This is a genomic window from Mesorhizobium sp. M1D.F.Ca.ET.231.01.1.1 (genome assembly GCF_003999155.2).
Classification (GTDB): Bacteria; Pseudomonadota; Alphaproteobacteria; order Rhizobiales; family Rhizobiaceae; genus Mesorhizobium.
Map to the genome: position 1 here is coordinate 1 of NZ_RZOZ02000017.1, position 57,671 is coordinate 57,671.

General features: G+C 60.7%; 40 protein-coding genes and 11 pseudogenes (1 of these 51 running past the window's edge). 36 read left to right on the forward strand and 15 right to left on the reverse strand.

Annotated features, from left to right (window positions below; translation table 11 throughout):
- The first annotated feature begins 305 nt into the window (after positions 1–305).
- The 3 genes and pseudogenes from EN874_RS29750 to EN874_RS34610 form a co-directional block, all read left to right on the forward strand.
- Complete coding sequence (locus EN874_RS29750; protein WP_245460084.1) at positions 306–1,415, forward strand: succinylglutamate desuccinylase/aspartoacylase family protein; 1,110 nt, start codon at positions 306–308, stop codon at positions 1,413–1,415.
- A gap of 574 nt (positions 1,416–1,989) precedes the next feature.
- A pseudogene (locus tag EN874_RS29760) lies at positions 1,990–2,274 on the forward strand (transposase); the annotation flags it as partial.
- A gap of 219 nt (positions 2,275–2,493) precedes the next feature.
- A pseudogene (locus tag EN874_RS34610) lies at positions 2,494–2,982 on the forward strand (IS21 family transposase); the annotation flags it as partial.
- 272 nt (positions 2,983–3,254) lie between these two features.
- Here EN874_RS34610 and EN874_RS29770 read toward each other — a convergent pair.
- From EN874_RS29770 to EN874_RS29780, 3 genes are all read right to left on the reverse strand, one after another.
- Positions 3,255–5,003, reverse strand: a complete 1,749-nt coding sequence (locus EN874_RS29770; protein WP_126101850.1) for a hydantoinase B/oxoprolinase family protein — start codon at positions 5,001–5,003, stop codon at positions 3,255–3,257.
- Positions 5,003–7,084: a hydantoinase/oxoprolinase family protein gene (locus EN874_RS29775; protein WP_126101849.1), complete on the reverse strand. Its 2,082-nt coding sequence runs from the start codon at positions 7,082–7,084 to the stop codon at positions 5,003–5,005. Before EN874_RS29775 ends, EN874_RS29770 begins: the two co-directional genes overlap by 1 nt.
- Before the next feature lie 80 nt (positions 7,085–7,164).
- A complete protein-coding gene (locus EN874_RS29780; RefSeq protein ID WP_126101848.1) occupies positions 7,165–8,070 on the reverse strand; it encodes a LysR family transcriptional regulator in 906 nt (301 codons plus the stop codon).
- Between the two features lie 81 nt (positions 8,071–8,151).
- On the opposite strand from EN874_RS29780, the gene EN874_RS33890 reads away from it, so the two are divergent.
- Positions 8,152–8,418 (forward strand): hypothetical protein, encoded by a 267-nt coding sequence (locus tag EN874_RS33890; protein WP_167498733.1) that lies wholly within the window; start codon positions 8,152–8,154, stop codon positions 8,416–8,418.
- 384 nt (positions 8,419–8,802) lie between these two features.
- Here the strand turns inward: EN874_RS33890 and EN874_RS29795 are convergent, their stop codons facing one another.
- The 4 genes from EN874_RS29795 to EN874_RS29810 form a co-directional block, all read right to left on the reverse strand.
- Positions 8,803–9,036 carry a hypothetical protein gene (locus EN874_RS29795; protein ID WP_126101846.1) on the reverse strand — a complete coding sequence of 78 codons (234 nt, stop codon included), beginning with the start codon at positions 9,034–9,036 and terminating at the stop codon, positions 8,803–8,805.
- Positions 9,037–9,038: 2 nt separating this feature from the next.
- Positions 9,039–10,716 (reverse strand): IS66 family transposase gene (locus EN874_RS29800; protein WP_126101845.1). Its coding sequence is split into 2 segments (ribosomal slippage): positions 9,039–9,401 and positions 9,403–10,716, totalling 1,677 coding nucleotides; the frame shifts between segments, so codons are not numbered across the junction.
- A 66-nt stretch (positions 10,717–10,782) separates the two neighbouring features.
- Complete coding sequence (gene tnpB / locus EN874_RS29805; RefSeq protein ID WP_126101844.1) at positions 10,783–11,130, reverse strand: IS66 family insertion sequence element accessory protein TnpB; 348 nt, start codon at positions 11,128–11,130, stop codon at positions 10,783–10,785.
- Complete coding sequence (locus EN874_RS29810; RefSeq protein ID WP_126101843.1) at positions 11,127–11,480, reverse strand: transposase; 354 nt, start codon at positions 11,478–11,480, stop codon at positions 11,127–11,129. Before EN874_RS29810 ends, tnpB begins: the two co-directional genes overlap by 4 nt.
- Before the next feature lie 600 nt (positions 11,481–12,080).
- On the opposite strand from EN874_RS29810, the gene EN874_RS29815 reads away from it, so the two are divergent.
- From EN874_RS29815 to EN874_RS29845, 6 genes are all read left to right on the forward strand, one after another.
- Positions 12,081–13,751 carry an ABC transporter substrate-binding protein gene (locus EN874_RS29815; protein WP_126101842.1) on the forward strand — a complete coding sequence of 557 codons (1,671 nt, stop codon included), beginning with the start codon at positions 12,081–12,083 and terminating at the stop codon, positions 13,749–13,751.
- 1 nt (position 13,752) lies between these two features.
- Positions 13,753–14,748, forward strand: a complete 996-nt coding sequence (locus EN874_RS29820) for an ABC transporter permease (protein ID WP_126101841.1) — start codon at positions 13,753–13,755, stop codon at positions 14,746–14,748.
- Positions 14,745–15,677 (forward strand): ABC transporter permease, encoded by a 933-nt coding sequence (locus EN874_RS29825; protein ID WP_126101840.1) that lies wholly within the window; start codon positions 14,745–14,747, stop codon positions 15,675–15,677. The genes EN874_RS29820 and EN874_RS29825 overlap by 4 nt, the downstream gene beginning before the upstream one ends.
- Positions 15,674–16,684, forward strand: a complete 1,011-nt coding sequence (locus tag EN874_RS29830; RefSeq protein WP_126101839.1) for an ABC transporter ATP-binding protein — start codon at positions 15,674–15,676, stop codon at positions 16,682–16,684. Before EN874_RS29825 ends, EN874_RS29830 begins: the two co-directional genes overlap by 4 nt.
- Complete coding sequence (locus EN874_RS29835; protein ID WP_126101838.1) at positions 16,677–17,678, forward strand: ABC transporter ATP-binding protein; 1,002 nt, start codon at positions 16,677–16,679, stop codon at positions 17,676–17,678. The genes EN874_RS29830 and EN874_RS29835 overlap by 8 nt, the downstream gene beginning before the upstream one ends.
- A gap of 1,190 nt (positions 17,679–18,868) precedes the next feature.
- Positions 18,869–20,983, forward strand: coding sequence for a S9 family peptidase (locus EN874_RS29845; protein WP_126101837.1), 2,115 nt, complete (start codon positions 18,869–18,871; stop codon positions 20,981–20,983).
- Positions 20,984–21,383: 400 nt separating this feature from the next.
- Here the strand turns inward: EN874_RS29845 and EN874_RS29850 are convergent, their stop codons facing one another.
- On the reverse strand, positions 21,384–22,193 hold the full coding sequence (locus EN874_RS29850) for an IclR family transcriptional regulator (protein ID WP_127428542.1): 810 nt from the start codon (positions 22,191–22,193) through the stop codon (positions 21,384–21,386).
- A gap of 698 nt (positions 22,194–22,891) precedes the next feature.
- Here EN874_RS29850 and EN874_RS34615 point away from each other — a divergent pair.
- A complete protein-coding gene (locus tag EN874_RS34615) occupies positions 22,892–23,212 on the forward strand; it encodes an amidase family protein (protein ID WP_245490127.1) in 321 nt (106 codons plus the stop codon).
- Positions 23,213–23,626: 414 nt separating this feature from the next.
- Here EN874_RS34615 and EN874_RS29860 read toward each other — a convergent pair.
- Positions 23,627–23,968: pseudogene (locus tag EN874_RS29860) on the reverse strand (transposase); the annotation flags it as partial.
- 31 nt (positions 23,969–23,999) lie between these two features.
- Positions 24,000–25,218, reverse strand: a pseudogene (locus EN874_RS29865) (IS256 family transposase).
- On the opposite strand from EN874_RS29865, the gene EN874_RS29870 reads away from it, so the two are divergent.
- Complete coding sequence (locus EN874_RS29870; protein ID WP_245490130.1) at positions 25,217–25,609, forward strand: ABC transporter permease subunit; 393 nt, start codon at positions 25,217–25,219, stop codon at positions 25,607–25,609. The pseudogene EN874_RS29865 and the gene EN874_RS29870 sit on opposite strands and share 2 nt — an antisense overlap.
- A gap of 1,143 nt (positions 25,610–26,752) precedes the next feature.
- Entirely contained in the window at positions 26,753–27,919 is a 1,167-nt protein-coding gene (locus EN874_RS29875) for a Xaa-Pro peptidase family protein (RefSeq protein ID WP_126101834.1), read from the forward strand.
- 76 nt (positions 27,920–27,995) lie between these two features.
- Here EN874_RS29875 and EN874_RS29880 read toward each other — a convergent pair whose 3' ends face one another.
- A complete protein-coding gene (locus EN874_RS29880; protein ID WP_126101833.1) occupies positions 27,996–28,661 on the reverse strand; it encodes a TetR/AcrR family transcriptional regulator in 666 nt (221 codons plus the stop codon).
- A gap of 131 nt (positions 28,662–28,792) precedes the next feature.
- Between EN874_RS29880 and EN874_RS34890 the strand changes: the two are divergent.
- From EN874_RS34890 to EN874_RS29965, 22 genes and pseudogenes are all read left to right on the forward strand, one after another.
- Positions 28,793–29,071 (forward strand): annotated as a pseudogene (locus EN874_RS34890) (hydantoinase/oxoprolinase N-terminal domain-containing protein); the annotation flags it as partial.
- 110 nt (positions 29,072–29,181) lie between these two features.
- Positions 29,182–29,286: pseudogene (locus EN874_RS34895) on the forward strand (hypothetical protein); the annotation flags it as partial.
- Between the two features lie 193 nt (positions 29,287–29,479).
- Positions 29,480–30,064 (forward strand): hydantoinase/oxoprolinase family protein, encoded by a 585-nt coding sequence (locus EN874_RS34625; protein ID WP_245460083.1) that lies wholly within the window; start codon positions 29,480–29,482, stop codon positions 30,062–30,064.
- A gap of 28 nt (positions 30,065–30,092) precedes the next feature.
- Complete coding sequence (locus EN874_RS34630) at positions 30,093–30,584, forward strand: hypothetical protein (protein WP_245460082.1); 492 nt, start codon at positions 30,093–30,095, stop codon at positions 30,582–30,584.
- Between the two features lie 62 nt (positions 30,585–30,646).
- Positions 30,647–32,174, forward strand: a pseudogene (locus tag EN874_RS29890) (hydantoinase B/oxoprolinase family protein).
- The gene (locus EN874_RS34090) at positions 32,171–32,497 is read left to right on the forward strand and encodes a hypothetical protein (RefSeq protein ID WP_210211891.1); all 327 of its coding nucleotides are present in this window, start codon (positions 32,171–32,173) and stop codon (positions 32,495–32,497) included. Before EN874_RS29890 ends, EN874_RS34090 begins: the two are co-directional and overlap by 4 nt.
- Before the next feature lie 108 nt (positions 32,498–32,605).
- Positions 32,606–33,259: pseudogene (locus EN874_RS34100) on the forward strand (hydantoinase B/oxoprolinase family protein).
- A gap of 242 nt (positions 33,260–33,501) precedes the next feature.
- Positions 33,502–33,840, forward strand: a complete 339-nt coding sequence (locus EN874_RS34110) for a hypothetical protein (protein WP_135897370.1) — start codon at positions 33,502–33,504, stop codon at positions 33,838–33,840.
- 139 nt (positions 33,841–33,979) lie between these two features.
- Positions 33,980–35,143, forward strand: coding sequence for a M20 aminoacylase family protein (locus EN874_RS29900; RefSeq protein WP_126101832.1), 1,164 nt, complete (start codon positions 33,980–33,982; stop codon positions 35,141–35,143).
- Positions 35,144–35,479: 336 nt separating this feature from the next.
- The gene (locus tag EN874_RS29905) at positions 35,480–36,733 is read left to right on the forward strand and encodes a methylaspartate ammonia-lyase (RefSeq protein ID WP_126101831.1); all 1,254 of its coding nucleotides are present in this window, start codon (positions 35,480–35,482) and stop codon (positions 36,731–36,733) included.
- A gap of 15 nt (positions 36,734–36,748) precedes the next feature.
- A pseudogene (locus EN874_RS29910) lies at positions 36,749–37,882 on the forward strand (CaiB/BaiF CoA-transferase family protein); the annotation flags it as partial.
- 1,093 nt (positions 37,883–38,975) lie between these two features.
- Positions 38,976–39,632 carry a hypothetical protein gene (locus tag EN874_RS29915; RefSeq protein ID WP_127229476.1) on the forward strand — a complete coding sequence of 219 codons (657 nt, stop codon included), beginning with the start codon at positions 38,976–38,978 and terminating at the stop codon, positions 39,630–39,632.
- Positions 39,633–39,948: 316 nt separating this feature from the next.
- The gene (locus EN874_RS29920) at positions 39,949–41,100 is read left to right on the forward strand and encodes a porin (protein WP_126101829.1); all 1,152 of its coding nucleotides are present in this window, start codon (positions 39,949–39,951) and stop codon (positions 41,098–41,100) included.
- A 787-nt stretch (positions 41,101–41,887) separates the two neighbouring features.
- On the forward strand, positions 41,888–42,850 hold the full coding sequence (locus EN874_RS29925; protein ID WP_126101828.1) for a zincin-like metallopeptidase domain-containing protein: 963 nt from the start codon (positions 41,888–41,890) through the stop codon (positions 42,848–42,850).
- Between the two features lie 213 nt (positions 42,851–43,063).
- Entirely contained in the window at positions 43,064–43,483 is a 420-nt protein-coding gene (locus tag EN874_RS29930; protein WP_126101827.1) for a DUF2958 domain-containing protein, read from the forward strand.
- Between the two features lie 79 nt (positions 43,484–43,562).
- On the forward strand, positions 43,563–45,293 hold the full coding sequence (locus EN874_RS29935) for a ParB/RepB/Spo0J family partition protein (RefSeq protein WP_127229475.1): 1,731 nt from the start codon (positions 43,563–43,565) through the stop codon (positions 45,291–45,293).
- Between the two features lie 535 nt (positions 45,294–45,828).
- Entirely contained in the window at positions 45,829–46,152 is a 324-nt protein-coding gene (locus tag EN874_RS29940; protein ID WP_126101826.1) for a DUF736 domain-containing protein, read from the forward strand.
- 151 nt (positions 46,153–46,303) lie between these two features.
- A complete protein-coding gene (locus EN874_RS29945) occupies positions 46,304–46,564 on the forward strand; it encodes a helix-turn-helix domain-containing protein (RefSeq protein ID WP_126101825.1) in 261 nt (86 codons plus the stop codon).
- Complete coding sequence (locus tag EN874_RS29950) at positions 46,561–46,998, forward strand: S26 family signal peptidase (protein WP_245464504.1); 438 nt, start codon at positions 46,561–46,563, stop codon at positions 46,996–46,998. Before EN874_RS29945 ends, EN874_RS29950 begins: the two co-directional genes overlap by 4 nt.
- Before the next feature lie 99 nt (positions 46,999–47,097).
- The gene (locus tag EN874_RS29955; RefSeq protein WP_126101823.1) at positions 47,098–47,781 is read left to right on the forward strand and encodes a lytic transglycosylase domain-containing protein; all 684 of its coding nucleotides are present in this window, start codon (positions 47,098–47,100) and stop codon (positions 47,779–47,781) included.
- A gap of 180 nt (positions 47,782–47,961) precedes the next feature.
- Positions 47,962–49,932 (forward strand): relaxase/mobilization nuclease RlxS, encoded by a 1,971-nt coding sequence (rlxS, locus tag EN874_RS29960; protein ID WP_126101822.1) that lies wholly within the window; start codon positions 47,962–47,964, stop codon positions 49,930–49,932.
- A 73-nt stretch (positions 49,933–50,005) separates the two neighbouring features.
- Positions 50,006–50,737: an AbiV family abortive infection protein gene (locus EN874_RS29965; protein WP_126101821.1), complete on the forward strand. Its 732-nt coding sequence runs from the start codon at positions 50,006–50,008 to the stop codon at positions 50,735–50,737.
- A gap of 120 nt (positions 50,738–50,857) precedes the next feature.
- Here EN874_RS29965 and EN874_RS29970 read toward each other — a convergent pair.
- The 3 genes and pseudogenes from EN874_RS29970 to EN874_RS29980 all read right to left on the reverse strand — a co-directional run.
- A pseudogene (locus EN874_RS29970) lies at positions 50,858–54,000 on the reverse strand (error-prone DNA polymerase); the annotation flags it as partial.
- A pseudogene (locus tag EN874_RS29975) lies at positions 53,997–55,315 on the reverse strand (DUF6504 family protein). The pseudogenes EN874_RS29975 and EN874_RS29970, both read right to left, overlap by 4 nt.
- The gene (locus EN874_RS29980) at positions 55,230–55,991 is read right to left on the reverse strand and encodes an ImuA family protein (protein ID WP_126101820.1); all 762 of its coding nucleotides are present in this window, start codon (positions 55,989–55,991) and stop codon (positions 55,230–55,232) included. The pseudogene EN874_RS29975 and the gene EN874_RS29980 overlap by 86 nt, the downstream one beginning before the upstream one ends.
- 237 nt (positions 55,992–56,228) lie before the next feature.
- Here EN874_RS29980 and dinB point away from each other — a divergent pair, with 237 nt between their 5' ends.
- On the forward strand, positions 56,229–57,302 hold the full coding sequence (gene dinB, locus EN874_RS29985) for a DNA polymerase IV (protein ID WP_245460077.1): 1,074 nt from the start codon (positions 56,229–56,231) through the stop codon (positions 57,300–57,302).
- 12 nt (positions 57,303–57,314) lie between these two features.
- Here dinB and ligD read toward each other — a convergent pair whose 3' ends face one another.
- Positions 57,315–57,671, reverse strand: partial view of a DNA ligase D gene (ligD, locus tag EN874_RS29990; protein ID WP_126101818.1) — the end only. It continues 1,584 nt past the right edge of the window; 357 of the gene's 1,941 nt are visible here — the last part of the coding sequence; the start codon falls outside the window, past its right edge; it ends in the stop codon at positions 57,315–57,317.

Sequence of the window (57,671 nt, forward strand, 5' to 3'; positions counted from 1 at the left end):
GGCCCAACATGGCGCTGCACATGCCGCTGTTCCTGACCGACGAGGAGGGCCGTTTCGCGATCGGTTGCAGCGAGACGATCCTGGTGACCGATGGAGGGGCGGAGGTCCTGAGCAACGGCGATCGCGACCTTCGATTCCTCTGATCTAGCTATTTCAACACAATTCCAGATAAGACGATGTCATGGTGGTCGGCTTGTAAGGAAATCGTACGAGACGGATTTTGAAACCTGTTTTTGACCTAACTGAAAGTAAAAATTTTCGAGGAATAATCTGCATACATTTCAATACTGGGAGCACTGGCTGCAGTGCCTGATGGGGTCATTGGCGGAGAAATAATTGTCGCCTTCGTCAATCCGCCGGCCAAGCTGCACACTGTGGCAACGATTAATCCACCACGTTTTATAGATAATGGAACCTTGTCAATGAGCCAAAAACCGCACCTTACGTTTGACCTCGACGAGCCTGGCGTGAACAAGGGTTATCTTGTAGTCCCAACGGGCACGGACAGGGAAGCTCTTCCGCTTCCAGTTCTAAGCCTTAATAAAGGGGAGGGGCCGCGCCTCCTTATTACCGCCGGTATCCATGGCGATGAATTCGAAGGACCAATTGTCGCGCTTCGGCTCATTGACTGGCTAATTGAAGCGCAAACGTGCGGGAGAGTTCTCATTGCGCCGATGCTCAATCCGACAGCTTTGGAAGCGTGGAGTCGCAGGTCGCCAGTAGATAGGTTGGACCTGAATCGTGTGTTTCCCGGCCGGCCGAACGGGTCAATATCCGAACGCACTGCGAGTGCAGTGTCGGAGTTGCTGTTACCAACGGTTGACATGGTTTTTGATCTGCACAGCTTCGGACCCAAGTTTGATTGTCCCCCCGCAGCCACAACGCACCCTATTGGCGACGCCGATCTCATGCGAAAGACGCTTAACATGGCAGCGGCCTTCAAGTTTCCAGTGACACTGGCCTGGGATGGACCAACGCAAGGAATGTTCGATACCTTGGTTCAAAGCCAAGGCAAGGTATTCGTTTGTGCTGAGCTCGGCAGTGGAACCGTGAGCGCCGACGCTCTTGCGGTCGCCGAAGCTGGGGTACGCAACGCAATTATCGAGCTTGGGCTCGTAGAAGGAAAGACAGAGTATCCGACGCCCCGTCAAATGAAGACTAACCTGACACTCGAGTCGCTCACGTCGGACCAACTGACATCGCCGGCACGAGGCATCTTCGAACCTCGTTGTTCGGTGTTGGACGAGCTGAGTGAAGGAGATCTTGTAGGACTCCTGCATCCGTTGGATCCGTGGTCATCAAAGGCCATTGAAATTCGAGCGCCTACCACATCGATCGTCTGTTCATTAAGGACCGGAATGCAGGTCGACGTCAACGATGGCTTAGTGTACCTCGCGCGGCCGCTCAATCTCTGAATCTAAGGGGCATCGATATTTCGCCTCAACAACGACATACCGAGTGTGCGTACTTGTCAAGTAGCGCCCACGCGGCCGCCGGACACCCGACCACATTATGCTGCCCATGATGATCCTGCCTCTGGTCAGCGTCATCTCTGATGGCGGCCGCCCGCAGCATGGGCGACGCCTTTTTGCCGCCTTCTCGCGTTTTCTTCCCGCTCAGCCTGCCGGGCGTGCGCGGCGGTTCCCTGTGGTGTTTGTGATCTGCCTCGGCTTTTACATCACGCCGGCCCCTCGGCGGGTTGGGAGACGCCATGCTGTCGACCTTCATGGCGTCGCAGTCCAGACCTCCTGTAAGTTTGCGCGCGTCGCCCTCGGCCGTCACCGCTTCTGGCGGTCGCCGTTGTCGTGCTTTCCATTCTCGGGGCTAGACCTTTCCGGTAGGCAGGGCCGCACGGCGCAACCAGCGCGGAAGTTGGCTGACCCGGCTGCCTTGGTAGTGTGCTGAGAGTTCTGCAAATTCGCTGAGAGAGGGCGGTCATGGCAGGCTGATGATTGTTCACGTCACCGATTCCCGCGAAGGAACGCCGCCATGACCAAGACTGAAGATAAATCCGCCGGCCGTCAAAGACATTCTGCTTTCGAACCCGGATACGGATGGATTGCACGAGGTGATCCGCGCTGTGATGCAGGAGGTGCTCGAGGCCGAGATGGACGAGGCGCTGGGTGCTGCGAAGAACCAGCGCACGCCGGAGCGTCTCGGCTATCGCTCTGGCTATTAGTCTAGGGCCGCACCCTTGTCACGCGGGTCGGCAAGCTTGAGCTGCGGGTTCCGCAGGATCGGGCGGGCCGCTTCTCCACCGAATTGTTTGAGCGCTAGTATCGAAAAACTAGGTTCGGGTCTGCGGATATCCGTCGACGTTCCCGCTGGGGCGCGGCAATCAAGTGAGAGCGCAGCGTCAATCAAGATGAGAATGCCGCCGGCGGCGTTCCCTTTCGGAGCGTTGTCTGGCGATCGCGGCCGACCGGGTACGCCAGTGGTTTGTCGGATTGGAGGAATCACTTAGTGCCCGGCCGCCACGTAACCGATCACCAGATGAGGCTTCATGAAGTTCCGGCAGACCCATACGACGGCCGTCGCGGCGGCGAAGGCGTCGATCGGCACGGCACGGCCTATCGCATCGAGAAGGATTCGAGGCTGCCCTCGCAGAGGAAGGTTCCGCGACAACGCCGCCGCCCGATCCGCTCGCCCGACAATTTTGACGCCGAGATCGTGCCGCTGCTGTGGGCTGCGCCGGGAATCCGGCCGGTCGCAATCTTCGAGGAGACGCTGCGGCGTCATCCCGAGCTGGGCAACGCCATTCGCCAGCGTCGCGTCCGATCCCGGCGCGCTGTCCGATGGCGAGGAACAGGAAGTCATCTTCCGGCAAACGCACGAGCCGGCCGCCTCGGCCTGTCGGATTTCACCGATCATGAGCAGCACCGGCCTCACCATCGCCGGACAGCCGCTCGATCACCGTCTCTATCATTCGCGGCTCGCCTATTCCGGCTTGCAGCCGTGATGGCAGGCGTTGACGCACTGGTTTTTCCGAAGACGGATTCGGCAGAGTGGGTTTTAGAGATCGCGAATGCGGTTTCGGAACTCGAACGCGAAAGAAATCTTCCGCCGGGAGGCCCCGGTCCTTGCCCAGATCGGATCTGAACAGTTCACCAGTCCGACTATCGCACGATTCATCCTCCGAATCCATTCAAGGAAAATGAATCACGGCCGCAGCCCAAGGGCGAGCGCCTGTTTCAACATCCTGCTAGGTCGAGCCGGGTTCAAATCCTTATTTCTCGTCCTCCGCTTGAAATGACTTATTCCGCCGCACGAGATCTTGCCTGCCGCAGTTGTTGCGTGGCGTCGAGATCGATGACGATGCCCGCTTCACTCTTCGTGAGGACTACGGCGTAGTCGCGCCGCGCACCTTCTATGCTGATCTTGCCGAGACGACAGTCTTCCAGCACGCGCTCCGGCTCCCGTTCGGATGCTGGGCCGTACCCACCCCCCGATGGCATCACGTGGCAGAACAGGTCGTTTTTCTTCATTGGTACCGGCTCCTTAAGGAGCACCGGCAGCACGATGGCATTGTCGCCCGAGATCAGACGGTTCATCGACGGCTTGCCTTCGCAGCCCCCAAAGAGGCCATGCGGCGGATAGGCACGCTTATCGGAACGGATATTCAAGGTCGCTGAGCTCGCAAGGAGCCGATAATCGCGCCGGATGGCGAGCCCACCCCTACGGCGTCCCGGACCCCCTGTGTCGGGGACGAAGCCGTATTGCTCGATGCGGATAGGATAGGTCTGCTCGATCATCTCAACCGGCACGTTCGACTGGTTGGCGCCGATATGTGGGCCACCGTCCAGCCCGTCATTCGCTAGGCTGGCTCCCCAGGTTCCCATAACCGTTTCACAGAAGACGAACTGGTTGCCCCCATGCAGGCCCGCAATGGTAGGCAAAGTCGAGCCGCCGGATCCGTCGGCCGTTACCCGGTCGGGAGCAGCCTGCGAAAGCGCGCCGAAGAGGCAGTCGATCATTCTGTAGCCGGTAATGCCGCGCGCGCCGCAGGGGGCTGGCGATACGGGACGGACCACGGTGCCTTCCGGAGCCCTGACCTCGATGATCTCGGTGAACCCGTGGCAGTTGGGAACGTCCGCCTTCATCACGGATCGTAGGGCTGCGTAGGCACAGGCCTTGGTGAAGGGGAAAGTGGCGTTTACGCCGCCGGCGACCTGAGGCGAGGACCCGTCCCAGTCTATCACAACCCGGCTGCCCTTAATCTCGACCTGAACCTTGAGAAGGATCGGCTCAGGATTCTCGCCGATCCCGTCAATATGGTCGGTGAAGTGATAGACGCCGTCGGGAAGATCGCCGATCTCAGCTTCTGCCAGCTCACGTGCGTAGTCGTTCAGATCCTCTATCGCCTGCAGAACCGTATCGGCGCCATAGCGATCGAAGAGACGCACCATTGCCCGCGCACCCGTCGCTCCGGCGGCCATCTGTGCCTGAAGATCGCCCAGGACGAGATCGGGCGTACGCACGTTGATCGCTATCATATCCCACAGAGTGGCGTTGCGGCGCCCTCGATCCACAAGCTTGAGGACAGGGATGCGCAGGCCCTCCTGAAATATTTCGTGAGCGCCGAGAGCGTTAGAGCCCGCCACGATGCCGCCGACGTCCGAATGGTGCGCCAGTGTCGTCGCCCAGCCACGCAGGACATTCTCGTAAAAAATAGGGCGGACGATATAGATGTCGGGAAGGTGCTGGCCCGCTGCCGCGTACGGGTCGTTCATGATCAGCACGTCGTCCGGATGGATGTCGTCGCCGATTTTCCACAGCATCGTCTGTAGCGCATCATAGAAGCTGCCTAGATGCATGGGCGTGCACACGCCTTGAGCGATTGTACGCCCGGTCGCATCGCAGAGGGCCGTCGAGAAATCCAATGAGTCGCGAACGATCTGGGAGTAAGCGGTACGAACGATCGTAAGCGTCATCTCATCGGCGATCGTGTCGAACGCGTTCTTGAATATCTCGAGCAAAAACGGGTCTGTCTTGCGGTTTCGCATCACGCGACTCCTCGTTGCAGATCGACGACCAGGTTGTCAAATTCGTCTCGGAAGACGGAAGCGTCTGGCGGCACAACCGTCGTCCCTTCATATTCTTCCACGATAACCGGCCCGGCCTGCCTCTCCCGCGTGACTTCCGCGCGTCCCACGACAGCCGTCTCAATGAAGCCGTACCTCTTTCCGAACCACACCGGCCTTGAAGTGGTCTCGCTTGGCTTGAGTGCGTGCCGTAGGCGAGCAGGCACGACATGGTCCGGGTCGGATGCCCTGAGACGCAACGCGACGATCTCGACTGCGTTGTGCTCATCGAAACGGTGACCAAACCGTCGCTCATGCTCGGCGTCGAAGCGGGCGCGCAGCTCGCTGCGCGCCTCGGTGGATAGGTGCCCATCATCGAGATCAATAATCAGCTCGAATGCCTGCCCAAGGTAGCGCATCTCTACCTGGCGCATGCACCTGGCCTTCCCGGAAACACCCAGAAGGCGCTCCGCCTCACGCTGGAGCTGAACGTAAGCCTGTTCAGCTGCCGTATAATCGAGCTCGTCCAGTCGTGCGACGAAGGCTGATGCGACAGCTACTGACTTTTCGGCCAGAAGCAGACCCACGGCACTGAAAACGCCCGCTGCTGCAGGAACATATATGCGGCCGATCTCCAAGCTTCGCGCAATGGACGCCCCATGCACGCCGCCATTGCCTCCAAAAGCGAACATGGCGAAATCGCGCGGATTGCGCCCGCGATAGGTCGTCACCGCCTTGATGGCCCGCACCATCGTCGCATTCGCAACCTCATGCACGCCGTATGCGGCTTCATGCACGGACATTCCGAGCGGGGAGGCGATCGTCCTCTCAAGAGATGCGCGCGACAAGCCGGCATCGATCCTTACTGTTCCGCCGGCCAGAGACTGCTGATTCAAGAAGCCGAGCACGATATTCGCATCCGTAACGGTCGGCTCCTCACCGCCCAGCCCGTATGCGGCCGGACCCGGCGCCGCGCCGGCGCTGTCAGGGCCGACTTTGATAGCCCCTGCCCGGTCCAGCCGCACGATGGAGCCGCCACCAGCGCCAACCTCAGCGATGTCGATGACCGGAAGCTTGAGCGCGTATCCGCCGCCGCCGGCGATCGCACCCGCGGTGCTCATCGAAGCGCCGATCTCGTAGTTTTCGGCGAAGATGACATCGCCATCCTCGATCAGGGAACCTTTCGCGGTGGTGCCGCCCATGTCGAACGTTATGGCGTTCCGGATACGCAGAAGGCGGGCCAGATGGGCGGCGCCGACGACACCCGCCGCCGGCCCGCATTCCACGATCTGGGCCGGCTTGTCCTTCACCGCATCGGAGGAGATCGAGCCTCCGGAGGACTGCATGACTGATATGCGGGCGTTGCAACCGGCCGCAGCGAGATCGGCTTCCATCCCTTCCAGGTAGCGCTTAACCGGAGGGCCGACATAGGCGTTTACCACCGTCGTGCTGGTACGTTCGTATTCACGAATCTGCGGGAGCACGTCGACCGAAAGGGTTACGAAGCAGCCGGGGAGCAATTTCCGGAGGAGCGCGCCGGCGCGGCGTTCGTGGTCGGGAAAGCGATAGGAGTGCAGGAAGCAGACGGCGACAGCCTCCGCCCCCGACCTGGCGATGACCTCGGCGGCCTTGCACACATCATCCTCAACCAGCGGCACAACGACGCTGCCATCGGCTCCGACGCGCTCACGAACTTCAAGCCTCAGGTCGCGCGCCGCCAAAGGAAGAGGTTTGACGTAGAGCGGCTCGTAGAGCTTAGGCACACGGATGCGCCGCAATTCAAGCACATCACGAAATCCCGCCGTTGTGAGCAGCGCGACGCGGGCACCCTTGCCCTCCAGAATCGCGTTTGTAGCGACGGTGCATCCGTGCGCCATTTCGGCCATCGTCTCGATCCGAAGATCTCGGGCCGATGCGAGGGCTTTCGCACCTTCGATCACTCCGCTGGCATAATTCTGGGGTGTCGATGGCACCTTAATCGTACTTAGCAGCCCGTCCTCGGCTATAAAGGCAATATCGGTGAATGTACCACCAATGTCGGACGCCAAACGCCAGCCTTTCATCGAACCCTCCCTGCTCCACCAATTTGACGAAACATAGAAAGGAGCGCCCCATAGATGCAAATCGCAATTTACGCTGGAGATCAATAAAGTAATTTTATCGAGTCCGATGAGCCGCGTGCCTTCAAGAACTCTATGGCACGTTCGGTGAGCGTCTCGGGGACATGCGTGTCCGGCCCCTGCGGGTAGCAGACCGTGAAGCGGACATCGGTGAGCTTGAATTCGGTATCGACGACGACAAGGCTGCCGGTAGCGACTTCCTCCTCGATAGAGCCGAGAGGCACCGCGCCTATCCCCAAGCCCTTGCGAACCATCAAAATGGTTGTCTGAAGCGAGTTGATCGGGTTCAGCCTGGGCGCAATATCGGCTTTGCGAAGATCGCGCAGCAGATCCTGGTGTGGCCTAGTCATCCGCTCGAAGGTGAAGATGTCCATGCGGTCGATTTCGGCCGGTGTTAGCTTCCTGCCGTGCAGGCCGAGCGACGGTGCGGCTGCGAATACCATGGGACAGTCACAGAGCAGATGGTTGATCATCTGCGGATTGGAGATGGGACCCACAATGAACCCGATATCGATTTGTCGGGCAAGCAATTCGTCGCGCAGTCGATAGGATGGACCGATGTGAAGCTCGAACTCGGCATCCGGATTTGCCGCGCGCAAGGCCGCAAGGAAGGGCGGGATCCAGATGACTGCCATCGTGTCTGAAGCCCCGATACGCACGATTCCACGCAGCTCGCCTTTGCCGTAGCGTTTGAGGGCCTTGGCTTGGATTTCCAGTAGCTTCTCGGCGCTGCGAAGAAAGCTGCGGCCCTGCGGAGTGAGCGCAACCCGATGGCCCGAGCGATCGAAAAGACTGACGCCCAGCCGATCTTCGAGCGCCGCGATACGCGCTGAAATGGTTGGCTGTGTTGTGTTCAGTTGCTCCGCAGCCTTGGCAAAGGTCCCGAGCACCGCTACAAGATAGAAGCTTTTGATCTGGTCAAAGGTCATGCAGCTTTATCGGTCGGCGTCGGCGGTTCTGCAAGCGCCTTGGCGAGCCGGCCAGCCCCGTGATGGCACGCGGACCCTCGCGTGGGACTGATGATGCCGGTGGCAAACGACTACTACTCGGACCTAAACGACGAAAGGCGCCACTTCGATCTCGCCGACGCCTGCGCCGGCTACAGTGATCAGCTGGAGCTGCAAGCTGTTTCCCTCCTTGTCTTCCCGAATTCCGTCGCCGTTAGTACGCCGATATCCAACGGCATCGAAGCTGCCCGCGCACGCATTGAGCAAAAAATCAGAATGTTGGAGGAGCACATTCTCGGGTTCGCCACACAGGGATCCGTGCCGCCGTGATGACCGTACCCGGCATTGGCGTCTTGACGGCCAATCCGCTTCGTCACCGCGGTGGATGATTTAGCGCGCTTTGTTCGCTCATCGGGTGTTGGCGCCCATTTCGGCCTGACGCCGAGACGGTATCAATCGGGAAGTCGATCGTGACGGGTCGGTGTCAAAATGCGACGACACGCTCACAGGCACCTATCTATCTCTTCGAGCTGCGGGCACTCTGTTGGCACGGGTCGCCAGATGGTCTGCACTGAAAGCGTGGGCGCGCGTCTGGCGCGCCGGATTGGCAGCAAGAAAGCCCGAGTGGCCGTCGCCTGCAGAGTACCCATCCGGTGAAGTCCGCAGACGTGCGTATCTGGTGACCGTGAGGACCTGAGCACCGGAGTGCTGGGGTCAAGCTTTCGATGAGGAGACCCGATGATATTCTTCGAGGAGGAGTTTGACCTCCTCGATGCCTTCATCGGTGAAGGCCAAGATCCCGTCGTCATCGTTGGTGCCGTACACCCAGATGACGCCGTCCTCCGGCTCGAGACCGAGGGTCAGTTCGTGGATGAGCGCTTCGCTGACGCCGAGGTCGCTGGCGACACGGCCGACGGTGTAGACGTGATGCACCTTATTGCGCTGCATGATCAGGCGGCAGCTGGTTGGGTCCGCAGTTTTGCGGACCTCCAATTCCACGGCAGCAGATCATCGATCCGATGGGCCGGATAGGCGGGCAGTCGGGCGAGGACGTCGGCGAGCCAGGCCTGCGGGTCGATATCGTTCATCTTGGCGCTGACGATCAGGCTGTAGAGAACGGCAGCGCGCTGTCCGCCGCGATCGGAACCGCAGAACAGCCAGGACTTTCTGCCGAGAGCGATGCCGCGCAGGGCTCGCTCGGCTGCACTGTTCGATAGGCAGATCCGCCCATCGTCGAGGAACCGGGTGAAGGATGACCAGCGGCGCAGCATGTAGTTGAAGGCCTTGCTCAGGTCGTGTCCGCGCGAGAGCTTTGTCGCGCGTCTCGATCATCCAGCGCTCGAGCTCGGTGAGCAGCGGCGCGCTCCGCTCCTGGCGCACGGCGTGGCGTTGGGCTGGCGACAGGCCGTTGATCGCGCGTTCGATATCGAACAGGGCATCGATGCGCTTCACGGCTTCGACCGCCAGTGGATAGACCAGGTTGGGCTTCTCGCTGCGCGCCTTCTTGCGCGCCGCCGCTTCGATATCGGCCAGCTCGAACATTTTGCGCCGGCTGTGGGCCCAGCAGCTGGCTTCCATAACAGGCGCCGGCTGACGACCCGTCGCATAGAGATCGCCATAACCGCCAAAGGCATCGGCCTGCAGAATGCCGCTCCAGCCGGCGAGATGCGCCGCGGGATGTTCGCCTCGACGATCGCGGGAATAATAGAATACCGCCGCCGGCGGATCGGCGCCGCCGAACGGTCGGTCATCGCGCACATAGGTCCATAAACGGCCGGTATCGGTCTTGCCCTTGGCCAGGACCGGCACCGTTGTGTCGTCGCCGTGCAGACGTGAAGCGGCCAGCACATGGGCTTCGAGCTGCTTGAACAGCGGCATCAGCGCCGCGGCGCCGGCCCCGACCTGGTCGGCGAGCGTCGACAGGCTGAGCGGCACGCCTTCGCGCGCATAGCGTTCAGCCTGGCGGTTGAGCGGCTGATGCTGGCCGAACTTCTCGAACAGGATCATCGCCAGCAGGCCGGGACCGGCCCAGCCACGCGGGGTGGCGTGGAACGGCGCCGGAGCCCGGCTGATCGCCTCGGAGTCGCGGCAGGTGAACTTCTCCCGCACGTGCTGGATCACCTTCCATTGCCGCGGCACCACCTCCAGCGTCTCGGTGATATCCTCACCCAACTTGCGTAGCCGATGACCGCCGCAGCAGTGACAAGCAGTCGGCGCGGGCTCGACCATGCGTTCGCGCGGCAGATGCTCGGGAAATGGCTGGCGCGCGGGTCGCTTGCGCACATAAGGCGCCACCTCGGTGGTCCGGGCCGCAGCCTGTTCGGCGGCGATCTCGTCTTCCGTCGCGGTGCTCTGGAGTTCCTCGAAGATGAGTTCCATCTGGTCGTGCAGGCGGGCTGAGCGTTCAGAACTCTGACCATGCAGCGCCCGCTGCAGCTTCCGGATCGTCAGATCCTGATGTGCGATCAGCGCTGCATCATCCGATGCCTTGGCTCTGGCGACCGCCAGTTCGGCCTCGACCAGCGCAGCGCGCGCGGCCTTGTCTTCGGCTCTGGCCAGCGCCGCGATCAGCGCCGCTCTCAGCGCGCCAATATCGTCCGGCACAGCACCCTGGGCGGTGGCAACCATGCCTTGGAGTGAATCATAAAACGAGTCCGCTGACTCGCGGAAAATGGCGCAAACTCAAAGAAAAACTCAGCCCGCGCGCTGCGGTCGGAACGTGTGACGCGGGTTGCGCCAATCGATCCCGTCGAGCATGTAGGCAAGCTGCGCCCGTGATATCGAAACCGTGCCGTCCGCCGGCGACGCCCATAGAAACCGGCCCTTCTCGAGCCGTTTAGCATACAGCGACATGCCGAGCCCATCATGCCAGATAATCTTGATCAGGTTGCCGCTGCGGCCGCGGAAGACATAAAGATCGCCGGCATGCGGATCCCGGCCCAACGTCTCCTGAACTTGTAGAGCGAGACCCTGCATTCCGCGACGCATATCGGTCTGGCCGACTGCCAACCAGATACGCACCTGGCTCGGAACCGGGATCATGAAACCCCTAGCGCCTTCACCATCGCCGCCGCCAGTGTTGGCGGCGTGGTCAGCGGAATCCGCAGCCGCACCTTGCCGGCGACCTCCAGCTCGATCACCGCTGGGGATGCCGCCGGCCGCGAAACGGCGACAGGCTCATCGGGAGCCACGACAACTTCGGCAAAGCCCGTCTCGCGGGCTCTCACCGTGCGGCGCCACTTGTAGATCAGGCTGGTCGCGACATCGTACTGACGCGCCACCGCCGCCACTGTGGCCCCAGGCGCGAATGCCGCGGCCAGTATCCGGCACTGATCCGCTTCACTCCAACGGCGCCGCCGCTCCGGCCCGGTCAATAACGTCACATGGCTCATGTTGTGCTGCTAACCACGCTCGTAAGGACGACCTTAAGAGCGCAGCCTCGCTACCGTGCCATCTTCTCGCAAGGCGGCCTCCGCCGGAGGCGTACCCTGCAGACTGGCTGTGATCATGCATCGGATCTGGATCGACGTCAGCGAATTCCGCTGGTCGAAGGAGGAGGCGACCGCGATCACCAGCTAAGCATTAAGCAAGATCCGCCCTTTCGGCGGTGAATGTCCCTGCCGGGATGATGGCGTCGTGATCTCGTGGATGGGGAGGCAGCCCTAACTTAAGGTACTACTGCGTCGATTACATTGAGGCACCCACGTCTTGAACGCTAAATGCGGCGACCCAGTGTTAACCGCGAAGAGAACCACAGAGCCGGCAGGAACATGGATACGCCGACAGGAGCTTGCAATCAGCTCCACGATCAGAGAACCCCATCTAAATCCTAGATACCTGCGATATTGATTCTGTTCTTGCATTCCGTCTTTGCCCGCGACCATCATCTTCAACGCAAACGAAGGGAACCGCTGCATCACGCCAAGACATGGCCTAGGCTATGCGCGTTCGGTTTGAAATTGCGGTGCACTAGAATTTAAAGGGAGGACAGAATGAACGAGTGGCAGCTCAACCGCCGTGCCATGATGAAGGCTATGCTTGCGGGATCAACCGCGCCTTGGATCATGCACTCAAACGCGTTTGCCTCGTCGTGTGGTGATCATATCGTGCGCTTCGGCACAATGGGCACCCCGGACACGATGAACCCTTTTGCGAGTTATGGTTCCTTCTGGCCCCTGGTTTTCTCCTATGACTGCTTGGTGGGTATGGACGCGCAGCGCCACGAGGATCGGAAGGGGTTTGCGAAGGAGTGGTCCGTCGCTGACGACAAGCTCACCTGGACCTTTAAGATCTGGCCTGGCATGAAGTGGTCGGATGGTCAGCCTGCGACGGCCAGGGACGCTGCGTTCACCTATAATTATCTACGCGACTCCATTGGCAAGCCCGACGAACTAAATCGGGGTCTCAACAACACCGACGGCATGGACCAAATCGATCTCATAGAGGCTGTTGATGATGAGACTTTGCAAATAGTAACGAAGGCTCCTACGCGCTGGCCAATTGACAACTACCTTCTAATTGTCCCCGAGCACATTTGGAAGGATATCAGCTACGCCGATGCTCGCGGCACTTTCCGCAATAATCCCCCGCTGGTGGGAACTGGACCTATGATCGTTGCGGAGTTTAAACAAGGTCAGTTTGATCGCCTCACGCCAAATCCTTATTTCCGTACAGGACAGCCAAAAACTGCCGGCATGATATTGCAATACGTCACGACAATCGATTCAGTCGCGCAGGGTTTGAAGAGCGGCGACCTCGATTACGGCAGCGGTCTCACGGCCGCCCAATGGGCCGACCTCTCAAAGGATCCCAACATAAAGGTCGGTGAATCGCGCGTTGAGCAGCGTAATTATTTGGCCTTTAACACTCTCTCGGAGAAGGGGGCAGGCAGCACCAAGGCCCTGCAGGACCCGGCTTTTCGCGACGCGATCGGCTATGCGATCGACCAGAAGGCCATCGTCGACCGAGCTTACCGCGGGCACGCGGACCCTGGCGTGGGACTGGTAATGCCGGTGGCGGCCGATTACTATTCGGACCTAAACGACATCAGGCGCCACTTCGATTTCGCCGAGGCAGGCCGCCGACTCGATGCCGCCGGCTATCGCGACAAGAATGGAGACGGCGTCCGGGAGGACAAGGAGGGCAACAGCTTCCAGCTCGATCTGATTACCGGAAAGTTCTCGGGTGTCCTCGAGATGCCGATTGCGGTCGTGCAGCTTATCGCTGGCTGGCTGCAACAAGTCGGCATACCTTTATCGGTTACCCAACTCGACTCCGGCGCGCTCACTGCCCGCACGGCGGCGCCGGCGGATGGCGGCGGAGGCTGGGATTTGCTCGTAGCCAGCAACTGGCCATCTCCCACACCTCACGACCTGCTTAGGATGGGGAGCAGCAAGGCCATCGGCAACCCAAACATGTCATACTGGACCGATGACAACTTCGAAAAGCTCTTGTCCGAGGTCGACAGTACCGTCGACCCTAAGAAGAGCCAGGAACTGGTCGATGAGGCGGCGCGCCTCATTTATCGCGAAGCACCCTATATCATGCTATGCTATCCCCTCGTGCTCGACGCCCATCGCACAGATTGTTTCGAGGGCTGGGGGACACAGGACATGGTGTCGATGTGGACCTATTTTCCGTTCGATCGCTTGAGGTCAATCTGACATGGCTGCCAATGGTGGCCGGACCACGCGGCACATTGGGCATGCCCTTCTCAGAGCAGCCGTAACGCTTTCGATGGTAGTAATTCTGAACTTCATTTTATTCAGAGTCATTCCGGGCGACCCCGCTAAATTGCTATTGGGCGGGGCACGAGTTTCTGTGACCGCTGAGCAGTTGGAAGCGCAGCGGAAGAGTTGGGGCCTTGAGCGGCCGCTGGTGCCGGACCAGCTTGTCGACTACGTGTCAGCAACGCTTCATGGCGACCTCGGTTATAGTTTCAAGTTCAGGGGCAGGCGGGTCGCAGGCCTGCTCTTGGAGCGGCTGCCGGCCACTATTGCACTGGTCGGCATCGCTCAGCTCATCGCAATCGTTGTGGGGGTCACGCTCGGCATGTATGCGGGCTGGCGCAGGGGAGGAGTCGTCGATCATATCACGACGGGTGCCTCTCTCGCCCTCTATTCAACGCCATCGTTCTGGGTCGGCATGCTTCTGGTGGTCATCTTTAGCACGGCATTGGGCTGGCTACCTGGCTACGGTGGATATTCTCCGGGCGCGCTTAAGGGTTCTCTTGACTTATTGTTAGATTATCTGCGGCATCTCGTACTTCCCGTGTCCGCAGTGGCTCTTGGTCTGATCGGGCAATACGTTGTGGTTTCTCGTGCTGCTATGAGCGATGTTGTCGCCGAGGACTACATGGTAACTGCCCGGGCTAAGGGGCTGACTGACCTCCAAATGTTGATGCGTCACGCCTTTCGCAATGCAATGCTACCAGTCATGACCTTGGTGACGCTAAATCTTGGTTATGTAGTGGCGGGTGCTATTACCGTCGAATCTGTATTCGCATGGCCAGGCATAGGCAACTTAACTGTTGAGGCACTCAACGCGAGAGACTATCCAGTTCTGCAAGGGATATTCCTATTGCTTGGTGTGTCGATCGTTGTCGCGAACCTCGTCGCTGATCTTACTTACGGTCTTCTCGATCCAAGAGTTAGGCAATGAGTGAAAATACTGTTCAATATTCTAAGCGCAGCCGAGAGCGGGCTATCAAAGACTTTCTGCGTCAATTTCTTGGTCATGGCGGGGCTCAGCTGGGTATAGTATGCCTTATCTTCTTTTTTGTGCTGGCAGCGGTGCCGAATATTCTGGTGGGACCTCTGCAGACTGCGATCAATGCAACCGGCGACTTCCTCGCACCACCATCAAGCCAGCATCTGCTGGGGACGGATGAGGTGGGGCGAGACGTGCTCAATCTGGTCGTCCATGGTGCCCGGATATCACTCACGATCGCGCTGCTGGCGACTGTAATCAGCCTCATCGTCGGCACCACGGTCGGAATGACCTCGGGCTACTTTGGTGGCTGGGTGGATGTCTGGCTGATGCGCATCACAGATTTCTTTTTTGTTATGCCTTCATTCGTGCTCGCGCTGGTCATCACGCCTGTGGTCCTTGAGGTGATGGGGCGCGGTGGAGACATCCTTGGCTTCCGCCCTTCTCTTTTTGTGATCATTGTTGTCATCGGCATGACCAGCTGGGCGTTCGTTGCTCGTATCGTTCGCAGCCAGACACTCTCGCTTAAGGAGCGAACATTCGTTGATCGTGCCCGGGTGGTGGGAAGCAGCGATTTCAGCATCATGGTACAGCACATCCTGCCCAATCTCGTGCCGCAAATTGCAGCCAATGGCGCCTTGGTCGTCTCCGGCGCAATCTATATCGAGACTTCACTCTCGTTCCTTGGGCTTGGCGATCCCTTGCAGCCTTCATGGGGCACGTTGCTATCGCTCGCTCAGCGCGCCGGCGCCGCCAGTGCTGGAGCCTGGTGGTATCTTGGCGCCCCCGGGCTGTGCGCGCTTACGGTTGCGCTTAGCTTCGTCCTGATTGGCAATGCCCTCGACGATACGTTCAATCCACGCCGGAGGGTGATCCCATGACAGAACCCTCCCGGAGCACGGCGTTGCTTCTGAACGTCGACGGGCTCTCTGTTGACTACAAGCTCAAGGGCCTTTCATCGCGTGCAATCGATGGCGTAAGCTTTGCGCTTCGAGCCGGAGAGGCCGTTGCCCTCGTCGGTGAATCGGGCAGTGGAAAGACCACGACCGCAATGGCGATTGCGGGTCTGCTATCGCCCAACGCGCGGGTAAGCGAGGGCGAGGTACGCTATCGCGGAGAGCGACTGCCTATCAATGACGATGTCGCCATGCGGCCACACCGCTGGAGCGAGACGTCCGTCGTCTTTCAGGGCGCGATGAATGCGCTCAATCCCGTTCACCGCATCACCAAGCAGATCGCCGAGCCATGCATCCTGCGGCTCGGTTTGTCGCGCAGCGAGGCCACCGTGCGGGCAAGGGAGCTGCTCGAACTGGTCGGCATTCCGGCGGACCGCGGTGCAGCCTATCCTCACGAACTGTCGGGTGGGATGCGTCAAAGGGTGATGATTGCGATGGCACTCGCATGTCGCCCCTCGATTGTCATCGGCGACGAGCCCACCACGGCGCTCGATGTCATTACACAGGCTCAGATTCTCAAGCTCTTTGGGGACTTGCGATCGAAGCTTAACCTTGCCCTGATTTTGATTACCCACGACCTTTCTGTTGTTGCCGAGACTTGTGATCGCGTGATGATTATGTACGCTGGCCGCATCGTCGAGGATGGCACTGTCGCCGATGTCTTCGCGCAACCCAAGCATCCCTATACCCAGCTGCTGATCGAATCGATACCAAACCCAGCAAACGGCAAACGGATGATCCGGCCTATCCCCGGTGATCCTCCCAACTTGGTGAATCGACCCTCAGGCTGCGCCTTCCATTCACGTTGCCCGTCTGCAATGACGGTATGCGCGACCGAAGTCCCCAGCCTCGACGAAGTCCGGCGGGGCCGCGTCGCCTGTCACCTTCACCGGCCCTTGACGCAAGAGGACAAGGTCGCAATTCATGCCTGACACTGCCGACATCCTGCGTCTGGAAAGCCTGCAGGTCCACTTCCCGATCCGTGGCGGATTCTTCGACCGTGTTCTGGGCCGACCTGCCGGTGCAGTGCGTGCGGTGGACGGGATCGACTTGAACGTCGGACAGGGTGAAATCGTTGCCCTGGTCGGGGAATCGGGGAGCGGCAAGACGACAGTGGGCCGCGTCATCACCAAACTTGCTCAGCCGACAGGCGGCAGGTTGCTGTTCGAAGGCCGAGACATGACGTCGGAGCGAGGCTCCTCGACCCTGCGTCCTTACCGGCGTCGCGTGCAGATGATCTTCCAGGACGCCTATCAGGCGCTCAATCCGCGACACACCGTATTCGATATCGTGGCGGAGCCGTTGCGCTCCCTGCGGTTGGTCGAGAACCATTCCCAACTTACGGAGAGGGTCAGCGAAGCGCTTGCGGCAGCCGGGCTTAATCCTTCCGGCGATTTCTTTCCCCGCTTCCCGCACGAACTGTCCGGCGGGCAGCGACAGCGGGTCGTGATTGCCGGAGCGCTTGCCGTGAAGCCGGAACTCATCGTCGCCGATGAACCTGTGTCGATGCTCGATGTCTCGATACGCGCACAGATTCTTCAGGTCCTGGTGGATTTGCGTGACAAACACCACATGGCGCTGCTGTTCATCACCCACGACCTGCCGCTCGCGTGGTTGATCGCCGACCGGATTGCGGTGTTGTATCTTGGGCGACTGGTGGAAATCGGCACAGCGGATCAGATCACGTTCAACCCCCGCCATCCGTATACCGTCGCGCTGCGCAACGCCACGCCGCAGATTCGCGGCGACGCAGATCGCAGCAAGCTACCGGCCCTGCAGGGCGAGGTTCCAAGTGCCGCACGCGTGCCGAAGGGCTGTCGTTTCCATCCGCGCTGCCCGCTTGCCTTCGACCGCTGCAAGGAGGAGGAGCCGCCGGCCCTCGAAGTGGGACCACAGCATATGTCCGCGTGTTGGCTGACAAAGTGAAGGTCAGCCAATGCCGGTCAGTAAGGGCTCAGTGGTTGATACTCCAACCCCGTGCAAATCATCGACTGGTATGCTGTTTATGGGCGGGCTCCAGGCGGCGGTTGCGGGCGTTTGTCGCCTTGCTGGGTCGTTGCCGAGCCCATCGTCCCCCAAATACCTCCTCGAACTTCGCCCGCTTGTCGATCATCTCGTAGCTTCTCTTCCGAGAGACTTGATCTCTGGAGGAGGACATGCGGATGAAGATCCCACTGCGCATTCAACTGGATTTGTTCGCGCCCGCTGCGCCACCAACCGACATGTCCGACCGACGATCGGCTGAAGCGAGTGGCTCTGTTGCAATCGCTACTCATCGAAGCGGCGTCCGTGCCAGCCGACGGACAGTCGATCCGCGAACCTGAAGGAGGCGGGCAATGAGCAAGATCACCGCTGAGCACCTTTGCCGACCATCGTCTACATCCGGCAGTTGACAAGCTGCCAAGTCATGAACAACCGCGAAATCCAGCGGCGCCAATACGGCCTGGTCGAGCGAACTCGCCAGTTGGGCACAAGCTGCTGCTCGAGATAGTGCGGAGGCACTGGCCGTCAATCGGTCCGTTGAGAACACAGAGCCAGTCAGTTGCGTAAGGCGCCAACGTTTAACCTTCGCTCGCGGCCATGCGCGGTTCACAGGCGCTTGCTTTTCGGCCCCCACCTCGAGCGTACAACTGGCCATAACTTCGATTCGACGCGATCGACGTTGCCTGGCCGTGCACCGCACCGGCCTGTCCCCGCCGCCGGCGAGCATTGAGCATCTGGATTCGCGATAGCTGATAGCTTAATTCTATGCTTGTCAATTCCGGCATAAGCTTGAAGGTCTAATCAATAGCAAAGCAAGCGAGCTGCAGGGCCATCATCTAGGTAGCTGAAACGGTCGCCCGCGTGTTTATGACTATGTAACAGCGGATTTTTTGCAGTTCATGTTATTAATGATGGCTGAGAATAGCATGCACGTCGCTATTGTAAGCAAGTTCTGCGTCGTGCTGAACGCTATGCTGTCAAAATCGGAAAGAGAAAAACAATGAGGCATCTCATGGGTCATGATTTCTTGAGCGGTTTGCTCGCTAGTCGGGCGGGGGGCATTAGTGAAGAAACTATATTTTTGAGGGCTGCCGCGGCAATCCTTACTTTTGCTTCCACGTGAGGGAAGTGTGATGGGAGACAAACGCCTACAGCCGCCGCTTCCCCATTCCGAGCCGCGGATCAGGGTGCTTCATGACGACGTAACAATAGACCGGTATCGATGGCTTCAACACCGGGAGAATCCCGATGTCCGCGCTTATCTGGAAGCCGAGAACAGCTATGCGGAGCAAGCGACAGCTCACCTGAAGGGGCTCAAGGCGGAACTCATCGCCGAGATCGAAGGTCGTCAGACCTGCGAGGGCGTCGCCGCACCAGCGTTCCAGGTTGGACCTTTCGAGTACTTCCAAAGTCACGAGCGGGGCTTGTGTCATCCCGCATGGTGGCGCCGGCCGGTGACCGGAGGCTCGGCCGAGCTTGTTCTCGATCCGAACGCGATTGCTGGGGCCGAGGTCTTCTATCAGCTCGGTGTGTTCGAGCCGAGCGACGATGGGCGTTACGTGGCGTTCAGCTTTGATCTCATCGGCGACGAGCGCTACGAGTTGAGAGTGCGGGACATGGCCGCCGGCCGTGACATATGGCGCGACTCGGGTCGCGCCCGGCGCGTTGTCTGGGCCGCCGACAATCACACGCTCTTTCTTACACGGGAGCGGAGTGATCGGCGGCATGTCGATCAGATTGTCCGCTTGGACGTAGACGTCGGAAACTTCGAGGTGGTGTTCGAGGAGGCCAATGAGCGACTGGCGGTGCTGGTTCGGCGTTCTGATAGCGGCGCCTGGTTGTTCCTCGACGTAGTTACGACCTATTCCTTCAGCGTTCAGCAAGGCGCTGTAGAGGTGTGGTGTCTTCCGTCCGACGAGCCGCAGGGCAAGTGGCGCCGGATCGTGAAGCGTGAACTTGGGCACGAGATCTATGCCGAGCACTGGGGCGACAGGTTCCTGTTTCGGGTGGACGATGCTGGACCGTACTGGCGGCTCGTGTGTGCGCCGATTGACGACCCGTCGCCATCGCGCTGGGAAGAAGTCATACCACATCGGAACGGCGTGACCCTCGAGGAGGTCCACGTGCTCGAACAGCATCTGGTTGTCCTGGAACGAGAAGGTCTTCGTCCTCGCCTGATCTCGCGTAACGGAAGCGGGCGGGTTGGGGCCACGATCGTTCCCGACCAGCCGAGCTGCACTCTAATGGTCGGCCTGTCGGCAGGGGGGCACTGTTCGGTCGCACGGCATCCGTTCCGAAGCTCGAAGTTGACCTACTCGGTTAGCTCGTTTGTGACGCCGGACACCGTCATCGAGCATGATCTTGTCGACGACCGATCGGCAGTCCTGTACCAGGCCCGAATTCCGGGATATGACGCGGCTCAATATGTGGCGACGGTGGTCATGGCGGAGGCGGAAGACGGGGTGCAGGTCCCGATCTCCTTGGTCGCGCGGCGCGATCGAACAAGCCCGGGGCCGGTACTATTGAATGTGTACGGCTGTTACGGAATACCGAGATGGCCCTCGTTCTTCTCGTGGCCCTCATCCATAACAAAGCGCTTGAGCCTGCTCGATCGCGGAGTTGCTTTCGGCATCGTGCACGTACGAGGGGGCGGTGAGCTCGGACGTCCATGGCACGAGGCGGCTACCCGCGATCAAAAGCGCATTACCCACACAGACTTGATCGCCGCTGCAGAGGGGCTCGTTCAGCGGGGGATTGCCATCCGCGACGGCATCGTCATTGAGGGAAAGAGCGGTGGCGGGGGTACCGTGCTTGCCACGGCCGGCTTGCGGCCCGACTTGTTCCGCGCCGTGCTCGCCGAGGTTCCAGTCGCCGACATCCTAGATACCGAACTGGACTTCACGATGCCGTACGCGCTACATGAAACGGCGGAGTACGGAGATCCCCACATCGCCCACGAGTATCGGTACCTGCGCAGCTACGACCCGTACTACAACCTCAGCGCTGATCGCCCACTTCCGCCGACGTACATCGACGCCGCGCTCGACGACGGCCAGGTGCTCTATTACCAGCCCGCTCGCTACGTGGCGCAGCGTCGGTCCTGCGCGGCCGATCGCGATCCCGAGCTTGTCTTCCGCATGCGGATGGTGGGCGGCCACAGCGGCGCTTCACATGGGCCTGGTGTAGCCGAGGAAACAGCATTTCGCATTGCCTGGACGCTCGACCAGCTCCGACGAACAAGCAGCTGAACTGATGCTGTCACAAGTCCTCACGGATTGTGGTCAGACGGAAAGTTTGTCGTCGCCTATGATTATGTGGGCGCTCGGGCGGCCGACAAGTTAAGCAGCCGATTTGTGGACCCGCCTTCGTCCAGCTCTCGGCGCTTGCGTCGGCAATTTCGGGACAGGGACAACCGGCAGCCGAGCCTGAAGTGTACCTCGCATAAATCACCTTGGCTCGTCTGCGGGGCCGGGCCGGGTCCACGCCGCCGCAAAGCCCGCCGGGGCGTGGAGGGCGTAATTGCTGCCGTTGCTCTTTTGAACGAAAGATGTCATCGACGGCAGACGCGAGAGACTTTCGGACCTCGCCGTAGCGCCACATGAAGCGAATACCGATGTGCTCAGGTCACTGGGCATGTTGCTTTGCTGATCATATCGTCTGAGCACCGTGATGTCCTAGACGCCGCGAGATGGTTGCCGCCGCATTCATGACAAGAGGCGCCAGCTGGCGTTCACTTTGCTGGGTGAAATGAAAAACCGGCATCGTAACGGCAATTGCGGCCACAACTCTCCCCCTCCGATCGTGGATCACGGCCGCGATGGCGGCGGTTTCGGGAATGAACTCCCCCACATTCAGCGCGTATCCTCGTTCGCGCACGCAACGCAGCTCGCGTTCAAGCGCGTTCCCCTCGGTGATCGTGCGGTCCGTGTAGCGCTCTAGCCCGAGCGCCAAAACCTCTTCCAGGGTTGACCCAGGCATCTGCGACAGCATGGCTTTTCCAGTAGCCGTGCAATGCGCCGGATTGCGGCGCCCCGGTGCCGCGATGTGCTTGATCGACCCAGGACCAAGTACGTGCTCGATGTTGATGGCCTCCGTCTTGTTCCAAAGACTGAGCGAGGCCGTTTCCCTCGTGCTCTCGGCAAGTTCCTCCAGATAGCGTCGCGCCACCCGGACCACGTCAAGTTCAGCAAGAAGCCTGCTCGCCAGCGCGATGAGCTCAACTCCGAGCACAAACCGTCCAGTCTCTTCATCGCGCTCGACGAATCCGTTGTGCTCAAGCGTCGACAGTGTCCTGGAAACCGCGCTTGCATGCTGTTCTAGCCGCCGCGCGATCTCATTTACTCCGATCGGCCTTTCACTCGCGCCGACGATCCTCAGCAGATTCAATGCCCGTTGCACGGTTGTAACCTCACCACGGGCTCGGTCACGGGCGCTCGGGGGATGTTTGACAGAATTCATCGATGACTCCTCAGCTCCACTGGACAAGTGTTCACACCCCTGTCACGTTTCAAACCTAGTTGCAATACAGTTGCATTATCTGCAACACGGACGAGGTCTCGACGAGGTAAATTCGTGCTGAAGTCCGGTCATTCTCACGGGCCACACCTCCTCCTTGGATCCTCCTTGTTCTCAATTGGGGACTGAACAATGGCGATTTCACCAGCCGACCGCACAGTTCCATCGTTCTGGAGACCTGCGTGCCGTCGATCCGATCGCTATTGAGAGTGATGTCACGGGTACGCTTCGGCATTGGCAAACCGGGCAGGTTGGGAACGCAACTGCGACAGCCATCAATAGAGCAGTTGGTGAGTAAGGATCTGTCGAATGAGAATGAGCGAATATGCCGACCACGATGCTACCGATTTGGCCTCTCTCGTGAAGGCGGCCGAAGTGACGGCCATGACGAGGTCAATCGACGCATCAACGCCGTCATAGACTGTCGAGACAGTTGTCGTCTCGGACGAAGGCATCTTGGGCGGAGTACCTTTCCTTCGCAAGGATATTGGCGCTACCGCATCTCGGCGCCCTCAAGAACAGGGGAGCCGTCTCTTCAAAGGATATCGGCCCCGAACCGACAGCCATTATTATCGCCGCGCGCGAGACGCAGGGCTCCGTACCATGGGAGAACAACATGCCCGGAGTTGGGTACCTCAGGTATGAGTGAACTCAATGGCATTACCGCCAATCCATGGAATCTGGAACGATCTGCAGGGGGTCCTCATCGGCGCTGCCGCGACGGTCGCTGCCGACATCACCCCCTTGCACATGCCAGCGACGGCGGCGGGTCAATTCGCATTCCTGCATCCTGGTGCGGTCTTTTCGGGCTCATTCCGATCCCGCGGACGGATTTCAGGTCCAAGACGCTCATTTGGTCGCACTCGCGAATTTGTTTTCTGTCGAACGGTGCGCGACATGGCCGCCGCATTAGACGTCCTTTCGGACCCTCATCCTGGAGATCCGTTTATATCATGGTCTAGCTGGAATGACTTTGCACATGGCGACAACCGCGGGTTAGAAGTCATCGCGTCGGTCGGGCTGCCAGCCGTGTGCGAAGCGCTCTCTGCCAAGCTGTAGAATTGTGACGAGTTGCAGTGCACAGAATGCGCGAAATTACTTCCATAATGGAGATAGATCAATGACCGGAGCACCACACCTTACATTCGATCTCGAAGCGCCTGGCGTGAGCATAGGTTTCCTCGTTGTGCCCAAAGGCGCAGGCTGCGAGGCCCTTTCGTTCCGATTTTCTGCCTAAATAGGGGCCTGTTGCGCAGTAGCGGAGGGATGTTTGAAGGGATCGGATTGCAGGGGGTTTCGCTCGTATTCTTGAGCTCTGTCGCCTTGGGTGGGGGTTGGCGGCGGTGCGGCCTCTTGCGGCCGGATTGTAGGCGCACCTATCCCGTGATGGCGGTCCATCGGCGCATGTTGAATGCGATCGCCGCCATCGTTACCTGGGCGGTCGCCTTGGCCAGCCCGACATAGGGGATTGCGGTCAATCTCATACGGTTCTTGAGCGTGGCGAAGGTGGTCTCGACCGTCGCCCGGCGTCTGGCGATCAGGCGATTGTAGTGCTTGAGCCGCGGCGGCAACTGCGGATGATGCTTGTTGGGGCGGCGCGCAATGCGCACCTTCTTGCCCTCGGCCTTGAGCCGGGCGCGGCGGGCATGGGTGTCGTAAGCGGCGTCCGCCCACACCCTCTTCTCGTCGCCACGGATCAAATCATCGGCCATGGGGGACTGTCAGGAATTCCGTGTGCGGGTGGGCGGTTCAACATTGTGCCGCCATGGCTTTGATGAAGCGATTCGCCGAAGATGACGGCAAACTGGGCCTTGGCCATGGACCACTCACGTGGCGGCATTTTCCACTCTTTTCGGACCGGTTCAAGATCAGGTAGAGCAGCTTGGTGGCCGCGCCATCGCTGGGGAAGTGGCCCCTGGCCCTGACAGCCCGCCTGAGCTTCGAGTTCAGCGCCTCGATCGCGTTTGTGGTGTAGACGATCCGGCGGACTTCGTCAGGGAACGCAAAGAACGGGATGACCTCGCCCCAGGCACGCCGCCAGCTCTGGCCGATGGCGGGATAGCGCTGGCCCCATGGGCCGGCCTCGAACGCCGTCAGCGCCTTTTCGGCAGCATCGGCATAGACGGCGCGGTAGATGTCCTTGAGCGCTGTCGCAAGCCCTTTGCGGTCTTTCCAGGAGACGAAGTCCATGGAGTTGCGCAGCAGGTGGACGATGCAGGTCTGAACGATCGCCTCCGGGAAACGGCGGTGATCGCGTCGGGGAAGCCTTTCAGGCCATCGATGACGGCCAGCAGGATATCATCGACGCCGCGGTTCTTGAGCTCGTTCATCACCGGCAGCCAGAACTTGGCGCCTTCATTCTGCTCGAGCCAGGCCGAGTACCTCCTTGGCGCCAGCGGCGCGGACGCCCAACGCGATATGGATGGTTTTGTTGCGAACCATCCCTTCGTCCCGGGTCTTGACCCGGATCGGGTTCGAAGAAAATGAGCGGATAAACCGGATCGAGCGAGCGCTGTTGCCAAGTGGCGACTTCATCGAGCACGGCGTCCGTCACCGTGCTGATCAGATCCGGCGACACGTCGACGCCATACAGATCATGCAGGTGCCCGGTAATCTCCCGGGTGCTCATGCCGCGCGCATACATTGACACGATCTTTTCGTCGAAGCCGGGTAAGCGACGCTGATACTTGGCGATTAGTTGCGGATGGAAACTGGCGTGGCGATCACGCGGTATGTCCGGTTTCCGTCGTCACGGTCTTGCGGCCGTAGCAGTTACGCGTATTGCCAGCGCCTTCGCCGCTCGCCAGATGATGGTCCATCTCCGCGTTCAAGGCGCGCTCGGTCAGAGCCTTCTTGAGCGTATCCAGCAGGCCGCCCTGTTCGAAGGCTGCACTGGCTGCGCCTCCTGCCAGAAGCTGGTCGAGAAGATCATTTGGATCGCAGGCTCTTTAATCCTGGCGCAGAGCATTGGGGCTACAAGCTACGTAGTCGTGATTGTCTCAGCGACTTTAGCCAACTTTGATAGACGTTTAGAGCAAGCTGCCATGAGCATGGGGGCGGGTCCCGTCCAGACCTTCCGACGAGTAACTCTGCCTTTGATTCTGCCTGGTATCCTGGGAGGGGCCGTTTTTGCCTTCATTCATTCATTTGACGAAGTGGTGATAACCTCATTGGTACGCGGTTACTCAATCAAGACCTTACCGCTAAAGATGCGGGAGAACATTAGTCATTCGATTGATCCTACAATCGCCGCGGTTTCCTCTCTGTTAATGCTCCTGCCTGTCCTTTGGGTGGTCGCCATTTATTTTACGTGGTGGCGCTCAATGAAGGAAAAAACATCGTCTCATGCGGCGATTTAAGTGCCGGCAAGGCCCACAAAGAATACTCTGTTCTTCGCAGCGAGGCGGCAAAAGCGATAGTATGGTCAGGGCATTGCAATCGCTGCCGACGGCGGGATCCGGTTCTCTTGCAGGTCGGGCGCCAGTCAATTTAAGATCGCGAAGCGGTGTCATGTGCAATCGTTCCCCATGCCGCACTTTCATTCAAGGGAGCGCGTTCCGCCTAGATGGCAAGCATTCCGCGCGGCAAGCGAGATAGTAGGTTGTGTCTGTAAGTGTCGTGACCGAAGATGGAGCTGCAACAGGAACAGTGCACGTCGGAGCGGTGGCGCCGCAGGTGAAGCGGTTCACCGCGCACCTGGGGAGGTTGTGCGGGCAGAACGGCTTGCCCCACTATGCCGGGCGAACCTACGCACCACCGTGGAGCCTTTTTCGTCCGTCAAAAATTGGGGGAGCTTCAGGGTCTTAGGTCAGGGCCGTTGAGAGAAACCTTCTGCGGATTGGATGCATGGGTCCATGAGTGACTCCGCTTCCATGCTTCCAACCTCAGGCCCGCCGCCTGGAAGAAAGCGGTTCATTAGCGCCGCGCATCAAGCGTTGGTTCAAATCCGGTCGTGGCCTACCACCCGCTTGGCGAAGACATGGGAAGGGTGGCACCCGCAAAAGCAACCCAAAAGCACCGCAAGGGCAGCGGATGGGCCACGCCGAGGATTGTTCCTGGGGGAGCATCTCGCTTCTAGATCATGACATATGCAAACTGAATTTGACGCAACTTGAGATCGACAGTTAGAGGATCAATAGGCGACGTATGCACAGAGGCGAAACTTTCCGGCATCTGCAGAGCTTGGCGCCACAAAGGTCCTAACCTCGGATGTCGGCTGAACAACGCGCCATCCAAACATCCGGAGACTGCACACAACGCCAGAGGCTGAGTTGCCCTGATCTTTCGATCCGTTGAAATGGGGTACGCAGCCACAATCATCCAAGAGACATCGTGGCCTTCGTCAGTATCTCTCAATTGCTGACAATCCCATTCATAGAGGCAGACGATTCTACCCCTCTAGTTCCCCCGCGCTTTACGCTTTTCGGACACTTGGGCGCGTGCTGTTGCCCTAAATTACCCTACCGACGGACGGCCCCACACCAGGCAAGGAGTTAAAACCAATGGCGATGCCAAAAGGACCACAAGCGTTTCCCCGGGCTGAATATCTGCGACGGCTGTCCGTAGTTAAGGCGGAAATGGAAAAACGCGAGATCGATGCCTTATTGGTAAGCACTTCGGCGGATATCACCTATCTTTCCGGATACACTGCCAAATCTGGCTACATCCCGGAAGCGCTGATCGTTTCCTTGAAAGATGAGGAGCCGACCTTTGTGACGCGCCGTTGTGATGCGCCGGGCGCTGTTCATCAGATGTTCTTCGATAGCAATCGAGTTATTGGCTATCCAGAAGCGCTTATCGCAAACCCTGACAAAGATGGCTATGATGCAATAATTGATTTCCTGCATGAAGGTGGCCTTGCGGGGCGGGTGGGGATGGAAATTAAATCCCTCAGGCCGGAATCGGTAGAGAAATTCAGGACCCGGATGCCGGACGCCAAAATCGTAGATTTTAGCAAAGCAGTCGCTTGGATCCGGCTAATTAAATCCGACCTTGAAATCGCTATGATGCGGGAGGCAGCGGCGATCACTGATGCGGGAATGTTGCGAGCGGTAGAGGTAATCCGGCCCGGCGTTAGAGAAGCTGATGCTGCGGCAGAGATCATCTCGACGTTGATCCGAGGTGCGAATGGCAAGCCAAGCACGGATTTGTCGCACTTTCTTTTATGTGCTTCACCGCGTTCCTCCACGCCGCATATCAGGTGGGCAGAAGATGTTTTCCACGACGGTTCGCAGATCAACCTCGAGTTTAGCGGCGTGCGTCATGGGTATACCTCTGGGCTGATGCGAACTCTGTCAATCGGCAAATCGTCGGAGCAGTTGCGTCGAGTGCACGAGGGAGAGGTAGCAGGACTGGAAGCTGCGCTTGCCGCGGTCAAGCCAGGTGCCACTTGTGCCGAAGTCGCTATGGCTTTCAATAAAACGCTGAAAAAGCACGGTTTTGCGAAAGAAACCAGATGCGGCTACGCCCAAGGAATCGAGTGGCTGGAACCAACGGCGAGTCTCAAGGAAGATGACCTGACCGTGCTTCGGCCGAACATGACTTTTCACCTGATGCTCGGAAACTGGATAGACGAAGACTTCGGCTATGTGATCAGTGAAAGCTTCCGCGTGACCGAAAGCGGCGCCGAAACATTCTCTCGCTTGCCACGAACAATCTTCGAAATCTGATTACAGTTTGCCGCGCACCTCCCATCTTTGAAAAGAAGATCGGGCGGGCGGAGCGACACTACGCGGGACTCAGCGTTCACGCGAGCACGTAGCGGCGGATCACTTCCTTGATCGTCGCCAGCCGCCTGTCTGCTTCCTGGTCTTCCAGAATGCTCTTGCCGAATGACACTTCGACCGTATAGGCCGTGGCTACGCTGAACCAGCACTGGCTCGATAGGGAGATCCACAAATCAGCTGGATTGAGGTTCTTCCGAAACACGCCGGTCGCCTCGCCGCGGGCAATAATGCCACCCACGAGCGTCATGAGCTTGTCGATTGCCAATTCTGAGCGCGGCACTGAGCGCAAATTGTCGCCATGATGGAGATTCGCGATTCCAACCAGCACAAGGAACCCAGGATTTTTCCGATAGTAAGTGAGCGTGAACTCGCATAGCTGATCGAGCGCGACCATCGGGTCGGCGGAGATTGTGAGCACGGCTTCGGCCTCGCGCATTCGCCGATAGGCGTTGACGAGTACCCTCTGAAACAACAGTTCCTTGCGCTCAAAATGGCGATAAACTAACGCCTTGTTCACTCTGGCCGCCTTGGCGATACTTTCCATCTTCGTACCGCTCAGGCCATTCGCGACGAACTCCGCCTCGGCAGCGGCCAGAATGGCGGCGCGCGTGCGCGAGCTCTTTTCCGATATGCCATGACCTTCAGCGACTTGCGGCTGGCCTACGTTGGCACGTGCTACGATCATACGTTTGCCTTTCGAATCGGACGAAAACTTAGTTTGTTTCCTAAAAGAAAACTGCGAGGCCTGCCCATAATATGTCTTGCCAGACCATACAGCATTGCTTACGGTAACGGAAACGTTATCGTTACAAAGCGGTGAATGAGCAGGCGCATTCGTGTGCATCGGACGTCGGTGGCACATTCACCGACAGCATCGCATACGACGAGGCTACCCAGACCATAACGGTTTCCAAGGTGTCGACCACGCCTGTCAATCGTGCGCAGGGCACCGTGACCGGGCTGAAGCGGGCTCTTCTTCTGCAGGGCGGCACCGGGAGTGAGGTCGTTTACGTCGGCCATGGCATGACCACGGCGACGAACGCCGTCATTCAGCGCAAGGGAGCGCGCACGGCCTTCGTGACCAATCGCGGCTTCCGTGATATCCTTCTGATCGGCCGGCAGAATCGACCGACACTGTTCGACATTACAATCGTCCGCCCGAGCAACTGGTACCGCGGGACCTCTGCTTCACCGTCCGCGGTCGTCTGGCGCCGGGCGGCACGGAAATCGAGCCGCTCAACGAGGCGGATGTGCATGAGGTCGCCGCTGCGATCAAGGCGGCCAATGTAGAGGCTGTCGGCGTCCTGTTCCTGCACTCCTATGCCAATCCGACTCACGAGGAGCGCGTACGCAAGATCCTCGAAGAGTCGCTTCCTGGCGTCGCCATCTGCATCTCCACCGAGATCAATTCGGAATTCCGCGAGTACGAGCGGGCGTCGACGACGGTCCTGAACGCCTATCTCCGCCCCGTTATGCAGAAAATACCTGGAGTCGCTGCACGGTATGCTCGTAGATGCGCGGGAGGGGCTCGCGCTTTCCAGCGAAAAGCCAATGATGGTCATGGACGCGGCAGGCGGTCTCATGAGCCTCGACAGCGCGCGGATAAAGCCAGTGCACACAGTCCTGTCCGGGCCGGCCGGCGGCGTCGTCGCCAGTGCCCATGTGGCCCAACTCGCCGGGATTCCTGACATCATCACCATGGATATCGGCGGCACCTCGACCGACATCAGCCTCATCCGCAACGGGCGCCCGGAAATCACGCGTTCGGCGAGCCTGGAGACAGTGCCTATCCGGCTACCGGTCATCGATATCAATGCAATCGGCGCGGGCGGTGGCTCAATCGCCTGGATCGACGACGGCGGCGCGTTGCGCGTCGGTCCGATGAGTGCGGAAGCCGTGCCGTGGCCAGTCTGCTACGGCCGCGGCGGGATCCTGCCAACCGTTACCGACGCCAATCTCGTGCTCGGTCGCTTCGACGAGAAGTCGCGACTCGGTGGCGATCTCGGTCTCGATCTGGCGGCTGCGCGCAAGGTTATCGAGGAAAAGATCGCCAACCCGATCGACCATCATCCGCTCGCAGGTTGCTAAGGCGAACGCGCATCTCGACCATGACGGCGTGCGGCAGGAAAAGCGCGACATCGAGGTCAAGATCGACGTGCGCTACCTCGGCCAGAGCTACGACCTGCCGATCCTCGTCGACATAACCGATAAGCATTTCTGGGACAAGCTTCCGGACAACTTCCACGCCGCCCACGCTGCACGCTTCGGCCATGCGGATCCCTCGAACCCGATCGAAATCGTGGGTATCGGCGTGACCGGCATCGGCCGGATCGACACGCCGGTCTTGCCGAAGCTCGCCGAGGGAATGTCGCTACCGCCTCCAGCCGCACTCAAGGGATCGCGCAAGATCTATTTCGAGCCGTTCAATCAGCTCGAAAGGGGCGAATTCCAGGACGCGCCGATCTACGATCGCGCCGCGCTTCTGGCCGGCAACACGATTTGCGGTCCTGCGGTGGTTGAGGAAATCTCGGCGACGACCATTCTTTATCCCGGCGACCGATTGACCGTCCATGTGTCCGGCAACATGATCGTTGAGGTTGCGCAATGACCGGGTTTGATCCCCTCCGCCTCGAAGTCCTCAAAAACGGCCTTGAAGCGACGGCTCAGGAAATGGGTGTCGTCCTGAAGCTGACATCATTCTCGCCGAACATCAAGGAACGCATGGATGCCTCCTGCGCGATCTTCGATGCCAAGGCGCAACTCGTTGCGCAGGCTGAGCACGTGCCCGTCCATCTGGGCTCGATGCTGAGGGCGGTTGGTCCGACCCTCGCCCTCATTGAACCACTGGCACAGGGTGACGTCGTCATTCTCAACGACCCCTACGTCGGTGGCGCGCATCTGCCCGACATCACGCTAGTCGCTCCCGTGTTCGTCGAAGGCCGCTGCATCGCCTATGTCGCAACCCGCGCGCATCACTCCGACGTCGGCGGCATGGAGCCGGGCTCGATGCCGGGCCGCTCGACCGAGATTTTCCAGGAAGGCCTCATCATTCCGCCCGTTCGCCTCTATCGTCAGGGTACCGAGCAGACCGACATTATGGCAATGATCCTCGCCAACGTGCGGACGCCGGAAGAGCGTAAGGGCGACATCAACGCCCAGCTCGCAGCGCTCCGGATCGGCATTCGCCGCATTGACGAACTGGCCCATCGCATCGGCTCTCAAACGCTCGAAGACGGCTTCGCTGCCATTCTCGACTACACGGAACGTCGCGTGCTGAAGCGGCTAGCCGAACTTCCGAGCGGCAGCTGGACGTCGGAGGACTGCCTCGACGACGACGGCTCGAGCGACGATCCGGTCGTGATCAAACTGCGCGTGGATGTCATGCCTGATAAGATGGTGCTTGACTTCACCGGGTCTTCGCGCTTGCGGCGCGGTAACATCAACGCCGTCCAGGCGATGGTTCATTCATCGGTCTTCTACTCCATCAAGATCCTGATGGACCCGACGCTGCCGCCGAATTCCGGCGTCATGCGCCCGGTCACGATCCTGATTCCTGAGGGCTCGTTTCTCGACGCAAAGATGCCGGCCGCCGTTTGCGCCGCCAACACCGAGACGACGCAGCGTCTGGCCGACACGGTACTGAAGGCGTTCTCGCAATTCGCGCCGGACCGGATCGCCGCCGCGAGCCAAGGGACGATGAACCTCGTCGGCGTCGGCGGTCGACCCGCGCAACGGCAAACCGTACACTTACATTGAGACAATCTGCGGCGGCCAGGGCGGGCGGCCGATGGGCCCTGGCATGAGCGCGGTGCACGCCAACATGTCGAACACGCTCAACACGCCGATCGAGGCGCTAGAAATCAGCTACCCGATGAGGGTGGAACGCTACGAGCTGCGCGAAAACTCTGGGGGAGAAGGCGCCAATCGTGGCGGTGACGGCGTCATCCGCTCGCTGCGTGTCATCGGGCACGAAGCGCGTGTCTCGTTGCAGACCGATCGTCGCCGGTTCAACCCCTATGGCCTGCATGGTGGCATGGTGGGGGCGACAGAACGCAATTGGATAGAAAAAAAGGGAGAGCTCACGAGGGCGCCCAGCAAGGGAACGATGACCCTCGACGCTGGAGATGCGGTCATCCTGGAAACGCCTGGGGGAGGTGGTTGGGGAGCTCCGACCGGTAGAAGAGAACCGAAGGAATGAATTTGAAGGGCTTTGACATTGCCGCAGCGAAAATCCGGGCGCTGTCGTTCATGGCCGTTTCGCAAGCGTTCTCGGCTGCGGCTCACACACCGACCGGGTGGTGTTTGGCCACGAAACAGCCCGACAGCTCCGAGGGCAAGACACACAAAGTCTTCGCCGAACAGGTCGAGGAGTATTCCGGCGGCGATCTCATCGTCACTGTCCATCCGTCTGAGCAACTCCACAAGGAGAACGCAATCGGGCTCGAATGCGCTCGGTGCGACCGAGATTTTCCAGGAAGGCTCCGCTTGCCGTTCTTAAGCTCTACGACGGCGGCGTCCTGAACGAGGCGATCTGGGAGATTATCGGCTTCAACGTCCGCGTCCCAGGTATTGTCCTAGGCGATCTGAAAGGCACAAATGGCTGCCTGCACGGCCGGTCGCCGGTCCTTCATGGAGTTGCTCGGGCATTATGGCCTGACGGAAATCCTTGCCTACGCGGAGGAACTTCATAATTACGCCGAGCGGCTCACGCGCGCTTAGATCACCGAGCTACCCGATGGCGTTTACACATTCACCGATCACATCGACGGGCTCGGCAAAACGCCCGAGCCGATCATCATCAAGTTGGCGGTCACGATCAACGGCAATCGACTGTCGGTCGACTTCGCTGGATCGTCGAAGCCGGTCAAGGACGGCATCAACACCCCGCTCCCCTTTACCAAAGCAAGTGTCTATACCGCGCTGCGCTCGGTGATGAAGTCGGAAATACCGAACTGTCGCGGCTTCGAGCGCGCCATAGTCGTCGCCGCGCCGCTTGGCACCGCCGCAATTCCGTGCATCCCGCGCCCTGCGGCGCGCGCGGAATTACCGGCTACCGAATTATCGATGCGATGTTCGGGGCACTCGCGGCTCCGTTGCCCGATCGCTTCACCGCCGACGGGATGGGCGGATCGAGCGTCCCGACCTTCGGTGGCTGGCATAACGGCAAGCCCCTATGTCTTCACCGAGACGGTCATGGGCACCTGGGGCGCTGGTCAGTCGCATGATGGCCAGGTCGGGGTACCGCACATGGGCGCAACCAGGCGAATGTGCCGATCGAGATGATCGAGGCGAGTTACCCCTCCGCATCCGCAACTACGGCACGGTCTCCGACACCGGCGGTGCCGTCGCCAGCGCGGTGGCAACTCCTTCATTCGCGAATATGAATTCCTTGGCGAGGATGGCATTTTGTCGCTGCGGTCCGACAAGCTCGCCTTCCCGCCGCATGGTCTCTTCGGTGGTGAGGTCGGTGCCGGCCCGGACAGCACGTTGTCGCGCAAGGACGGCGCGAGCGGATCCGCCTGCCGGTGCTCGTGACCGAGCCCTATGAACTGCTGAAGGGCGATATCTTCCGTCACGTTTCGCCGTCGGGCGGTGGCTATGGCGATCCGCTCGATCGATCGCTCGACGACATCCGCTACGATCTGCTCGAAGGCTACAGCATGCGCGCTCACCTTGAGGCGAAATACGGCGTGATCTTCACCGACGGCGAGGTCGATGCCGCCAAAACGTCTGCCGCGCGTGCCCGCTTGCGCAGCGAGCGGGCAATAGCCCAGGCAAAGAGCACCCAGGGCGTCTCGGCTCGTGGCGCCGCCCCTAGGCGATCGGCCCGAAATACCGGCAGACGTGCTCACCCCCCGACTTAAGGCACCCCAAAATCTGTTCCGTGAACAATCTCGCTCCTAGATGACTACGATATACAAACTGCGTTTGACGCACGTTGTTGGCCGATTGATGGTCCTCTGTAACGAATGTGCGGCGGCCAACCCAGCCAGGACTTGATAGATGCAGAAGTTTGAAAATTTGAGAGAATTGCAATCTGAGGTCGCCGGGTGGCGACGTCATCTGCATCAATACCCAGAGCTCGATTATCGATTGCATAACACGGCCAACTTCGTTGCAGAGAAGCTGGCTTCTTTCGGTATCAATCACATCGAAACCGGGATTGCTGAGACTGGGGTCGTCGCACTGATCCAAGGCGAAGGCGGAGAGGGTCCGACTGTCGGCCTGAGGGCAGATATGGACGCCTTACCGATTGCAGAAGCATCAAACAAGCCGTGGTCCTCCCGGGTGCCCGGCAAGATGCATGCCTGCGGCCATGATGGCCATACAGCTATGCTTCTTGGGGCAGCAAAGCATCTTGCTAAAACGCGGAACTTCAAAGGCACGGTCGCCTTGATCTTCCAGCCAGCTGAAGAAGATGGGCGAGGCGGTCAGAAGATGGTGCAGGAAGGGATTATGGACCGCTTTGGCATCTCACAGGTCTTTGGCATGCACAACTCGCCGGGTCTCGACGTCGGGAAATTCGCCATCGCTGATGGGCCAATATTGGCTGCGCTCGATGAGTTCGATATTACGATAAGGGGTAGAGGGGGGCATGCGGCAATCCCACATCTTACAATCGATCCGGTCGTTATTGGAGCGCAGATCATTCTCGGGCTGCAGACCTTGGTGTCTCGCTACACAGATCCCACGGAATCGCTCGTCATTTCCGTCACAAAACTGAGCGCCGCGCAGGCCTACAACATCATCCCCGATACGGTCGAGTTGTCGGGCACTGTTAGGACGCTGCTGCCGAGCATGCGAGACTTCGTCGAGCATCAGATTCTGGCGTCCGCTCGAGGCATCGCGCAGGGGTTCGGCGCAGATGTTGAGCTGAAATACCGGCGCCTCGAACCGATGACCATCAATCATACCGAGCAGACTAGTCTGGCAGTCGCGGCTGCTCGAAACCTCGTCGGCTCGGGTGCCGTGAATGACAAGGTCAAGCCTCTAATGGGCTCAGAAGATTTCGCCTATATGCTCGAAGCGCGGCCTGGCGCGATGATATGGCTCGGGAACGGATCGACAGCAGCCGTACACAACCCGGCTTACGACTTCAACGACGAAGCCCTCCCTTACGGGATTGGCTACTGGATAAGCCTCGTCGAGACGACATTGAAGGCATGAACCCCTGTAGCTGACCACTGCCCAGAATTGATCGGAGCGGTAGTCAAGATCCAGAGCCATCGACCAAACTCTCGACAAAGATAACGTGGACCCGGATGGGTGTCTGGCAAACGGCTCGGAATGAGACCTTGGATGCATGGAAAGAGATGTCTGACGCATCTCCAAATGCGCGCTCGCTACTCTCAGGCCAAAGCAGCGGGTGGACGTGTCCATCTGAAAACGCGATAGTGCCGTCCCGGACTCTATATTGGCGAACTCTGCCCCAAGTAGCGCATACTTAGCGTTCAGCTGGTGTGTGCGCCCATCAATGGCTCTAAATGAATCGAGCGAAGTGAAGTGCAGATCAAAGACGTCCTTCTTGCGCCTGGCAACGGCGCGTTCTTTTATGACGATCAAGCTGCCATTAGGTCCGGCGCGACCCAGGACGGCTTCATCTATGTCGGCACACCGACTACGCCTGGGTTTGATCGAATTCGCATTCCGGCATCGTCGCTCAGTGTCGGGCTGGTTCTTACCGACGAAACCGTCGTTTGGGGCGACATGATGAACGTCCAGTACTCCGGTGCAGGTGGACGCGGCCTTGTGTTCGACACCAATCAAATCTCGGATCTTACCTCACGCGCTGTCGTACCGCGGCTTCTTGATGTCGATGCCACTCAGTTTCGTGATTCCTGCACGAACGCTTTTCAGCTCGTCGAACATCGGCGTCTACCTCTGGCTATAGAGTATGGCGTCAGCCAAGCTCTTCTTCGCGCAGCCGCCCATCTCCACCGTAAGACGATGGCAGAGATCATATGTAGTGAGTTCGGGCTGCAGTTACCCACGTCCCGAGTCCCAATTTACTGCCAGAGCGGTGACTCGCGAGAAATCAACGTCGACAAAATGGTTTTGAAAGCCGTGGATGTGCTTCCCCACGGTCTGATCAACTCACGGCAGAAATTCGGCATCGACGGGCAAGCCTTCATGGAGTTCGTGAAGTGGGTTGCAACGCGTACGCGCCAAATCGGCCGCCCGGGGTATCATCCGGTGCTGCATTTCGATGTGTATGGCTGGATCGGCCAGGAAATCGGCCTGGAGCCGCAAAGCATCGCCGACTTTATCTGCAAGGTTGCAGATACGGTCCCGGATTTCACGCTCAACATCGAGTCCCCGGCGGATTTTGGTTCGACGCAAGCTCAAATTGAGAACTACGCCAAGATCGTATCGATCTTGGACAACCGGGGCTCCAACGCACGCCTTGTCGTGGATGAGAGATGCAATACGCTTGAAGATATTCGGCTCTTCGCAGAAGCGAAAGCCACGCATCTTGTCCAGATCAAGACGCCCGATGTCGGTTCAATTGCCGACACAGCGCGGGCCGTTCTCCTCTGCAAGAAAAACAAGGTCGGAGCGTATGTCGGAGGAAGCTGTACCGAGACAGATCTCTCCGCCCAAGCTTCTGTCCACGTATCCGTGGCAACCCAGGCCGACATGATGCTTGCAAAGCCCGGAATGGGTGTCGACGAGGCATTCTCAATTGTCGGGAACGAACAAAGCCGGTTGCTTGCGATGCTGGACCGTCGCCGGTCTCAAGCCATAAACGTTGGATGAAAAGCACGGTGTCGCATGCAAAACGCTCTTGAGGGGATCACTGTCGTAGCCGTGGAGCAGGCCGTGGCCGCGCCTTATGCATCGTCTCGCCTTGCCGATGCCGGCGCCCGGGTGATCAAAGTCGAAAGGCCCGAAGGGGACTTCGCGCGCAACTACGACAAACTGGTGCGGGAACAGAGCGCTTACTTCGTCTGGCTCAACCGGGGTAAGGAGTCGGTCTGTCTGGACCTGAGGTCGGAGGCGGACCGCGCCGTCCTGGACACGCTCGTTGCCAGTGCTGACGTTTTTATCCAGAATCTGAAGCCGGGCAGCATCGAAAAACTGGGTTTCGGGTCTGCGGATCTCCGTCGTCGTTTTTCGCGGCTGATCACCTGCGACATCTCTGGTTTCGGGGAGAAAGGCCCGTATGCCCATTTGAAGGCTTATGATCTCATCGTCCAGGCTGAAACAGGTCTGTGCGCGATCACCGGCACCCAACAGGGACCGGCGCGTGTAGGGGTCTCGGTTTGCGACATCTCGGCGGGCATGACGGCGCATAGTGCCATTCTTCAGGCACTCTATTACCGCGAGGTTACCGGCAAAGGGACCAGCATTCAGGTGTCACTGTTCGATGCCGTCGCCGACTGGATGAACGTGCCGGTTCTGCAACATGACTATAGCGGCTACCACACGGCACGCGCTGGCGTGAAACACCCGTCGCTTGCGCCGTATGGCGCCTATCGTTGTGCCGATGGCAAAGACGTCATCTTTTCGGTTCAGAATGACCGCGAATGGGTAAATTTCTGCGAGAAATTCCTGAAGCAGCCGGCGCTCACGCGCGCACCTGGTTTTGCCGATAATATGGAGCGCCTCGGTCACGGGGCGCAACTTGATGAGATCATTGAACTGCGTTTTTCCGAACTATCCTGCCACGAAGCAATGCAGGAGCTTGAGGCAGCCGGTTTGGCATATGGCCGACTGAACGAAGTGGCGGATCTTTCAAAGCATCCCCATCTTCGCAGGGTCGAGGTCGTCACACCCGAAGGAACTGTCGAGACGATAGCGCCTGCGGCGATCTTCAACTCGGAGCGCCCCTCGCTGCGCCCAGTGCCGGGTCTTGGCGCGCATACAGAGACTATCCGGGAAGAGGTTCTGGGGCGTTTGCGCGATACGGGCCACGTTTCTGGCAGCTCTGCGGTCTCGGCCATGCGGGAAAATACCAAGCGTTGCGCGGCCGAGGGGCTAGCGAAGGAAGTCGGGCGGCTCGGGGCCCAGCCCTTAACCATGAGATCATCACCTGGAGACCCAGAGGACCTTCTCCGGCCGCCGGTGTCATATATTTCCCTCCTCGCTGTACCACCATGAACCAACTTACGAGACGGCGCTGAGCGTCGTTCGCGCGGCGCGGGAGAGTGTTTCATTCAGGACGACCTTGCGAGCGGCGAAGCAGCGCGGTTTCCTAGGGACGGGCCATCTGCAAACGCGATGATATCGTCCAGAATTTTATATTGGCGAACTGAACACCACGTCGCGCATACTCGCAGCTAGCGGGACAAACGCCCGCCCGCAGAGATATGCTCCGGCGCCTGCAATAAGCGAAATGCCACATCTTACCTTCGATCTCGATGTGACTGGCGTGAGCATGGGTCCTGCTGGTGAATGAGGAAGCCTCGCTTGGTCCTTTGGTTGCAGACCCAGACCGCTGAAGCACCGGAAAAACCTGCTCTCGCTGCCGGGGAAGCCCGCATGAGTGGATCGAGCGATCTGGCATGATGAGAAGTCCTGAGGACCGGCTTTTACGTTTGGCATGAGAGAGGTGCCGCGCACTGACCAAGGTAATTCGGCAACAGTGAAGCATGTATGCGCTGTTAAATGCCATATACAAAGTTTATATGGAAAATAGTACCTATAAATGTGCAAACGTTCAATTTGTCCAAGTAAAATTCGAGACATAGTTGCATAAAAGCAACGTCTAATTTATATAGCTCTGAAAGATAAACTTTGCCCTTGCGCAAATGGGAGCCATGGGTAGCTTCGCGCTGCGAAGAATGCACTGCGATGTGCGTCCGTTTCGGTCGTCGGGGCAAAGATGGTCGTCAATCGACGTTCTTCCCCTTTTTGTTGAGAGGCACCAGGTTGAGGCCGCGAGACGGCTGCTAGTTCGCATGCGTGCGAAAACGCAATACATCGCAGTTCTCCAAACTTCATGTCTTCAACGCTCTTTCGGCGGCCTGTTGAGGGAATCCTATTGGGAAAGCCACCTATGTCCGGACCGAGTGATCTTGCGGATGAAAAACGCCAGAGCGAGCTTTCAAGCTTTGTCTTGAAGGAGGTGCAGCGCATTCTTGCCCAATGCGATGAGGCAAAGCAGGGCGACAAGGCTGCTGGCGCGCTTTCGGGTTCTCCTTCCGACAACTCGACCGCCGTGGTCGCCGAATTTCTTGGCAGACTCGAGGCCGAAGCAGCGCGACGGCTGGATGCTCAGGCGTGTGAGATCGCTTCGCGACCGCGGCCCGCCGATCATCCCCTTGGGCATCCGCTTCTGAAAGATCATCCCAGAGAAGGCGCCCGCATTGCTGAGTGGGCCGGTCCAGTTGCGGGGTCGACGCATCTCGAGAGACGTTTTGGAATACCGCGGTCAACGCTACATTGGTGGCAGCGGCACAATGATGTGGTTGCCTTTCGCAGAGGCTCCCGCAAGCATGTATTTCCCCTGGCTCAGTTCATCGACGGCAGGCCTATGCCCGGAATCCGGGAGGTCCTTTCCTCGATCTCCGATCCCAGACTGGCTTGGCTGTGGCTGATCAGCCCGTCGCCTCTGCTCAAGGGTCGTGTTCCTGTCGAATTGCTCAGGGAAGGCATGAACACAGAAGCTGTTGCGTCGGCCGCCCAGGCTATTTCTCTGATTGGATCTATCTGACGATTCGTCGGCGTCGTTGGCTGTTCGCGCACGCTCGATGTGGCCGCAAGCAGTGAATGTGCCAATTGTGCGGTTTGTACAAATGTATAGTTGTTCAATTTGTGCAAGTAATAACGGCTATTTAGTGATAAAAATACAACTAATACTGGTACATATTGCAGTGGAACGGAATTTGAACTTGCGCTATTCCGCCCGGTGAATAGCGTTCGAACCGGGAAGGATGCATCGCGATGCGCATCTTTTTCGATCGTGGGGATAGGGAACGGTTCGTCTATCGACGTCCTCGCCCTTTTCAAATCATTCAAGGAGATCAAGTATGAACATCAAGAGCCTACTTCTCGGCTCCGCTGCGGCCCTGATCGCAGTTTCCGGTGCGCGCGCCGCCGACGCCGTCGTCGTCGCCGAGCCGGAACCGGCTGAATACGTCAAGATCTGCGACGTCTACGGCGCTGGCTACTTCTACATCCCCGGCACCGAAACCTGCCTGCGCATTGGCGGCTATGTCCGTTACGACATCAGCGCTGGCGATGTCGGCAGCTTCGATGGCGCACGTTCGACAGACGTTCTCAACGGCAAGGACCAGGGCACCTGGCACAAGAACGCCCGCTTCGCGCTGAAGACCTGGACCGGCCAGGAAACTGAGCTCGGCACGTTGAAGACCTACACCCAGACGAAATTCAACTTCGGCAACAGCGCCTACTACGCTGGCGAAGACGGCAATCAGGCCCACAACAAGGGCGTTACGATGGATTTTGCCTGGATCCAGCTTGGTGGGCTCCGGGTCGGTTTGGATGATTCGGCCTTTGACTCGTTCATCGGCTATGCCGGCAACGTTCTCAACGACACCATCGTTCCTTATGGTGATTTCTCCACGAACCTCATCCAGTACAACTTTGATGCCGGCAACGGCTTCTCGGCCGTGATCTCGCTCGAAGAAGGTTCGGTCGACGTCAATAATGTCTTCTACGTGGGCACGATCGACAGCTATGTTCCGCATGTCGTCGGCGGTGTGAAGTACACGCAGGGCTGGGGTGCCATCGCCGGCGTCGTCGCCTATGACAGCAACTACGAAGAATGGGCCGGCAAGGTTCGAGCTGACTTCAACGTGACCAGCGAGCTGTCGCTGTTCGCCATGTTCGGCTACGGCACCGACAAGAATTCGCTCGATTTCGCAAGCGGTCGCGACTTCTACAAGCAGTGGGGCGGTCACTGGGCCTGGTGGGCCGGCGGTACCTACAAGTTCAATCCCAAGACGTCGTTCAACCTGCAGGTTTCGGGTGACCAGGACAAGAACTATGGCGTGGCGGCTAACGTCGCTTACGACGTCGTCCCCGGTCTCACGGTCACCGCGGAAGTTGACTACGATCACTACGGTCACTTCAACGACGGCACGCCGTTCGGCAACTGGACCGCTGCCGACAAGAAGAACAGCATCGGCGGCCTCCTCCGCTTCCAGCGCTCGTTCTGAGGATTGAAGGGCCGTTCGCCGCGTTCGAAGCGGTAACTGCGAGCCTTCAATTTGTGGCTGAACCATTGTGGTGAGGCTTGAAGAAATTGTCGGGGAAGTGCTTGATCACGGACCTCCAATCCGAGCATTTCGTCGATGAGAAGGGGCGCCCTGTTCCCGGGCGCCCTTTTTTTGCGGGTCGTCATCAGACTCGCGTGAGCGAGACAGATCGGCAGCATCCGGCCGCAAGCCGGTAGCGCATCGCATTGATCACCTCACCCTCGAGCGGACGGCTCAACGCTCAGATCAGTTCCCATGCCTGGTCCGTCAGATTTGGACGAGTGGCACTGGTTTTCTCGGCGATCTTTGCCATCTGGCCGAGCTTGCGACCTCATAAACCACCGCGCCGAAGGGACATTTGCAACTAGCCGGCATAGGGGCGCCCGCGCGCCTTGTGGCGCGCGCCGGGTGCTCGTGAACCGAGCCCGCTTGTCTTCGGCAAGCTCAGGCGGTCTCGGCCCTGCGGCTTCGCCCCCTGGCGAGAGGCAGCCTTTCGGCTGCTGACGGTCGCCGGCCTCTCGGCCGGCGTGGTTTTTTGTGCTGGCCTTCCCCGGTGGCGCGGGGTGGGCGGCACTCCCTTCTAGGCCCGCCGCGGCATCCCGCAACCCTTCGCTTGCCGCTCCGGGTCCTCCTCTTCGTTCCGGTCCTTCGGATGCGGTTCGCCTTTGACGTCGGGCCTTTCCGGTCGCTTTCGCCGCCCACCCCGCTTCCGGGGAGGGCGCGGAATTGAAGAGCGGAGGACCAGACGATGCGTGCAAACAGCAAGCGTTCCGGCAGCCGAAAGGCTGGCGCGGGCAGCGGCGGGCGCACGGGTGCCAGCCTTTATCAGGAAATCACCGACCGCATCATCGCCGAACTGGAGCGCGGCACCGTGCCATGGGTCAAGCCATGGGGCAGCGCAAAGGCCGGCCTCGGCCTGCCGAAGAACGCGGCCAGCGGGCGCGCCTATTCCGGCATCAATATCCTGATCCTTTGGGGCGCGGTCATCGAGCGCGGTTTCTGTAGCCAGAACTGGCTCACCTTCCGCCAGGCGCTTGCGCTTGGCGGCAATGTCAGGAAGGGCGAACACGGCACCACCATCGTCCATGCCGACCGCTTTGTTCCCAAGGACGAGAAGGAACGCGCCAAGGCCGATGGTGACGAGCCGCAGGCGGTGCCTTATCTGAAGCGCTTCACCGTCTTCAATGTCGCGCAGTGCGACAACCTGCCCGACCACCTCTATGCCGCCGCCCAACCGCTGCCAGAACGCGAGATGATCCCGCAGGCCGAGGCGCTGATTCATGCAACCGGCGCTGACTTTCGCATCGGCTGCGATCGCGCTTTCTACATGCCGGGCAGCGACTTCATTCAGGTGCCGCCGCAGCCCGCTTTCTTCCACCAGATCGACTATTACCGCAGCTGCTTCCACGAGCTTGGCCACTGGACCGGACACCCGACGCGGCTTGCGCGCGATCTTTCCGGTTCGTTCGGCTGCAAGGCCTATGCGCGCGAGGAACTGGTCGCCGAAATCGCCGCCGCCTTTGTCTGTACCACGCTCGGCATCGAGCCGACCGTGCGCCATGCCGACTACATCGGCTCATGGCTGACGGTGCTGCGCGAGGACAACCGCGCCATCTTCCGCGCCGCCAGCTACGCCTCGAAAGCCGCCGATTTCCTGCTCGGCGCTAACGCCGATGCCCAAGGCAGCGATCAGCAGGAGATCGCGGCATGAGTGCGCGCAATCCCCAAACGCTGCCGACCGAGACGACGCCGGAAGGCGACGAGACCCTCATTCCGGTGAGCGGCCCGTCAACACGCGCGACCGATTTTGCCTTCTCACGAACGCGCCGATGCGCCCGCGCGCGGAGCAGAAATCACCCGATCTCGGCCTCTTGGACGAGTGCATACGCAACCAAACCGACCTGTTCTGACAAGGAACTTTGCCATGATCCTGATCACCGACGACCTTTGCGCCCAACTGCTCGCCAATGGCGCGGCCGACAAGGAAAACGACCATGTTCCGGTGCTGAAACTGTTCGATCCGACCGGGCCGGCGACCTGGCTTCTGACCGAACTCGATATGGACGGCGACACACTGTTCGGGCTTTGCGACCTCGGATTCGGCTTTCCGGAACTCGGCAACGTCAGCCTTGCCGAACTTGAAAGCGTCAAGGGCCGGCTTGGGCTCGGCATCGAGCGCGACCTCTATTTTCAGGGGCGGTTTCCGCTCTCTGTCTATGCCGAAGCCGCGCGCCACGCCGGCCACATCACCGAGGAGGAGCGTCTGCTGCAACAGGCAGCAGACGGGCTTGCAAAACCCCATTCCGAGCTTCCGCCGGATACGGCGGAACAGACGCGCCGCTAGGTGCGAAAACCGTCCCGCCCGCGCCGGCCTCGTGGCCTTTGCGGCGGGGAAACCTCAACCAAACCGAAGGAGACAAATCATGCAGCTTGCCCATATCCCAATTGATCGGTTGAACATTTCCGCACTCAACATGCGCCACGGCAAACGCGCGCCGGATATCTCCGATATCCTGCCGTCCGTTCGCGCGCGCGGCGTCCTCGTGCCGCTTCTGGTGCGGCCCAACGGTTCGCCCGAAACCTTCGAGATCGTCGCCGGACGGCGACGCTATTTCGCCGCCAAATCGCTCGCCGACGAGCGCGGCGAAAGCGATGCCTTGCCCTGCGCCATCATGGAGGATGGCGACGACGCCGATGCGCTCGAAGCCTCGCTCATCGAAAACATCGCCCGCCTCGATCCCGACGAAGTCTCGCAATGGGAAACCTTCTCCCGTCTGATCCGCGAAGGCCGCGCCATTGCCGACATCGCAGCCACCTTCGGCCTCACCGAGCTTCAGGTGAAACGCGTTCTGGCGCTCGGCGAGCTTCTGCCCAAAATTCGCGAAGCCTACCGCCGCGAGGAAATTGACGCCGAGACGGCGCGCTATCTCACCATGGCGTCCAAAGCGCAGCAGAAGGACTGGCTGGCGCTTTATGCCGATCCCGAACAATACGCGCCGCGCGGCTTCCAGTTGAAGCAATGGCTGTTCGGCGGCCAGTCGATCTCCACCAAGGTGGCGCTGTTCGCCATAGAGGACTATCCCGGCCTCATCGTCTCCGACCTGTTCGGCGAGGACAGCTATTTTGCCGATGCCGACCTGTTCTGGCTAAAGCAGAACGAGGCGATTGCCGCCCGACGCGACGCCTATCTTGAGGCCGGATGGGCGCAAGTGAACGTGCTCGAACCCGGCCAGTATTTCCACTCATGGGACCACGAAAAGACGCCGAAGAAAAAGGGCGGCAAGGTCGTCATTACCGTCTCGCATCGCGGCGAGGTCGAGTGTCACGAGGGCTGGCTGTCGCGCAAGGAAGCGCGCCGCGCCCGCGCCAATGAAGGGGGCGGCGAGCAGGAAGAACAGGTCGCAAAGCCGTCACGACCTGAACTCACCGGACCGATGCAGAACTATGTCGACCTGCACCGTCATGCCGCCGTGCGCACCGCGTTGCTCGACCATCCCGCCATTGCCCTGCGCCTCATGGTGGCGCATGCGATTGCCGGTTCAAGCCTGTGGCAGGTGCGCTGCGAGCCGCAGCGCGCCGCCAACGAGACGGTCGGCGCCAGCGTGGCGGCCTGCAAGGCCGAAGCCGCCTTTGCCGAAAAGCGGCGCGAGGTTTTGGCGCTGCTCGGGCAACCGGACGAGGACGGCGCGGTCGCAGGCGGCAATGGCGACGCCTTCGCCCTCGCCAGCGTCTTAGCAAAGCTGGTGGCGCTCTCCGACGACGATGTCTTGCGCGTTCTCGCCATCGTCATGGCCGAGACGCTCGAAGCCGGTAGCGCCGTCATCGAGGCGCTCGGCAATCATCTGAATGTCGACATGTCCGCTTGCTGGCAGGCCGACGACGCGTTTTTCGAGTTGTTGCGCGACAGGGAAATCGCCAATCTGATGCTCGCCGATATCGGCGGCAAGCCTGTCGCCGACGGCAATGTTTCGGAGAAGGTGAAGACGCAAAAGAAGATCATCCGCGACTTTCTCGCGGGCGAGAACGGCAGGGAAAAAGTCGACGCCTGGCTGCCGCGCTGGATGAAATTCCCTGCCCAAAGCTACACCAATCGCGGCGGCTTCCGCACCGCCGACCAGTGGGCCAAGGTACGGCACCTGTTCGTGTCGGAATAATCGACCAAGCCCCAGGCGGCGGCACTTCGAGAGCCGCCGCTTGGGGCACCTTCTCGGGCGGTACCGGCCGCACTTTTGGGACTTTTCGGTGCGCACCGTACGCGCAATCTCGACGTCAGTTCGATGCATCTCGCCAGCCCTGCGCCACGTGGGAATGCTCGCAGAGGCGCATCTCGGATAAGCACGTCCCCGCTGGCTGCGGTGTCTGAAGCCGTGCCAAGCTCGGTACCCGCCGCGCCGCCTGCTTGCCGTGTCAGCCGATCGCGCAACTGTCTCCCAAGCGTGTTTTAGGACCATTTCCCTGCGGCTGGCTTGTCGACCTATGGGCGATCCGGCCCGCCCGAAACCCTCGGCCGGCGGCTTTTTTCCCCGCCGCCTGCGGCGGCTCCTCGCGCCGCTTCGCTTCAAAAAAGCCGCCCGCTCGGGTCCTTCGCTGCCGCTGCGGCCCTATCGGGTTCAGGCGGGCCGGATGCGCCCATCACGGTCCGCCATCGCAGGGGAATGGTCCCCGGCGACAGCAAAACAGGAGACCAACATGACCGCGATCGGATACGTCACCAAGCAGGACAATGGCGGCTACAAGGGCCAGCTCAAGACGCTCAGCGTCCGCGCCGACATCGACATCGTGCCCAACCAGGCCAAGAGCGCCGACACCCATCCCGACTTCCGGGTGCTGACCCAAGGCGTCGAAGTCGGCGCCGGCTGGATCCGCATCGGCGAGGCTTCCGGCAAGGACTATGTGAGCCTCTCCATCGCCGCCCCGGAGTTCGGCCCGCGCAAGCTCTACGCCAATCTCGGCCGCGCCGCCGGCCAGGACGATGACGACACCTACGCCATTATCTGGAATCCCGTCGACTGAACGGCGGACACTGGAGCCTCGCGCCGCAGCCGGCGCGGGGCTCACCTCAAAAAAAGCGGCGAAAACTCGCCCCCGACTCTTCGCCCGTCCCCGACGCGATCCCGCTCGCCCATCCTCGCCGTCGCTTCTCCTTGAAGACACGAGGATCATCATGGACGACGAAAACGAACGCGCCGCCCGCGCCAAGAAGGGCAGCCCGTTTCTGAACACAGCGCAAGCCGCCTTCTATATCGGGCTCTCCCAACGCACGCTCGAAAAGATGCGGCTCAAGGGCGGCGGCCCGAAATTCCGCAAGCACGGCCGCTATGTCCGCTATCACATCGACGAGCTCGACGAATGGTCGAAAGGCCATCCCCAGGACGCTACTTCCGAGCACGGTTCCGCGCCGTCCGACGAGGGAGGCCAGTCGTGAACCGGAGCCCTTCCATCCGTCTGATCGGCAGCGCCTTGCGGCGCGTTCGCGCCCGCAAGACGATCGCCATTGCCGCGATTGGCCTCGGCCTTCTGGGCTTCACCACGCTCGCAAAACCCACGCCCTTGCTGGTCTGGAACGCCTCCGCCAGTGCGCCGGTCGGGCTTTATCGAGTCGCTGCCGGAGCCCCCGCGCGCGACGATCTCGTGCTCGTCCGCACGCCCGATTTCGTGGCCTATCTCGCCGACCAACGCGGCTATCTGCCCCGCAGTATACCGCTGGTTAAACGCCTTGCCGCGCTGCCCGGCGAGCATGTCTGCGCCTTCCACGACGCGATCATCATCGGCGGCGACATCGTCGCGCGCCGGCTCAAGGTCGACGCCAAGGGCCGAACTTTGCCCCTGGTGGAATGGCTGCCGGGCGCTCGGCCATAACGAGGTGTTCCTGCTCGGCAGTGAGACAAATCACTCCTTCGATAGTCGCTATTTCGGGCCGGTGTCGGCCGAAAATGTCATCGGGAGGCTCGTGCCGCTATGGACCGAGTGACCCTCCTGCTGTTCGGCGTGCTCGCTATCGCGCCATGCGCCTGTTCCGCCTCGACCGGCGCCGAGCCGGTCGCCATCTCCCAAACTCCGCAGCTGCGAAACTGGCAGGAGTTCGTGGCGGAAGCGAGCCGGCGTTTTCGTCTTCCCAAGGCCTGGATCTACGCCGTCATGGATGCCGAAAGCGGCGGCAACACGATGCGCGATGGCCACCCCATCACCTCGAGCGCCGGCGCGGTCGGCCTCATGCAGGTGATGCCCGGCACCTATGCGGAGATGCGGGTCGAACACGGCCTTGGGCCTGATCCGCACGATCCGCGCGACAATATTCTCGCCGGAACAGCCTATCTGCGCGCCATGTATGACCGCTTCGGATTTCCAGGCCTGTTTGCCGCCTACAACGCAGGCCCCGCGCGCTACGACGACCATTTGCAGCATGGAAAACTCCTGCCAAGGGAGACCGTCGACTATCTCAAACAGCTCAAGGCGGCCGGAGTTTCAGGCGACGACATCGACAAGTCCAACGGCAAATCTGTCGCTCCAAAGGCGCAAAACGCTCCCTCCGGACGGTCGCTGTTCTTCCTCCAGGATGGTATTCGCGCCCGCGCGCGAAACGCGGATCTCTTCGTCCCGCTCGGCAAGGAAGGCGGGCTGCCGAAAGAGCCGGATCACTAGCGGTGGCGGGCGGGGCGCGTCCAGAGGGGGCGGGGCGCGTAAGGCAAGATAAAGGCACCGCCTCCACGAGCCGGCCAAGTCGTTGTCTGCACATCGTTTTTACTGGAGGCTCCCTCCTGCGTCAGGAGAGCAGGGACCCGCAAGTGGCTGATTCGACTCTGTTGCGGCCGGAGGCTGGGCATGAAGGATGACGAGTTCCGACCGAAGCTCGGCAAGATAGGCGCCCGCGGCTCCAAGGCCGGCAAACGCTATGCCGGCCAGCTCCGTGCGGCGATCAACAGGGCCGGCGGCCGGCCGCAGCACGGCGGACGCTTCACCGGAAGCCGGGCAGGGCGCGGCGGGGCCGCCGCGGCGCTGCTTAAATCGCGCGATCGTTATGCCGCCTTCCGGCAGCGGCGGGTCGTCGTCAAGGCGCGGATCGTCAAGCTCGCCGGCAAGGGCGCGGACGGGGCGCGTGCGCACCTGCGCTATCTGCAGCGCGACGGCGTCACCCGCGAGGGCGAACCTGGCGAGCTCTATGGCGCCGACAGCGACCGCGTCGACGGCAAGGCGTTCCTCGATCGCGCAAACGGCGACCGGCATCAGTTCCGCTTTATCGTGGCACCCGAGGACGGCATCGAGTACGAGGACCTCAAGCCGCTCACCCGGCGCCTTATGGCGCAGATGCAAGAAGACCTCGGCACGAAGCTCGACTGGGTGGCCGTCGACCATTTCAACACCGGCCATCCGCACAGCCATATCATCGTTCGCGGCAAGGACGACCGCGGCGACAATCTCGTCATCGCGCGTGAGTATATTTCGAGCGGCATCCGCGAGCGCGCCGCCGAGCTGGTCAGCCTCGATCTTGGTCCACGCACCGATCGCGAGATCGAGCAGCGCCTGCGCCAGGAAATCGAGCAGGAACGCTTTACCAGCATCGACCGTCGGCTGCTCAGCATTCGGGATGATGACGGCCTGGTCTCGCCGGCGAGCGGCGACGCCTTTCGGCAGACGCTGCACCAAGGCCGCCTGCGCAAGCTCGAGCGCATGGGGCTGGCCGAGGAAGTCGGCGCTGGCGCCTGGCGTCTCGGTGATGAGCTCGAAACGACGCTGCGCCGTATTGGCGAGCGCGGCGACATCATCAAGACCATGCACCGCGAGCTGAGCGGCAAGGGGCTCGCCCGCAGTGCCGCCGATTGGGCAATCCACGATCGATCCGGCGAGCCGATCCAACTTCTCGTCGGTCGCGTCGTCGCGCGCGGGCTGGCCGACGAAATCAATGACCGGCATTACCTGATCGTCGAGGGCGTCGACGGCAAGAGCCATTGGATCGACATCGGCAGAGGCGAGGCGATAGAACCGATGCCTGATGGCTGCATCGTGCGTGTCGCGCCGAGGAACACCGAGCCGAGGCGGGTTGACCGCACCGTCGCCGAAGTCGCCGGCGCGCATGGCGGTCGCTACAACGTCGATATCCATCTGAGGCATGATACATCCGCCACCGAGAGCTTTGCGCAAACGCATGTACGGCGGCTGGAGGCGATCCGCCGCGCGACCGGCGGCGTCGAGCGAGAGCCGAACGGCACCTGGCTCGTCTCGCCAGACCATCTCGATCGTGTCACGGAATACGAGCGCCAGCGGGCCAGGGCCGAGCCTGTCGTTGTCGACAAGCTCTCATCAATGCCGCTGGAGCGCCAAGTTACCTTCGACGGCGCCACCTGGCTCGACCGGGAGCTGGGTGCGGAGAGACCGGAGGCGTTGCGCGACTCTGGGTTCGGGCGTGAGGTTCGCGAGGCGCAAGCCCGCCGGCGGCAGTGGCTGATCGCGCAAGGCCTCGCGCATGAAGAGCAGGATCGGATCGTCTATCGCGCCAACATGCTTTCGATGTTACGGCAGCGCGAACTGAACCGTGTTGCCGGGCAGCTGTCGGAGGAGCTTGGACTGTCTTATGTCGAAGCCCGGTCTGGAGACGAGTGGAGGGTAGGCTCCGTCGCTCCGTCGAGCTTGCCAGCGGAAAATAATGCCGTCCTTGAAAAGTCGCGAGAGTTCACGCTGGTGCCATGGCGGCCGGTGCTCGAGCGGCACATCGGCAAGGAGGTTTCCGGGATCGTGAGCGGGGAGGGGATTTCATGGACCATCGGCCGGCAGAGGAGCGGGCCTACTGTATCGTGACATGGCTGCACGGAATCGTCGCCGGCGCGCCCGAAGTGACGGGCGCGGCGGACTGGAATAAGCTGGACAAGGGATGAGCGATAAAGAGCGGGACGGCATAGTGGAGAAAGCGGCGAAGTCGGATCGGGTATCGTTGAACATTCTCGTCCGAGGAGCCGAAAAGACATTCGACAACGCGGAACGCCTTTTTGTCGAGGCGGAGCTCTTGGCGAAAGCAGGCGCTGTGGCACGGGCGCTGTGTCTGCATCAGATATCGCTCGAGGAATGCTCGAAGGTCGACAGCCTCGGTGCCTGGGCAGTCAGCCTGGTTGTCGGTTTTGACGTCGATCAGAAGAAGGTCCTGTCCGCCTTCGCGCGTCATGCGTCGAAGAACAAGTCCAATGCGTATATGCTCAAGGCATCCGAGGCGGAGAGTGAGGCCAGATTGCGTGGTGACTGGGACGGCGCGATGGCGGCATTCAAGGACAGCCAGGAGGCGTTTCACGAGAGATCAAATCAAGCCAAGAACGCCTCACTTTACGTCGACTGGATCGACGGTGAGTTTGCCGCCCCGAGTGAACGCATCAGCAAGGAGATGCTGGCCGAGATCACTGAAAGGAACGCAGAGTTTCTCGGTAACAGCCACAATTCGCTGAAGATGCTGAGACGTTTGGAAGAATCGCCAGACAAGATGCGAGGCCTGCTTTCGGGGTTCGTTGAGCAGGTCGAAAAGCTCCGCGAGGAAAAGCAGGACAACCCAATGGAAGCGATGGAGGCATTGCTGTCGAGCTTCCTTGAAGCCGGCATGCGCGAACTGAAGGGCTAGGGCGTCGCTTAGTGAAAATCCCGGCTCCTCACCTATTTGCAACGTGGGGTCAACGAGGTCACGTGGTCTGAAGCCCCTGGGTAAGCTCCGCGGATCGACTCCCGGTCCCCTGTGACGAGCTTCGTCGCCTCGCCCATGCGGAAGGGGAAACGGCGTCTCGCGGTTGCCCACACTGGCAAGGTCCCCCGAAAGGTCGATGAGTTGGTGTGCAACGAGATGGACCACTTCGCCCTCACGCTGAATCTTGCCGCGAACGCTGAGCATAGAGGAGGAGAGCAGCACGCGGCGATACTTCTCGAAAACCTTGACCCAGACGACGACATTGGCAGAGCCGGTCTCGTCTTCCATCGTCAGGAACATCACGCCCTTGGCCGAGCCGGGCCGCTGACGGACAAGAACAAGGCCGGCCGCCTCCAGCCAGCGTCCGTCGCGCGCCTGCATCGCTTCCCTGCAGGTGACGATGGCGCGCCGGGCAAGGTCACTGCGCAGGAACGAGAGCGGATGGTTGCGCAGGGTGAGACCGACATGCCGTAATCCTCGACCACTTCCCGACCGGCCGTCATCGGCCGAAGCGACAAAGCGGGCTCATGGATTTCCGAGACTGTCTTCTGTTCGCGCGCCGAGGCGGCGGCAAAGAGGGGCAGGGGTTCGTCGCGCAACCCCTTGAGTGCCCATAGAGCTTCGCGGCGCGCGAGACCGAGGCTGGAACGGAAGGCATCCGCCTCGGCCAGTTGGACCAGAGCTGCCGACGGCATGCCAGCGCGATGCCAGAGATCGTCGATGGATGCGAAGGGCTCGTCAGTCCGGGCTGCTACGATCGCCGCCGCGTCCGCATTGGCTAGCCCTTTGACGAGGCGCAGGCCGAGGCGGACGGCGAAGCGTCCGTCCTCGCCAATCGGCTCCAGCGTGCAATCCCACCGGCTCGCATTGATGCAGACCGGCCGGATCTCAACCCCGTGGGCCTGGGCATCGCGCACGATCTGGGCCGGCAGGTAAAAGCCCATTGGCTGGGAATTGAGCAGCGCACAGCAGAAGACCTCGGGATGGTGGCATTTCATCCAGCTCGAGGCATAGGCGATGAGCGCGAAGCTGGCAGCATGGCTTTCGGGAAAGCCGTAGCTGCCAAAGCCTTCGAGCTGCTTGAAGGTGGTCGCGGCGAATTCCGGCGTATAGCCGTTGGCGATCATGCCGCCGATCAGCTTGTCGCGAAATCTGCTTACGCCGCCAGTGTGCTTGAAGGTCGCCATGGCGCGGCGCAGCTGGTCGGCCTCGCCGGCACTGAAGCCGGCGCAGACCATGGCGACCTGCATGGCCTGCTCCTGGAACAGAGGGACGCCCAAGGTCTTGCCGAGCACGCGCTCGAGCTCGGGGGTCGGGAACTCGACCGGCTCCTTGCCCTCCCGGCGGCGCAGATAGGGGTGGACCATGTCGCCCTGAATCGGACCGGGGCGGACGATGGCGACCTCGACCACCAGGTCATAGAAGGTGCGCGGCTTGATGCGGGGCAGCATCGACATCTGGGCGCGGCTCTCGATCTGGAAGACCCCGATCGTGTCCGCCTTGCGGATCATGGCGTAGGTCGCCGGATCTTCGGCCGGGATGGTGGCCAAGTCGAGGGTCATGCCCTTGTGCTCGGCCAGCAGATCGAAGCTGCGTTTCATACAGGTGAGCATGCCAAGCGCCAGGACGTCGACCTTCATGAATTTGAGAATGTCGATGTCGTCCTTGTCCCACTCGATGACCTGGCGATCGGCCATGCGGGCGGGCTCGATCGGCACCAAGTCGTCGAGCCGGTCATTGGTCAGAACGAAGCCGCCGGGATGCTGTGACAGATGCGGGGGCGTGCCCTCGAGCTGTTGCGCCAGTTCGAGCGTCAGCCGCAGCCTCCGATCGGCCACGTTGAAATTGAGCTCTCGAGCGCGCGTCTCGTCGATGCCTTCGCCGTGGCCCCAGACCTGGGGCGAGAGCAACTTGGTGACGTCCTCGGGCAGGCCGAGAGCCTTGCCAATGTCGCGGACCGCACCTTTGGTGTGATAGCGCACCACGGTCGAGCAGAGGGCACTGTGGTCGCGGCCATAGGTCTCATAGACCCACTGCATGACGATTTCGCGCCGCTCATGCTCGAAAACGACATCGATATCCGGGGGCTCGTTGCGCTCCTGCGAGACAAAGCGCTCGAAAAGGAGATTGTTGCGCTCGGGATCGATGCTGGTGATGCCAAGCACGTAGCACACGGCGGAGTTCGCTGCCGACCCTCTGCCCTGGCACAGGATGTCCCTGCTGCGCGCGAACTGCACGATGGCGTTCACGGTCAGGAAGTATGGGGCGTATTGCAGGATCTCGATCAGGCGCAGTTCATGCTTGATGACAGCCACCACCTTGTCGGGGACGCCCTCGGGATAGCGGCGCTCCGCGCCTTCCCAGGTGAGCTTTTCGAGCGCCTGCTGCGCCGTCAGCCCGGGCAGCATCTTTTCCTCGGGATACTGGTAGGCGAGTTCGTCGAGCGAGAAGCGGCACTGCCGGGCAATCTCGACCGTACGCGCAAGCGCCTCCGGATAGCGCGAAAACAGGCGTTCCATCTCCTCGGGCGGCTTGAGATAGCGGTCGGCGTGGCGCTCGCGCCGAAACCCCAACTCGTCGATGGTGATGTTGTGGCGAATGGCGGTCACTACGTCCTGGAGGATGCGCCGGCCGGGCTCGTGAAACAGAGCGTCGTTCGTCACCACCGTCGGCACCCTCATTTGGACGGCAAGGTTTGCGAGTTCGTGCAGCCGGACCTGGTCATTGGGTCGGCGACGCAAGGTGAGGGCCAGATAGGCGCGATCGCTGAAGGTCTCCCGCAGGCGACGCAGTTGCATCGCGCAGTTGTCGTCAGCCCGATCGGGAACGAGAACGGCGATCAGGCCCTCGGCATAGTCGGCCAGGTCGCTCCATTCGAGATGGCATTGGGCCTTGCCGCCGCGTTTCTTGCCGAGGGTCAGCAGCCGGCACAGACGCGAATAGGCGGCCCGATCGGTGGGATAGACGAGCAGGGACATGCCGTCGACGAGATCGAGGCGACAGCCGACGACGAGCCTGACGCCGGTGTCCTTGGCGGCCTGATGTGCCCGCACAATGCCGGCTAGAGAATTTCGGTCGACTACAGCCAAGGCCTCAATGCCGAGCGCCGCCGCCTGCGCGAACAGCTCAACGCAAGAGCTGGCGCCGCGCAGGAACGAGAAATGGCTGGTCACCTGCAATTCGGCATAGCGCGGGGTGGTCATGCGAAGACCCCGTGCAGGAACCATTTGTGCGAGCCGGTCTCGCGATCCTCGCCGTCACCGGCGCGGTAGATCCAGAAGCGCTCGCCGGACTCGTCCTCCACCTGGAAATAGTCGCGCACGGCGATTAGTTCGGCGTCGCGCTGCCACCATTCACCGAAAACGCGTTCGGGACCGTCTGCCCGCGCGACGCGATGCCGGATGCCGCGCCAACTGAACCAGACCGGCGGATGGTCGGGTAGCAGCGCCATGGTCTCAATGGGTTCGGGGTGGGTCAGCAGACGCGCCGGGCGAGGCCAGTCACTGGGCGAACTCGTCCCGTCGTCCGGCGCATTCGGTGCGATGCGGCGGACTGAGCGTTCGGGCACGTCACTCTCGACCGGGGCAAAGCGGTAGAGCCGCTGCTCGCCGATACGGTTGGCAAGCACGTCGATGAGATCGGTAATGTCGGGCTCCGGCTCCTCGACCAGTGAGGAGATGATCTGCTTGGCTCCGAAGGGCTCGGCGAGCGTTGCGGCCAGGGTCATCACCTCGATGCCGAAACCGGGATCGACGCTCTCGATCCGGTCGGTAAGGAGACGGGTCAGCCGTTTGACATCGCGCACTGGCACGGCGGTGCCGACGCGAATGGCCTCGATGCGGTTGTCGACACGATGAAACAGGAGGTCTAGCCGGCGTGGCCGAGCCCCTTGGCCTCGAGCGCTTCGCAAAGCGCCGCGACGAGCTTGCCGATATAGCGGGCTATGGTCTCGGCGGCGCCGATAGGCTCGCCGAAGGCCCGGCGAACCTCGATGAGTTCGGGAGAGCGGGCGGGCTCGAAGGGTTCGCTTCGCCGCCCCATGGCCTGGTCCAGGCGACGGCCGAGTTCGGGCCCGAAGCGCAGGGTGAGAGAGGCGCGCGCCTCGATACCGGAGGACGCCATGCGCGAGACGAGTCCCTCGAGCATGGCGTCCTCACCGCCATGCAGATGGTCGGTGCCCGTGGTGTCGATGATCAGGCCATCGGGCGGATCGGCGGCGACGATTGGCGCATAGCGCAGCGACCAGAGCGCCATTCTATCGAGTGCCGCGTTATCGCCGGCGGCATCCAGGTCGAAGCTCTGCACGTTGGGCACCAGCACCTGGGCCTTGCTCGCCGGCATGCCGACGCGCAGGCCGGCCGCGCGCGCCCCCGCATCGGTGGCCAGCACGAGCCGCCGGTTTCCCTGCCGGCCGAGCATGATGACCGGGGTTTCAACCGAGGGCGCGGATTGGCCCATGGCGCGCCGCAGGCGATCGGTCGGCCAGGTCGGAAAATAGAGCGAGACGACCCTTGTCATCGCAGGCTTCCACTTCAAAATCGGCGCTTTCTCCAGCCCGCACCCGGATCAGCTCGAGCTGCCAGCGAGCGCGGCCGATACCGGGGACCGGCAGGGGGCGGGAGGGGAGCGCGGTGACCCGCCAGCGGGTGACCGCAGCGGTTGGTTGTCCAAAATCGGTCGCCTCGGTCTGTCGGCGCCAACGGCGGATGGCGATGCCGATGGCGCCGGAGGTTTCGGCGGCAAGTTGCAGTCGGCGGGAGGCGGTCATTGAGAGCCGAGCCAGTTCGGCAACGACGGCCCCGAGCCCGCCATGGCGAAGCCCTTCCTCGAAACAGGCGAGCACGGAAGCTTCGTCGCCGGCCTCGACATAGACGACGCGGCCTGGGAGCAGACCGGCCTGGGCGAGGGCGGGCGCAAAGAGATCCTGCCGCGTAACGCACCACAGCACCTTGCCCTTGGTTCGAGCGGTAATGCCGGCGGCAAAAAGCGCCGCCGCGGCGCCATCGATCGCTCCGTTTCGGCCGCCGGCGATCTCGTGCAGCGCGCCGAGCGCCAGCCCGCCTCCCGGCAGGACCTTGTCGATGGCGGGAACGCCGAAGGGAAGCGACGCACGGTTACGCGTCGGCCCGCCCTCGAGGCGCGCGATTCGCTCGCGAAGCGCGGCGATAGCAGGGCTGGCGGCCGGCTGACCCATGGACGAACCACTCTCAAACTGTCTTCCCAACGAATTTCGGGGCTGATATGTTCCTTATTTGTTCTCTTGGGGCTGATGAGTCGATCGGGGTCGTTGCGTCGCTTCGAAAGTTGGATCGCAGACTGCACTCCATCGCGTTGCGGTCTATTTTCATATGCGGCAGGCGATGCGGGAAAGGGCGTTATGGGCGAGCGAATTGACAACGGCCAAGAAGCTGATGCGCCGAAGGCGAAAGGCATGGCCATTCTTCGCAAGATCATCCATGTCGATATGGATGCCTTCTTCGCCTCGGTCGAGCAGCGCGACAAACCGGACCTGCGTGGCAAGCCTGTGGCGGTTGGTGGCTCGGCGGCGCGGGGGGGCGTGGCCGCCGCCAGCTATGAGGCCAGAAAGTTCGGGGTGCGATCGGCCATGCCCTCGATCACCGCGAAGCGCAAATGTCCCGAACTGATCTTCGTGCCGCCGCGGTTTGACGCCTACCGGGCCGTCTCACAGCAGATACACGCGATCTTCGCCGAGCACACGCCACTGATCGAGCCGCTTTCGCTCGACGAAGCCTATCTGGACGTCACCGACAATCTTCAGGGCATCCCGGTCGCCACGACGATCGCGGAGATGATCCGCACGAAGATCAAGTCCGAGACCGGTCTGACAGCGTCAGCCGGCGTCAGCTACAACAAGTTCCTGGCCAAGCTCGCCTCTGGCCAGAACAAGCCAGATGGGCTGTTCGTCATCACTCCGAAAATGGGGCCGGCTTTTGTCGAGGCATTGCCCGTGCGGAAGTTTCATGGCGTTGGCCCGGCGACCGCCGACAAGATGGCCCGGCTCGGCATCGAGACAGGCGCTGACCTGCGTGCGCAGAGCCTGGTGTTCCTGGAGGAGAAGTTCGGGAAGGCAGGCCCGTACTATTACTGGATAGCCCGCGGCATCGACGAGCGTCCGGTGCGGGCCGATCGCGAGCGCAAGTCGGTGGGGGCCGAGGACACCTTCGTGAACGATTTGTTTGACCTCGAAAGTGCTCGCAGGGAACTGGCGCCATTGGTCCGAAAGGTCTGGCGCTATTGTGCGGAGCGATCGATCCATGGCCGGACCGTGACGCTCAAGGTGAAGTTCGCCGACTTTCAGCAGATCACACGCAGCCGAACGATCGGTGGCGTCATCGAGACGGAGACGGACCTGGCGACCGTCAGCGGCACACTCCTCGAACAGGTGTTTCCCGTCACCAAGGGGATACGCCTGCTTGGGGTGACGCTTTCGAACTTGAGCGGAACGCGAGCAGAGGCAGACGGCCAGATGTCGCTGACCATCTAGGACTGGCTGCTGTTACCGGACTGCTTTTCGGATCCGCTCGGTCAGGGTTTGTTCGACGTCGAAATAGCCTTCCCACGCGTCGTCGGACTGCCGAGCTCGCGCAGCGGACGCGTAGACGTCAAAGGCGCTGGCGCTTTTGAAGGCCGGCAATTCATCCCAGGTGACGGGTACGGCACAGGACGCTCCAGACCGGGCTCGGGTCGACCAGGGACATATTGCCGTGGCACCCTGGCCATTGCGCAGATAATCGAGGAACATACGGCCCTTGCGCCTCGCCTTGCTCATGTTCGCGACGAAGCGGGCCGGATCCGTGCGGGCCAGCAATTCGGCGAAGTCCTGGCAGAAGCTCTTGACCTCTTCCCAGTCGGC

Bases quoted from the DNA above. Each gene is read 5' to 3' on its own strand.
- EN874_RS29770 (WP_126101850.1), bottom strand. From the start codon at position 5,003: ATGCGAAACCGCAAGACAGACCCGTTTTTGCTCGAGATATTCAAGAAC.
- EN874_RS29775 (WP_126101849.1), bottom strand. From the start codon at position 7,084: ATGAAAGGCTGGCGTTTGGCGTCCGACATTGGTGGTACATTCACCGAT.
- EN874_RS29780 (WP_126101848.1), bottom strand. From the start codon at position 8,070: ATGACCTTTGACCAGATCAAAAGCTTCTATCTTGTAGCGGTGCTCGGG.
- EN874_RS29795 (WP_126101846.1), bottom strand. From the start codon at position 9,036: ATGCAGCGCAATAAGGTGCATCACGTCTACACCGTCGGCCGTGTCGCC.
- tnpB (WP_126101844.1), bottom strand. From the start codon at position 11,130: ATGATCCCGGTTCCGAGCCAGGTGCGTATCTGGTTGGCAGTCGGCCAG.
- EN874_RS29810 (WP_126101843.1), bottom strand. From the start codon at position 11,480: ATGAGCCATGTGACGTTATTGACCGGGCCGGAGCGGCGGCGCCGTTGG.
- EN874_RS29815 (WP_126101842.1), top strand. From the start codon at position 12,081: ATGAACGAGTGGCAGCTCAACCGCCGTGCCATGATGAAGGCTATGCTT.
- EN874_RS29820 (WP_126101841.1), top strand. From the start codon at position 13,753: ATGGCTGCCAATGGTGGCCGGACCACGCGGCACATTGGGCATGCCCTT.
- EN874_RS29825 (WP_126101840.1), top strand. From the start codon at position 14,745: ATGAGTGAAAATACTGTTCAATATTCTAAGCGCAGCCGAGAGCGGGCT.
- EN874_RS29830 (WP_126101839.1), top strand. From the start codon at position 15,674: ATGACAGAACCCTCCCGGAGCACGGCGTTGCTTCTGAACGTCGACGGG.
- EN874_RS29835 (WP_126101838.1), top strand. From the start codon at position 16,677: ATGCCTGACACTGCCGACATCCTGCGTCTGGAAAGCCTGCAGGTCCAC.
- EN874_RS29845 (WP_126101837.1), top strand. From the start codon at position 18,869: ATGGGAGACAAACGCCTACAGCCGCCGCTTCCCCATTCCGAGCCGCGG.
- EN874_RS29850 (WP_127428542.1), bottom strand. From the start codon at position 22,193: ATGAATTCTGTCAAACATCCCCCGAGCGCCCGTGACCGAGCCCGTGGT.
- EN874_RS34615 (WP_245490127.1), top strand. From the start codon at position 22,892: ATGAGTGAACTCAATGGCATTACCGCCAATCCATGGAATCTGGAACGA.
- EN874_RS29875 (WP_126101834.1), top strand. From the start codon at position 26,753: ATGGCGATGCCAAAAGGACCACAAGCGTTTCCCCGGGCTGAATATCTG.
- EN874_RS29880 (WP_126101833.1), bottom strand. From the start codon at position 28,661: ATGATCGTAGCACGTGCCAACGTAGGCCAGCCGCAAGTCGCTGAAGGT.
- EN874_RS34625 (WP_245460083.1), top strand. From the start codon at position 29,480: ATGCTCGTAGATGCGCGGGAGGGGCTCGCGCTTTCCAGCGAAAAGCCA.
- EN874_RS34090 (WP_210211891.1), top strand. From the start codon at position 32,171: ATGAATTTGAAGGGCTTTGACATTGCCGCAGCGAAAATCCGGGCGCTG.
- EN874_RS29900 (WP_126101832.1), top strand. From the start codon at position 33,980: ATGCAGAAGTTTGAAAATTTGAGAGAATTGCAATCTGAGGTCGCCGGG.
- EN874_RS29915 (WP_127229476.1), top strand. From the start codon at position 38,976: ATGTCCGGACCGAGTGATCTTGCGGATGAAAAACGCCAGAGCGAGCTT.
- EN874_RS29920 (WP_126101829.1), top strand. From the start codon at position 39,949: ATGAACATCAAGAGCCTACTTCTCGGCTCCGCTGCGGCCCTGATCGCA.
- EN874_RS29925 (WP_126101828.1), top strand. From the start codon at position 41,888: ATGCGTGCAAACAGCAAGCGTTCCGGCAGCCGAAAGGCTGGCGCGGGC.
- EN874_RS29930 (WP_126101827.1), top strand. From the start codon at position 43,064: ATGATCCTGATCACCGACGACCTTTGCGCCCAACTGCTCGCCAATGGC.
- EN874_RS29935 (WP_127229475.1), top strand. From the start codon at position 43,563: ATGCAGCTTGCCCATATCCCAATTGATCGGTTGAACATTTCCGCACTC.
- EN874_RS29940 (WP_126101826.1), top strand. From the start codon at position 45,829: ATGACCGCGATCGGATACGTCACCAAGCAGGACAATGGCGGCTACAAG.
- EN874_RS29945 (WP_126101825.1), top strand. From the start codon at position 46,304: ATGGACGACGAAAACGAACGCGCCGCCCGCGCCAAGAAGGGCAGCCCG.
- EN874_RS29955 (WP_126101823.1), top strand. From the start codon at position 47,098: ATGGACCGAGTGACCCTCCTGCTGTTCGGCGTGCTCGCTATCGCGCCA.
- rlxS (WP_126101822.1), top strand. From the start codon at position 47,962: ATGAAGGATGACGAGTTCCGACCGAAGCTCGGCAAGATAGGCGCCCGC.
- EN874_RS29965 (WP_126101821.1), top strand. From the start codon at position 50,006: ATGAGCGATAAAGAGCGGGACGGCATAGTGGAGAAAGCGGCGAAGTCG.
- EN874_RS29980 (WP_126101820.1), bottom strand. From the start codon at position 55,991: ATGGGTCAGCCGGCCGCCAGCCCTGCTATCGCCGCGCTTCGCGAGCGA.
- dinB (WP_245460077.1), top strand. From the start codon at position 56,229: ATGGCCATTCTTCGCAAGATCATCCATGTCGATATGGATGCCTTCTTC.